50 protein-coding genes and 1 riboswitch (1 of these 51 cut by a window edge) are annotated in these 56,019 nt (G+C 60.1%); of the genes, 29 read left to right on the top strand and 21 right to left on the bottom strand.

Annotated features, from left to right (window positions below):
* The 7 genes from ACJ8IN_RS06585 to ACJ8IN_RS06555 form a co-directional block, all read right to left on the bottom strand.
* Positions 1–569 carry the 5' portion of a Zn-dependent hydrolase gene (locus ACJ8IN_RS06585; RefSeq protein WP_060420886.1) on the bottom strand. Its footprint begins 658 nt before the window's first position, so only the first 569 of its 1,227 coding nucleotides appear in the window; its start codon is at positions 567–569; its stop codon lies beyond the left edge, outside the window.
* Positions 566–1,057: an L-2-amino-thiazoline-4-carboxylic acid hydrolase gene (locus tag ACJ8IN_RS06580; protein ID WP_033634625.1), complete on the bottom strand. Its 492-nt coding sequence runs from the start codon at positions 1,055–1,057 to the stop codon at positions 566–568. The genes ACJ8IN_RS06585 and ACJ8IN_RS06580 overlap by 4 nt, the downstream gene beginning before the upstream one ends.
* 18 nt (positions 1,058–1,075) lie before the next feature.
* Complete coding sequence (locus ACJ8IN_RS06575) at positions 1,076–2,185, bottom strand: branched-chain amino acid ABC transporter substrate-binding protein (protein ID WP_371514366.1); 1,110 nt, start codon at positions 2,183–2,185, stop codon at positions 1,076–1,078.
* 76 nt (positions 2,186–2,261) lie between these two features.
* Positions 2,262–2,975, bottom strand: coding sequence for an ABC transporter ATP-binding protein (locus ACJ8IN_RS06570; protein ID WP_047567334.1), 714 nt, complete (start codon positions 2,973–2,975; stop codon positions 2,262–2,264).
* Entirely contained in the window at positions 2,968–3,738 is a 771-nt protein-coding gene (locus ACJ8IN_RS06565; RefSeq protein ID WP_047567335.1) for an ABC transporter ATP-binding protein, read from the bottom strand. Before ACJ8IN_RS06565 ends, ACJ8IN_RS06570 begins: the two co-directional genes overlap by 8 nt.
* On the bottom strand, positions 3,735–4,847 hold the full coding sequence (locus ACJ8IN_RS06560) for an ABC transporter permease subunit (protein ID WP_033648403.1): 1,113 nt from the start codon (positions 4,845–4,847) through the stop codon (positions 3,735–3,737). Before ACJ8IN_RS06560 ends, ACJ8IN_RS06565 begins: the two co-directional genes overlap by 4 nt.
* A gap of 10 nt (positions 4,848–4,857) precedes the next feature.
* Complete coding sequence (locus ACJ8IN_RS06555; protein ID WP_033653093.1) at positions 4,858–5,808, bottom strand: branched-chain amino acid ABC transporter permease; 951 nt, start codon at positions 5,806–5,808, stop codon at positions 4,858–4,860.
* A 169-nt stretch (positions 5,809–5,977) separates the two neighbouring features.
* On the opposite strand from ACJ8IN_RS06555, the gene ACJ8IN_RS06550 reads away from it, so the two are divergent.
* Both ACJ8IN_RS06550 and ACJ8IN_RS06545 read left to right on the top strand, forming a co-directional pair.
* Positions 5,978–6,910, top strand: a complete 933-nt coding sequence (locus ACJ8IN_RS06550) for a LysR substrate-binding domain-containing protein (RefSeq protein WP_039565997.1) — start codon at positions 5,978–5,980, stop codon at positions 6,908–6,910.
* 78 nt (positions 6,911–6,988) lie between these two features.
* Positions 6,989–7,291 carry a cupin domain-containing protein gene (locus ACJ8IN_RS06545; RefSeq protein ID WP_047571614.1) on the top strand — a complete coding sequence of 101 codons (303 nt, stop codon included), beginning with the start codon at positions 6,989–6,991 and terminating at the stop codon, positions 7,289–7,291.
* On the opposite strand, the gene ACJ8IN_RS06540 is transcribed toward ACJ8IN_RS06545, so the two are convergent.
* Positions 7,288–7,878 carry a TetR/AcrR family transcriptional regulator gene (locus ACJ8IN_RS06540; protein ID WP_308325750.1) on the bottom strand — a complete coding sequence of 197 codons (591 nt, stop codon included), beginning with the start codon at positions 7,876–7,878 and terminating at the stop codon, positions 7,288–7,290. The two genes, ACJ8IN_RS06545 and ACJ8IN_RS06540, sit on opposite strands and share 4 nt — an antisense overlap.
* Positions 7,879–8,019: 141 nt before the next feature.
* On the opposite strand from ACJ8IN_RS06540, the gene ACJ8IN_RS06535 reads away from it, so the two are divergent.
* Genes ACJ8IN_RS06535 through ACJ8IN_RS06525 form a run of 3 tightly spaced genes read left to right on the top strand, consistent with a single transcriptional unit; the run spans position 8,020 to position 10,886 of the window.
* A complete protein-coding gene (locus ACJ8IN_RS06535) occupies positions 8,020–9,075 on the top strand; it encodes a sugar phosphate isomerase/epimerase family protein (protein WP_047567344.1) in 1,056 nt (351 codons plus the stop codon).
* A 25-nt stretch (positions 9,076–9,100) separates the two neighbouring features.
* On the top strand, positions 9,101–9,997 hold the full coding sequence (locus ACJ8IN_RS06530) for an alpha/beta fold hydrolase (RefSeq protein ID WP_047567346.1): 897 nt from the start codon (positions 9,101–9,103) through the stop codon (positions 9,995–9,997).
* Positions 9,984–10,886, top strand: coding sequence for an alpha/beta hydrolase (locus ACJ8IN_RS06525; protein ID WP_308325749.1), 903 nt, complete (start codon positions 9,984–9,986; stop codon positions 10,884–10,886). Before ACJ8IN_RS06530 ends, ACJ8IN_RS06525 begins: the two co-directional genes overlap by 14 nt.
* 48 nt (positions 10,887–10,934) lie before the next feature.
* Here ACJ8IN_RS06525 and ACJ8IN_RS06520 read toward each other — a convergent pair whose 3' ends face one another.
* The gene (locus tag ACJ8IN_RS06520) at positions 10,935–12,368 is read right to left on the bottom strand and encodes an NAD-dependent succinate-semialdehyde dehydrogenase (protein ID WP_060438627.1); all 1,434 of its coding nucleotides are present in this window, start codon (positions 12,366–12,368) and stop codon (positions 10,935–10,937) included.
* Between the two features lie 196 nt (positions 12,369–12,564).
* Between ACJ8IN_RS06520 and ACJ8IN_RS06515 the strand changes: the two genes are divergently transcribed.
* Together ACJ8IN_RS06515 and ACJ8IN_RS06510 are read left to right on the top strand one after the other, a co-directional pair.
* Positions 12,565–13,392: an AraC family transcriptional regulator gene (locus ACJ8IN_RS06515; protein WP_049195528.1), complete on the top strand. Its 828-nt coding sequence runs from the start codon at positions 12,565–12,567 to the stop codon at positions 13,390–13,392.
* A gap of 98 nt (positions 13,393–13,490) precedes the next feature.
* A complete protein-coding gene (locus ACJ8IN_RS06510; protein ID WP_033648395.1) occupies positions 13,491–14,459 on the top strand; it encodes a DMT family transporter in 969 nt (322 codons plus the stop codon).
* Between the two features lie 27 nt (positions 14,460–14,486).
* On the opposite strand, the gene fusA is transcribed toward ACJ8IN_RS06510, so the two are convergent.
* Both fusA and ACJ8IN_RS06500 read right to left on the bottom strand, forming a co-directional pair.
* Positions 14,487–16,592, bottom strand: a complete 2,106-nt coding sequence (gene fusA, locus ACJ8IN_RS06505; protein WP_308325748.1) for an elongation factor G — start codon at positions 16,590–16,592, stop codon at positions 14,487–14,489.
* A gap of 237 nt (positions 16,593–16,829) precedes the next feature.
* On the bottom strand, positions 16,830–17,078 hold the full coding sequence (locus ACJ8IN_RS06500; protein ID WP_004938127.1) for a glycine zipper domain-containing protein: 249 nt from the start codon (positions 17,076–17,078) through the stop codon (positions 16,830–16,832).
* Between the two features lie 221 nt (positions 17,079–17,299).
* Between ACJ8IN_RS06500 and ACJ8IN_RS06495 the strand changes: the two genes are divergently transcribed.
* Positions 17,300–18,796, top strand: a complete 1,497-nt coding sequence (locus ACJ8IN_RS06495) for an alpha/beta hydrolase (protein ID WP_308325747.1) — start codon at positions 17,300–17,302, stop codon at positions 18,794–18,796.
* Between the two features lie 32 nt (positions 18,797–18,828).
* Here the strand turns inward: ACJ8IN_RS06495 and ACJ8IN_RS06490 are convergent, their stop codons facing one another.
* The 4 genes from ACJ8IN_RS06490 to ACJ8IN_RS06475 form a co-directional block, all read right to left on the bottom strand.
* Positions 18,829–19,866 carry an ABC transporter ATP-binding protein gene (locus tag ACJ8IN_RS06490; protein WP_033653102.1) on the bottom strand — a complete coding sequence of 346 codons (1,038 nt, stop codon included), beginning with the start codon at positions 19,864–19,866 and terminating at the stop codon, positions 18,829–18,831.
* The gene (locus ACJ8IN_RS06485; protein ID WP_101426953.1) at positions 19,863–21,446 is read right to left on the bottom strand and encodes an ABC transporter permease; all 1,584 of its coding nucleotides are present in this window, start codon (positions 21,444–21,446) and stop codon (positions 19,863–19,865) included. The genes ACJ8IN_RS06490 and ACJ8IN_RS06485 overlap by 4 nt, the downstream gene beginning before the upstream one ends.
* Positions 21,447–21,479: 33 nt before the next feature.
* Entirely contained in the window at positions 21,480–22,496 is a 1,017-nt protein-coding gene (locus tag ACJ8IN_RS06480; RefSeq protein WP_041035205.1) for an iron ABC transporter substrate-binding protein, read from the bottom strand.
* 275 nt (positions 22,497–22,771) lie between these two features.
* The gene (locus tag ACJ8IN_RS06475; protein ID WP_049233217.1) at positions 22,772–23,347 is read right to left on the bottom strand and encodes a hypothetical protein; all 576 of its coding nucleotides are present in this window, start codon (positions 23,345–23,347) and stop codon (positions 22,772–22,774) included.
* 709 nt (positions 23,348–24,056) lie between these two features.
* On the opposite strand from ACJ8IN_RS06475, the gene ACJ8IN_RS06470 reads away from it, so the two are divergent.
* The 6 genes from ACJ8IN_RS06470 to ACJ8IN_RS06445 all read left to right on the top strand — a co-directional run bounded on the left by ACJ8IN_RS06470 (position 24,057) and on the right by ACJ8IN_RS06445 (position 29,453).
* A complete protein-coding gene (locus tag ACJ8IN_RS06470; RefSeq protein ID WP_033643162.1) occupies positions 24,057–24,326 on the top strand; it encodes a hypothetical protein in 270 nt (89 codons plus the stop codon).
* 175 nt (positions 24,327–24,501) lie between these two features.
* Positions 24,502–26,121 (top strand): ABC transporter substrate-binding protein, encoded by a 1,620-nt coding sequence (locus ACJ8IN_RS06465; protein ID WP_308325745.1) that lies wholly within the window; start codon positions 24,502–24,504, stop codon positions 26,119–26,121.
* 142 nt (positions 26,122–26,263) lie between these two features.
* Positions 26,264–26,437: riboswitch (M-box (ykoK) riboswitch) on the top strand.
* A gap of 77 nt (positions 26,438–26,514) precedes the next feature.
* A complete protein-coding gene (locus ACJ8IN_RS06460) occupies positions 26,515–27,537 on the top strand; it encodes a magnesium transporter (RefSeq protein ID WP_033653108.1) in 1,023 nt (340 codons plus the stop codon).
* Between the two features lie 131 nt (positions 27,538–27,668).
* Positions 27,669–27,761, top strand: coding sequence for a protein MgtS (gene mgtS / locus ACJ8IN_RS06455; protein ID WP_004938109.1), 93 nt, complete (start codon positions 27,669–27,671; stop codon positions 27,759–27,761).
* A gap of 109 nt (positions 27,762–27,870) precedes the next feature.
* Positions 27,871–28,050 carry a hypothetical protein gene (locus ACJ8IN_RS06450; RefSeq protein WP_033634607.1) on the top strand — a complete coding sequence of 60 codons (180 nt, stop codon included), beginning with the start codon at positions 27,871–27,873 and terminating at the stop codon, positions 28,048–28,050.
* A gap of 26 nt (positions 28,051–28,076) precedes the next feature.
* Positions 28,077–29,453 (top strand): cation diffusion facilitator family transporter, encoded by a 1,377-nt coding sequence (locus tag ACJ8IN_RS06445; RefSeq protein ID WP_308325743.1) that lies wholly within the window; start codon positions 28,077–28,079, stop codon positions 29,451–29,453.
* On the opposite strand, the gene ACJ8IN_RS06440 is transcribed toward ACJ8IN_RS06445, so the two are convergent.
* Positions 29,396–30,241: an inositol monophosphatase family protein gene (locus ACJ8IN_RS06440; RefSeq protein ID WP_060420841.1), complete on the bottom strand. Its 846-nt coding sequence runs from the start codon at positions 30,239–30,241 to the stop codon at positions 29,396–29,398. The genes ACJ8IN_RS06445 and ACJ8IN_RS06440 overlap by 58 nt on opposite strands.
* Positions 30,242–30,418: 177 nt before the next feature.
* Here ACJ8IN_RS06440 and ACJ8IN_RS06435 point away from each other — a divergent pair, with 177 nt between their 5' ends.
* Positions 30,419–33,523 carry an efflux RND transporter permease subunit gene (locus ACJ8IN_RS06435; RefSeq protein WP_060420838.1) on the top strand — a complete coding sequence of 1,035 codons (3,105 nt, stop codon included), beginning with the start codon at positions 30,419–30,421 and terminating at the stop codon, positions 33,521–33,523.
* A 22-nt stretch (positions 33,524–33,545) separates the two neighbouring features.
* Positions 33,546–34,178, top strand: coding sequence for a TetR/AcrR family transcriptional regulator (locus ACJ8IN_RS06430; RefSeq protein WP_047567372.1), 633 nt, complete (start codon positions 33,546–33,548; stop codon positions 34,176–34,178).
* 188 nt (positions 34,179–34,366) lie between these two features.
* Here ACJ8IN_RS06430 and ACJ8IN_RS06425 read toward each other — a convergent pair whose 3' ends face one another.
* Positions 34,367–36,097 carry an ABC-F family ATP-binding cassette domain-containing protein gene (locus ACJ8IN_RS06425; RefSeq protein WP_060428226.1) on the bottom strand — a complete coding sequence of 577 codons (1,731 nt, stop codon included), beginning with the start codon at positions 36,095–36,097 and terminating at the stop codon, positions 34,367–34,369.
* A gap of 450 nt (positions 36,098–36,547) precedes the next feature.
* On the opposite strand from ACJ8IN_RS06425, the gene ACJ8IN_RS06420 reads away from it, so the two are divergent.
* Positions 36,548–38,977 carry a DUF3772 domain-containing protein gene (locus ACJ8IN_RS06420; RefSeq protein ID WP_308325742.1) on the top strand — a complete coding sequence of 810 codons (2,430 nt, stop codon included), beginning with the start codon at positions 36,548–36,550 and terminating at the stop codon, positions 38,975–38,977.
* Positions 38,978–39,025: 48 nt separating this feature from the next.
* On the opposite strand, the gene ACJ8IN_RS06415 is transcribed toward ACJ8IN_RS06420, so the two are convergent.
* Positions 39,026–39,193 carry a hypothetical protein gene (locus tag ACJ8IN_RS06415; protein ID WP_223307152.1) on the bottom strand — a complete coding sequence of 56 codons (168 nt, stop codon included), beginning with the start codon at positions 39,191–39,193 and terminating at the stop codon, positions 39,026–39,028.
* Between the two features lie 440 nt (positions 39,194–39,633).
* Between ACJ8IN_RS06415 and ACJ8IN_RS06410 the strand changes: the two genes are divergently transcribed.
* A complete protein-coding gene (locus ACJ8IN_RS06410) occupies positions 39,634–40,653 on the top strand; it encodes a GlxA family transcriptional regulator (RefSeq protein ID WP_060428228.1) in 1,020 nt (339 codons plus the stop codon).
* Positions 40,654–40,683: 30 nt separating this feature from the next.
* Here ACJ8IN_RS06410 and ACJ8IN_RS06405 read toward each other — a convergent pair whose 3' ends face one another.
* Together ACJ8IN_RS06405 and yddG are read right to left on the bottom strand one after the other, a co-directional pair.
* Entirely contained in the window at positions 40,684–42,069 is a 1,386-nt protein-coding gene (locus ACJ8IN_RS06405) for an MFS transporter (protein WP_039566025.1), read from the bottom strand.
* 216 nt (positions 42,070–42,285) lie between these two features.
* The gene (gene yddG / locus ACJ8IN_RS06400) at positions 42,286–43,203 is read right to left on the bottom strand and encodes an aromatic amino acid DMT transporter YddG (RefSeq protein ID WP_033648380.1); all 918 of its coding nucleotides are present in this window, start codon (positions 43,201–43,203) and stop codon (positions 42,286–42,288) included.
* Between the two features lie 384 nt (positions 43,204–43,587).
* On the opposite strand from yddG, the gene ACJ8IN_RS06395 reads away from it, so the two are divergent.
* The 8 genes from ACJ8IN_RS06395 to ACJ8IN_RS06360 all read left to right on the top strand — a co-directional run bounded on the left by ACJ8IN_RS06395 (position 43,588) and on the right by ACJ8IN_RS06360 (position 51,457).
* Positions 43,588–44,490 carry a dihydrodipicolinate synthase family protein gene (locus ACJ8IN_RS06395; protein WP_154610415.1) on the top strand — a complete coding sequence of 301 codons (903 nt, stop codon included), beginning with the start codon at positions 43,588–43,590 and terminating at the stop codon, positions 44,488–44,490.
* A gap of 9 nt (positions 44,491–44,499) precedes the next feature.
* Entirely contained in the window at positions 44,500–46,002 is a 1,503-nt protein-coding gene (locus ACJ8IN_RS06390) for an aldehyde dehydrogenase (protein ID WP_049233238.1), read from the top strand.
* Positions 45,980–46,285 (top strand): hypothetical protein, encoded by a 306-nt coding sequence (locus ACJ8IN_RS06385; protein WP_049233240.1) that lies wholly within the window; start codon positions 45,980–45,982, stop codon positions 46,283–46,285. The genes ACJ8IN_RS06390 and ACJ8IN_RS06385 overlap by 23 nt, the downstream gene beginning before the upstream one ends.
* Before the next feature lie 96 nt (positions 46,286–46,381).
* Positions 46,382–47,071, top strand: a complete 690-nt coding sequence (locus ACJ8IN_RS06380; protein ID WP_033648377.1) for a GntR family transcriptional regulator — start codon at positions 46,382–46,384, stop codon at positions 47,069–47,071.
* Positions 47,072–47,320: 249 nt separating this feature from the next.
* Positions 47,321–48,640 (top strand): NAD(P)/FAD-dependent oxidoreductase, encoded by a 1,320-nt coding sequence (locus ACJ8IN_RS06375; protein WP_060428230.1) that lies wholly within the window; start codon positions 47,321–47,323, stop codon positions 48,638–48,640.
* 435 nt (positions 48,641–49,075) lie between these two features.
* Positions 49,076–50,518 (top strand): GGDEF domain-containing protein, encoded by a 1,443-nt coding sequence (locus ACJ8IN_RS06370; RefSeq protein WP_094860098.1) that lies wholly within the window; start codon positions 49,076–49,078, stop codon positions 50,516–50,518.
* Between the two features lie 104 nt (positions 50,519–50,622).
* Positions 50,623–50,973 (top strand): DUF1428 domain-containing protein, encoded by a 351-nt coding sequence (locus tag ACJ8IN_RS06365; RefSeq protein ID WP_033634599.1) that lies wholly within the window; start codon positions 50,623–50,625, stop codon positions 50,971–50,973.
* Between the two features lie 10 nt (positions 50,974–50,983).
* Positions 50,984–51,457: a VOC family protein gene (locus tag ACJ8IN_RS06360; RefSeq protein WP_033634598.1), complete on the top strand. Its 474-nt coding sequence runs from the start codon at positions 50,984–50,986 to the stop codon at positions 51,455–51,457.
* On the opposite strand, the gene ACJ8IN_RS06355 is transcribed toward ACJ8IN_RS06360, so the two are convergent.
* The gene (locus tag ACJ8IN_RS06355) at positions 51,454–51,636 is read right to left on the bottom strand and encodes a hypothetical protein (RefSeq protein WP_154610409.1); all 183 of its coding nucleotides are present in this window, start codon (positions 51,634–51,636) and stop codon (positions 51,454–51,456) included. The two genes, ACJ8IN_RS06360 and ACJ8IN_RS06355, sit on opposite strands and share 4 nt — an antisense overlap.
* An 81-nt stretch (positions 51,637–51,717) precedes the next feature.
* On the opposite strand from ACJ8IN_RS06355, the gene ACJ8IN_RS06350 reads away from it, so the two are divergent.
* The 3 genes from ACJ8IN_RS06350 to ACJ8IN_RS06340 all read left to right on the top strand — a co-directional run bounded on the left by ACJ8IN_RS06350 (position 51,718) and on the right by ACJ8IN_RS06340 (position 55,991).
* On the top strand, positions 51,718–53,067 hold the full coding sequence (locus tag ACJ8IN_RS06350; RefSeq protein ID WP_197846981.1) for a D-serine ammonia-lyase: 1,350 nt from the start codon (positions 51,718–51,720) through the stop codon (positions 53,065–53,067).
* 385 nt (positions 53,068–53,452) lie between these two features.
* Positions 53,453–54,808, top strand: a complete 1,356-nt coding sequence (locus ACJ8IN_RS06345) for an MFS transporter (protein WP_308325737.1) — start codon at positions 53,453–53,455, stop codon at positions 54,806–54,808.
* A gap of 4 nt (positions 54,809–54,812) precedes the next feature.
* On the top strand, positions 54,813–55,991 hold the full coding sequence (locus ACJ8IN_RS06340) for a 4-hydroxybenzoate 3-monooxygenase (protein ID WP_308325736.1): 1,179 nt from the start codon (positions 54,813–54,815) through the stop codon (positions 55,989–55,991).
* The last annotated feature ends 28 nt before the right edge of the window (positions 55,992–56,019 follow it).

Here is a 56,019-nt window from a genome sequence, read left to right as displayed (position 1 = left end):
ATGTGCAGCTCGAAGGCGGCATGGATCGGCGTGCCGCCCACCGGGTGTTCGCCGGCGTAGCCGATGCGTTCCAGCGCGTCGCCGAGGCTGACGCCGTGCTCGTCGCGGCGCGTCAGACCGTATTCCAGCTCGAAGACCCCGGCGAACACGCCGGAGGCGATCATCGCCGGCGCGAAGCGAGCGCCTTCTTCGTTGGTCCAGTTGATCACTTCAATTGCGCGTTCGGTGACGATCTGCCGATCGTTAAGGCTGCGAATCACCTCCAACCCGGCCAGCACGCCGTAGATGCCATCGAAACGGCCACCGCGGGGCTGCGAGTCGCCGTGAGAACCGGTGACCACCGGCGCCAGCTCGGGCCGCGCGCCTTCACGGCGCAGGAACATGTTGCCCATTCGATCGACGCGCACGCTGCAACCGGCCTCCAGCGCCCACAGGCGCAGCTGGTCGCGCGCCTGGCGATCCTCTTCGCTGAGCGCCAGGCGGGTGACGCCGTTGTCGGCGATGGCGCCGAACTGCGCCATCGCGTGCAGGCTTTGCCACAGGCGCTCGCCGTTGACCCGATACGTCATTGCTCTTCTCCCGGCGTTTTGGCGGTGTAGCGGAAATCGCAGCAGGGGGCGCCGGACATGATGGTTTGGCTGCGCTGCAGCTCGACCTCCGGCGCATAGCCGACGATAAACTGGCTGTCGCGCGCGCAGGAGAGCAGGTGGCCGATTTCCCCCAGCCCCATCTCGTGGTACATCTCGGCGTAGCGGCAGCGGGTGACGTTATAGTCGAAGTGTTGTTCGTCCTGGTTGATCACCTCAACGCGCAGCGCGTCGTCTTTTTCCCACAGATACTGCAAGGCGGCGAAGCTGCGCAGATCCGCGCCGTTCGGCTCCTGCGCGGCGAACCGTTTGCCCGCCTCGATGGCGGCATTCTCGATGGCTTCGCCGATCACCGCCTGAGCGCGCGCCTTGCCGATTTCACGCACCAGGATCTGGTAGATCGGTTTGATGATCTCCGCTTCGATCTTTCTGCGGGCCAAAATGCCCAACTCGTTGTTTGCACAGCTCATCGCCTTGCTCCTCTTGATTTATTGTGGTTTGGCGCCGCCCAACACGGTTTGCGGCTGCCATTTGCCGTCCACTACCCGGTACAGGGTGAAGCTCGGCTGTTGCAGGTTGCCCTGCGCATCGAAGGCGATGGCGCCGGTCACGCCCTGATAATGGATGGCGCGCAGTTTCGGCAGGTAATCGGCCGGATTGGCCGAGCCGGCCTGTTCGATGGCGGCGATCAGCACCCGGGTGGCGTCGTAGGCGAAGGGTGCATGCAGTTCGATGTGGGTGTGGTAACGGTCGCGGTAGGCTTGTTCAAACGCCTTGCCGCCCGGCATCTGTTCCAGCGGCAGCCCCGGCTCCAGCGCGACGACGCCTTCGCCTTCACGCTGCGCCAGCGTCAGGAAGGTCTGGCTGACAAAGCCGCCTGCGCCCATCAATTGCGCGTTCATGCCCAGCTGTTTCAGTTTGCGCGCCAGCGGTGCCGCCTGGGAGTCCACGCCGCCGAAGAAGATCAGATCGGCGTTTTTGCTGCGCACGGTGGTCAGCACGGCGCTGAAATCGACGGTCTTGTCATCGACGTATTCGCGGGTGACCGGCTGCACGCCCTGGGCCTGCAGCGATTTGATGAACTCGTCCGCCAGGCCCTGGCCGAAGGCGGTGCGATCGTCGATCACCGCGATGCGCTGGGCTTTCAGCGTTTTCACGGCATACTGCCCGGCATAGTTGCCGCCGTCGTCGTCATGGCCCATCACGCGGAAGCTGGTGTCAAAGCCTTGTTGCGTGTAGCCGTGGCCGGTGGCGACCGGCGCCACCTGGGCGATGCCGGCATCGTGATAGATGCGCGCCGCCGGGATGCTGGTGCCGGTGTTCCAGTGGCCGACCACGCCGGCGACGCCTTCGTCGACCAAACGCTGCGCGACGGCCACGGCGGTGCGCGGATCGGACTGATCGTCCTCGGACAGCAATTTGAAGGTGACAGGTTTGCCGTTCAGCGTCGGCTTTTGCGCGTTGGCGTCGGCGATCGCCAGCCGCGCGCCGTTTTCGAGATCTTTGCCGATGCGCGCGGAAGGGCCGGTCAGCGGCCCGGCCAGGCCGATCAGCACGGTGTCGTCCGCCAGCGCCGGGAGGCTCAGGATCATCGTCATGGCGGCCAGCGCCAACGGCTTGATGCGAAAGTTCTGCTGCATGTCATACTCCTGGTGCGGTTAAAGGTAACAACGGTTATTCACCCAAATAGATCTGTTTGATTTTTTCATCGTCCAGCATGTCGGCGGAGCGGCCGGTGTGGCTCAGGCTGCCGCTGTCCAGCACATAGGCGCGATCGGTGGATTCCAGCGCCAGGCGGGCGTTTTGCTCGACCAGCAATAGCGTGACGCCGTCACGTGCCAGCTGTTTGATGACCGAAAAAATGGCTTCCACCACAATCGGCGCCAGCCCCATCGACGGCTCGTCCAATATCAACAGGCGCGGGCGGCTGAGCAGCGCACGGCCCATCGCCACCATCTGCTGCTCGCCGCCCGAAAGCAGCCCGGCCGGTTGGTTCAGGCGCTCGTTCAGGCGCGGGAAGGTGGCGCATACTCGTTCGAAATCGTGCCGTACCGCCGGTTTGTCACGCCGCGCATAGGCGCCCAGCTGCAGGTTTTCTCGCACCGTCAGGCGGGTGAAAATGCCGCGACCTTCCGGCACCATCACCAGCCCCTGTTGCAGCAAGCGGTGCGGCGCCATGCCGCGAATCGAACGGCCGTCGAACAGGATGTCGCCCTCGAACGGCTGCAGCCCGGTCAGCGCCCGCAGGCTGGAGGTCTTGCCCGCGCCGTTGGCGCCGATCAGCGTGACCTGTTCGCCGGCGTTGACCGTAAAATCGATGCCTTTGACCGCATGAATGCCGCCGTAGGACACTTTGAGTCGTTTAACGCTCAGCAGGGCTTCAGACATGCGCGCCACCTCCCAGATAGGCCTGAATGACCGCCGGTTCACGCCGAACCTGCGCCGGTTCGCCTTCGGCGATCGCTTTGCCGTAGTCCAGCACCGTAAGGCGATCGCACAGGCCCATCACCAGCTTGACGTCGTGTTCGATCAACAGCAGCGTTTTGCCGCTGTCGCGAATGCGCAGCAGCAGCTCGCGCAGCGCCACTTTTTCTCCGGCGTTCATGCCGGCCGCCGGTTCGTCCAGCGCCAGCAGCCGGGGTTCGGTCGCCAGCGCGCGGGCGATCTCCAGGCGGCGCTGATGACCATAGGCGAGATCGCCGGCGCGGTAATGGGCGAATTGGCCGATGCCGACGTACTCCAGCAGCGCATGGGACTTATCGCGCACCGCCTGTTCCTCCTCCCTGGCGCGGCGGTGGCGGGCGATCGCCGCCCACAGGCCGTTGCGGGTGCGCACGTGGCAGCCGACCATCACGTTTTCCAGCACGCTCATTTCGTTGAACAGCCGCAGGTTCTGGAAGGTGCGGGCGATGCCGGCCTGCGCCACTTTATCGATCGCCTGGGGCCTATAGCGCTGGCCCGACAGGCGGAATTCGCCCGCGTCGGCGCGATACAGACCGGTGATCAGATTGAAGCAGGTGGTCTTACCGGCGCCGTTCGGCCCGATCAGGCCGTAGATTTCCCCCTGGCGGATGCTCATGCTGACGTCATCCACCGCCGTCAGGCCGCCGAAGCGTTTGCTGACGTGATTTAAAGTGAGCAAAGGCGTCATGCGGCGTTCCCCCTTATATGGCGTGCCGGCCACAGGCCCGCCGGGCGATACAGCATCACCAGGATCAGCGCCAGGCCGTAAAACAGTTGGCGAATGATTTCCGGGTCGATCAGCACCTGGCCGAACAGCGCCTGCTGTAGCGGCCCCATGCTGCTGCGCAGCAGCTCCGGCAGGGCGGCCAGCAGCAGCGCGCCCAGGATCACCCCGGGGATGTGCCCCATGCCGCCGAGCACCACCATCGCCAGGACGGCGATCGATTCCTGCAGGGTGAACGATTCCGGCGACACGAAGCCCTGAAACGCGGCGAACAGCGCGCCGGCCACGCCGCCGAAGGTGGCGCCGATGGCAAAGGCCAATAGCTTGAAGTTGCGGGTGTTGATGCCCATCGCCCGCGCGGCGTCCTCGTCTTCGCGGATCGCCGTCCATGCGCGGCCGATGCGCGAATTTTGCAACCGCAGGCTGATAAACAGGATCGCCAGCAGCAGGGCGGCGAACAGGTAGTAATAGAGGTACAGACCGGAGAAACGCACGCCGAACCACTCATGCATGCCGGAAAACTTCAGGCCGAACAGGCTGACCGGGTCGATGCCGGAAATGCCTTTGGGGCCGTTGGTGAGGTTGACCGGGCGATCGAGATTGCGCATCAAAATACGTACGATCTCGCCGAAACCGAGCGTGACGATCGCCAGATAGTCGCCGCGCAGCCGCAGCGTCGGCGCGCCAAGCAGAATGCCGCACACGGCCGCCAGCAGCGCCGCCAGCGGGATCAGCCACAGCATCGACAGATGAAGCCCGTCGGGGAACCACTGCAGCAGCAGCGGGAACTGCTGCGTCAGATGCGGTGACGACAGCAGCGCGGCCAGATAGGCGCCAACGGCGTAAAAAGCGATAAAGCCCATGTCCAGCAAGCCGGTCATGCCCACCACGATGTTCAGCCCGAGCGCCAGCATCAGGTACAGCAGGGCGAAGTCGACGACGCGCACCCAGTAGTTGCCGCCGGCGGCGCCCGCAACCCAGGGCGCCAGCAGCAGAGCGAGAATGAACAGCGTCAGCCCCAGTCTGGCGCGCCGAGGCGTGGCCAGGGGAAGCGTGGAAGTTAAAACGGTCATCGTGATGTCCTTATGCGCGCGTGGCGATGCGTTCGCCCAACAGCCCGGAGGGGCGGAAGACCAGTACGGCGATCAGCACCAGAAACGCGAAGACGTCCTGGTAGTTGCTGCCGAATACGCCGCCGGTCAGCTCGCCGAGATAGCCGGTGCCCAGCGATTCGAACAGCCCCAGCAGCAAACCGCCGAGCATCGCGCCGCGCAGGTTGCCGATGCCGCCGAGCACGGCGGCGGTAAAGGCTTTGATGCCGGGCAGAAAGCCCATCGAGAAACCGGCGTTGCCGTAGTTGCTGGCCATCATGATGCCGGCTACCGCCGCCAGCGCGCCGCCGAGCGCAAAGGTCAGAACGATGATGCGGTCAGGACTGATGCCCATCAGGCCGGCGACCTGCGGGTTTTCCGCCGTGGCGCGCATGGCGCGGCCGAAACGGCTGTGTTCGACCAGCAGCCAGAGGCCGGCCATGACCGCCACGGCCACCGCCAGCGTGACGATCGCGGTGCCGGTGATCACCGCCGGCGCATGTTCGGCGCTGCCTGCGGTCAGGGCGATGGGCGCCATCGGCAACAGCTGCGGAAACATCAGGGGATTGCGTGACCAGATCAGCATCGCCAGGGTTTGCAACAGCAGCGAGACGCCGATGCCGCTGATCAGCGGGGCCAGGCGTGGTGCATTGCGCAACCGGCGATAGGCCAGGCGCTCGATCGCCATCGAGGTGATGGCGCAGACGGCCATGGCGAACAGGGCCGCCAGCAGCAGCGTGGCGTAGGGCGGTAACGCGGGAAAATGATGCTGCAACACGCCGATCGCCGACAGCGCGCTGAGCGCCCCGACCATCAGCACGTCGCCATGCGCGAAGTTGATGATGCGCAGGATGCCGTACACCATGGTGTAGCCGAGCGCGATCAGCGCATAGATGCTGCCGAGCATCAAACCGTTGACGGTCTGCTGTACCAGCGTATCCATAAGGAGAGTCCGGAGATAATGAGTCAGGAGGCTCACAGTAGAGAATTTAAAAAAATTGTAAAATACGGAAAAATACTTTCTTATACAAAAAACGAGTGATTTTAATTTGTTGATTTTTATGTATATTAAATAAATCCTCTCTCCGTGATTTCCATAAAACAATAGATATATGAAAAAAACAGAACAGTATGATGAGCCGTTGCCGATGCTGCCGAACGATCCGCCGCTGCGCGCCGTGCGGGCGTTCGAAGCCATCGCGCGCCTGGGCAGCATCAGCGCGGCGGCGAAGGAGCTGATGATTTCGCCTTCGGCGGTCAGCCATCAGCTGAAAACGCTGGAGGCGTTTTTGCAGATGCCGCTGACAGAACGGCAGGGGCGTCATCTGGTGCTGCGCAGCGAGGGGCGGGAGTATTACCGTTCGATCCGCTCGGCGTTTAACGTGCTGCGCCAGGCGACCGAACACGTGCGCGAGCAGTCCGCATCGCGGCAGGTCACCATCAGCCTGATCCCGCTGTTCGGCATGGGCTGGTTTATTCCGCGACTGCGCGGCTTTCTGCGCGAAAATCCGGATATCGACATCAATGTGGTTTACGCCAACCACCGCAATTACCTGAGCGACGCCGCCGATCTGTCGATCCGCTTCGGGGTTGGGCAGTGGACCGGCTATCGCAGCGAAAAGCTGATGTCCGGCCAAATGGTGCCGGTGTGCAGCCGGGCGTTCAGTAAACTGCACGGTTTGCTCGATACGCCGGATCAGCTGGCGACGCTGCCGCTGCTGCACGACGAGGAGCGCAATACCTGGATGCAATGGTTTCAGCAGGCCGGCGTTAAACGCCCGCTGCGCAGCATCGGCCCGATGTTCGAAGACGGATTGTTGACGCTGGCGGCGGTGCAGGCGGGATTGGGATGCGCGCTGATGCGTGAGCCGTTAATCGCCCACTACCTTGAGAGCGGTGAGTTAATCAAAATGTTCGATCTGCCGATCGACGACGGCCGCGATTATTACCTGTGCGCTCGCCTGGATAGCGAATTGTCGCAGGAAGGCGAAAATTTGCGGCAGTGGCTGCGCCGTGAGGCGGCGGCTCAGAACGCCGGGGCATAATCTGCAACCAATGCGTCTTTCAGCACGTGACGGCTTTGCAGTAAAGTGCCGGTTCCTCTGTAGCGATAAGGTATGACGATGCTGTTCGATTTAAACCTGCAGGCGGCCGAACTGCCTGAGGCCTGGCTTTCTACCGTGCTGGGCCGCGTCGGTGCGGCCAATATCAAAGTGCTGCGCATGGATGAGCGCAGCATTGCGGATGAAGTGCATGATTACAGCGAAGGGCTGCTGGTGATCCGCGGGCAGCTGCGGCTGCAGGTGGCGGGGGAAACGATTGTGGTGCAGGCCGGCCAGCTGTATCAGGCCGCGGCCGGCGTAGCGCACCGCGTGTTGCCGGGCAGCGAAGGCACGCTGGTGATTTTCGATTTGCCGGAAGATTAAGCGTTGCCCAGGGCCGTCAGCGCCACCTTTACCGCCGCCAATAGCCGCGTTTCAGTGACGCCGTCACGCGCTTGAATCGACAGGCCGTGCAGGAAGACCGCGAAAAAGTCCCCCAGGCTGTCGGCGTCGGTGCCGGCCGGCTGTTCGCCGGCTTGCACCGCCTGCCGCAGCCGCTCGACGATCTGTTGCGTGCGCTGCAACCGATGTTCAGCCAGCCAGGTTTTGAGCCCATCGTTTTCCGCGCTGACGCTGGCGGCGGAGGAGACCACCATGCAGCCCTGCGGCAGATCCGGCCGGCTGTAGAGCCGCACGGCGTCTTCCAGCAGGCGTTTGATCGCCGGGCGAATGCCGCTTTCCTGCGCAAAGGCGCGATCGGCGAAGCCGCCTTCCTCGGTTTCATAACTGGCTATCGCCTCGCGGAACAGCTGCTCTTTGGAGCCGAACGCCTTGTAGATGCGCGCGGAAGCAATGCCCAATTCCGCCACCAGATCCGACATCGAAGTGCCTTCGTAACCCTGTCGCCAGAATAAGTTTCGCGCCTTCAAAAGCGCCTGTTCGCGGTCGAACTCGCGCGGTCTGCCTGCCATTCGCTGCTCCAATTTGCCTGTCATTCAGCGACATAGGATCGCTTAAATCGGCGGGGAATACCAATGTCTTTATAAATTTCGCTTGCGGTCATCGCGCTTTGCTCCTATTGTTTGTCAATCGACAACAAATAGGAGTTTACGATGAAAACCCTCAAAGGTCCAAGCCTGCATCTCGCGCAGTTCAGCGATGAGACAGCGCCGTTCAACAGCCTGCCCGCCATTGCCGAGTGGGCGGCGCAGACCGGCTTTAGCGCGCTGCAGATCCCGGCCTGGGATCGGCGTTTATTCGACGTGGCCACCGCTGCGGAAAGCCAAACCTACTGCGATGATTTGACCGGCATGTTGGCGGAACAGGGGTTGGTGGTCAGCGAATTGACCAGCCATATCTTCGGCCAGCTGATGGCGGTACACCCGGCTTACGATGCGCTGTTTGACAGCTTCGCGCCGCCGGCGCTGCAGGGCAATCCGCAGGCGCGCGGCGAGTGGGCGCGGCAGCAAATGCTGCTGGCGGTGAAGGCGTCGGCGCGGCTCGGGCTCAGCGAGCTGGGCACCTTTTCCGGTTCGCTGGCCTGGCCCTATCTGTTCCCGTTCCCACAGCGCCCGGAAGGGCTGATCGACACCGCGTTCGACGAGCTCGCCAGGCGCTGGCTGCCGGTGCTTAACGCCTGCGACGAGCAGGGGATCAACCTGTGTTACGAAATTCACCCGAGCGAGGATCTGCACGACGGCGTGACGTTCGAGAGGTTTCATGAGCGCGTCGGCCATCATCCGCGTTGCCGGGTGCTGTTCGATCCGAGCCATATGGTGCTGCAGCAGCTCAACTATCTGGAGTTTATCGATATCTATAAAGAGGTTATCGGCATGTTCCACGTCAAGGACGCCGAGTTCAATCCGACCGGGCGCCAGGGTATTTACGGCGGCTATCAATCCTGGATCGATCGCGCCGGCCGCTTCCGCTCGCTGGGCGACGGCCAGGTCGATTTCAACGGCATCTTTTCGCGTCTGACGCAGTACGGTTATTCGGGCTGGGCGGCGCTGGAGTGGGAATGTTGCCTGAAAAATCCGCAGGACGGCGCGCGCGAAGGCGCAGCTTTCATTCGCGATCGCATTATCCGCGTCACCGATAAAGTGTTCGACGACTTCGCCGGCGCACCGGTCAACCCACAGCAAATCAACGCGTTGCTCGGCATTCGCTGAGCCTAATCCTTCAGGGAGTCACCCCATGCAACACCTACAGAACGAGATCCCGTTGGCGGATCTCGCGGCGGAACACGTCTATCTCCAGGTCAACGGCCGGCGCCTTCACTGCGTGATGGCCGGTGAAGGGAGGCCGGTGCTGCTGATCCCCGGCTGGCCGCAAACCTGGTACACCTGGCGCCATGTGATGCAAGCGCTAGCGGCGGCCGGTTTTCAGGCGATCGCCGTCGATCCGCCGGGCATCGGCGATTCCGACAATCCCGCTGGCGGATACGACACCGGCAGCGTCGGTGCGGCGTTGCACGCGATGATGACGCTGCTGGGCCATGAACGTTACCAACTGGTTGGCCACGACATCGGCATGTGGATCGGTTACGCCATGGCGAGCGATTTTCCGCAGGCGGTGGAGCGTCTGGTGCTGACGGAGGCGGTGATCCCCGGCCTGGCGCCGCCGCCGCCGATTTTCGTCGCGCCGGAGGAGAACATCTTCCTGTGGCATTTCATGTTCAACCAGCTGGCGGATTTGCCGGAGACCCTGACCCAGGGGCGTGAGCGGGAGTATCTTGGCTATATCTTCAACCGCTGGTCCTATCGGCGCGATCGGGTGGCGGCGCAGGTATATATCGCCGCCTATTCGGCACCGGGCGGCCTGCGCGCCGGATTCGACTATTACCGGGCGATCCCGGAGACCGTGCGGCAGAATCGGCAGCGCGCCGCCACGCCCCTGACGATGCCTGTGTTGACGGTAGGGGCGGAGCACGCCACCGGCGACGCGCCGCTGACGACGCTGCGAGGCAATGCGCACGATCTGCGGGGCGAAACGATCGCCGGCTGCGGGCATTTCATTACCGAAGAGTGTCATGAGGAATTTATTGCACTGATTACGCCGTTCCTGGCAGGAGAGCCACATGCCGCTCGATGATCGCATTGCCGCCTTTTTGACGGCATCGGCCGATGCACCGCCCCCCGCGTCGCTGGAGGAAATGCGCGCGGCCGCGGAAACCGGTTTACGCCAGCTGCAGGGCGAGGCGGAACCGAGCGGCGGCGTCAGGGACTTTACGGTGGTCGCCGCCGATGGGTATCGGATCGCGCTGCGCGCCTATCTCCCGGCGGGGGAAAACCGCGCCGCCGCGCAGCCGGCAATGCTGTTCGCCCACGGCGGCGGCTGGTGCCTCGGTTCGCTGGCGCTGTACGATCGGCCCTGTCAGGCGCTGGCCAACGCCACCGGCCGGGTGATCCTGTCGGTCGACTATCGTCTGGCGCCGGAATACCCGTTCCCGCAGCCGCTGGAAGATGTCTATCGGGCGCTCTGCTGGGTGGCGCAACAGGCGCCGCAGTTGGGGATCGACGCGAAGCGCCTGGCGGTGGGCGGCGACAGCGCCGGAGGCAATCTGGCGGCGGCGGTTACGCTGCTGGCGCGGGATCGCGGCGGCCCGCACATCGAGCGCCAGCTGCTGCTGTACCCGGCGCTCAGCCGCGAGATGACGACGAAGAGCTATTGCGAGTTTGCCGAGGGGTACTTTCTGACGCGCGATGCGATGGTATTTTGTTGGCAGCAGTATCTGGCCCAGCGGCGCGATCCCGGCGCCGAACCGCTGCACGCGGCTACGCTGCGCGGATTGCCGCCGGCCACCATCCTGAGCTGCGAATATGATCCGCTGCGGGATGAGGCCGAGCAGTATGCGCAGCGGCTGCGCGAGGCGGGCGTGCCGGTACGCTGCGAACGGTTGCCGGGCATGGTGCATGCCTGCATTCATATGCTGGGGCTGACTCCGGCGGCGCGGCGACTGTTCGAACTGGCTCGCGAGTAAAGAAAAACCCCGCACTGCGGGGCTTTTGGCTATTTATTCGGCGTTCGATTAACGGCCGGCGACGGTGACGAAGCGGGTTTCCAGGTAGGATTCGATCGCTTCGCTGCCGCCTTCGGTGCCGTGACCGGAGTCCTTCACGCCGCCAAACGGCGTTTCCGGCAGGCCGAAACCGATGTGGTTGATGCTCAGCATGCCGCTCTCCACGTCGCGCCCCAGCGCATTGACGGTGGCGATGTTGCGGCTGTAAGCGTAGGCGGCCAGGCCGTACGGCAGGCGGTTGGCTTCGGCGATCGCCTCGTCATAGGTGGCGAACGGGCGCAGCAGGGCAACCGGGCCAAACGGCTCTTCCGACATGGCGCGCGCGCTCAGCGGCACGTCGCGCAGTACCGTCGGCTCGAAGAAGTTGCCTTTGCCCGCCACGCGCTTGCCGCCGGTGCAGGCTTTTGCCCCGTGGGCGACGGCATCCTGCACCAGCGCCTCGATATTGTCGACGCTGCGGCCCAGCACCATCGGCCCCATGGTGATGCCGTCTTCCAGCCCGTTGCCGAGCTTGAGTTCACGCACGGCGGCGGTGAATTTCTCCACGAAGGCTTCATAAACGCCTTGCTGGATCAGGAAGCGGGTCGGGGCGATACAGACCTGGCCGGCGTTGCGGAACTTGGACTGCGCCAGCTCTTTGGCCGCCGCGTCGAGATCGGCGTCGTCGAAGATCAGCACCGGCGCATGGCCGCCAAGCTCCATGGTGGCCTTTTTCATATGCTGGCCGGCCAGTGCCGCCAGATGCTTGCCCACGCGGGTGGAGCCGGTGAAGGAGATCTTGCGAATGGTCGGATGCGGGATCAGGTATTCCGAGATTTCCGCCGGGGTGCCGTACACCAGCGCGATCACCCCGGCCGGGATGCCGGCGTCGGCGAAGGCTTTGATCAGCTCAGCCGGCGAGGCCGGCGTTTCTTCCGGGCCTTTGACGATGATGGAGCAGCCCGCGGCCAGCGCGGCGGACAGCTTGCGCACGATCTGGTTGATCGGGAAGTTCCACGGCGTGAAGGCGGCCACCGGGCCGACCGGCAGCTTGAGGGTTTGCTGCTGCACGTCGCGGGCGCGGGACGGAATGATCTGCCCGTAGGTGCGGGTGGCTTCGCCGGCGAACCAGTCGATAACGTCGGCGGCGTTGAGAATTTCGACTTTGGCCTGCGCCACCGGTTTGCCCTGTTCCTGCGTCATGACGGCGGCGATGGCGTTGGCGCGTTCGCGCAGCAGCGCCGCCGCTTTGCGCATCAGGTTGGCGCGCTGGTGCGCGGCGGTGTCGCGCCAGACGTTAAATCCGCGCTCGGTGGCGGCCAGCGCCAGATCGAGATCCTCTGTGGCGGCGTGCGCCACTTGACCGATTACCTCGTCGGTGGCGGGGTTGGTGACCGGCAGGGTTTTCCCGGCCAGTGCGTTGCGCCATTGTCCATCGATATACAGTTGAGTATCCGGATACATTGTTGCCTCTTGTTTGCGGAGTGTCAGGGGCCGATGAGCTTCGCGATGCGGCGCGCCTGAAAGGGACAGAGATCTAAACCCTACGCCGAATGGCGGCGATCGTCCAGGCGAGGGGCACGAAAGCGCCAGGGCGGCTACTCAACCGGCGATGTTTTGGCTATGCTGAGCAGATTGTCAGCACGGACGAGGAGGTCGAGTGCAAGGGGTACCGCAACAGTTTCCGTTCGAGAAGGATTGCGCGCAGTTCCGCCATTTGTCGCATCTGCCGGGCGTCGAACTCTATCAGGCGCACATTGAGCGCTATGCCTTCGAGCCGCATACCCACGACGCCTTCGCTATCGGCACCGTAGACACCGGGGCGGAGCGTTTCCGCTATCGCGGCGCGCAGCATCTGGCGGCGCCGGGCGCGCTGGTACTGATGAACCCCGACGAGCTGCATACCGGCGAAGCCGAAACGCCGGGCGGCTGGTGTTACCGCATGCTCTATCTGGCGCCCGAGGCGCTGGAGCAGCTGTCCGGCGATCGGAGCCAGTGGTTCACCGATGCGGTGCGCCACGATCCGCGGGCGGCGCAGCGCCTGTCCGCCATTCTCGCCACGCTGTGGCAAACCGACGATCCGCTTACGCTGGACGGCCTGCTGTTGGAGGCGGTCGAGCTGCTGTACCCGCATATCCGCACCGGGCAGCGGGAAAAAGCCGAGGCGGCGCACCGTTTCGAGGTGGTGAAAAGCTACCTGCACGATAACTTCGCCGAGGCGGTGACCCTCAATCAGTTGGCCGAGCTGGTGTCGCTCAGCCCGTACCATTTTCTGCGCAAGTTTAAGGGCGAATACCACGTTTCGCCGCAGCAAATGCTGATGGCGATCCGGCTGTCGCAGGCCAAACGCATGCTGGAGCGTGGCATGCCCGCCGCACAGGTGGCTGCGGCGGCGGGGCTGACCGATCAGGCGCACCTGACGCGCGCCTTCGCCAACCGTTACGGCGTCACGCCTGTACGTTTCCAGAAACAGGTGAAATTGGGTTAAAACAGCAACCTGCTACAATAATTCCTCCCCGCATTTTCGCTACTCTGCCGCTGTCTTGTCGGGCGGGTTGGCCGCGCCGGCCGTTTGTCGGAGTCGTTATGTTCATTGGCGTTGTGTTTGCCCTGGCCGCCGGGCTGATGTGGGGATTGATCTTCGTCGGCCCGCTGCTGGTGCCGGATTATCCCGCTGCGCTGCAGTCCACCGGGCGCTATCTGGCCTTTGGGCTGATCACCTTGCCGCTGGCCTGGCTCGATCGCCGCCGCCTGCGCAAGCTGCGGCGCCAGGATTGGCTGGAGGCGCTCAAGCTGACGGCCATCGGCAATCTGCTGTACTACCTGTGCCTGGCCAGCGCCATTCAGCGTACCGGCGCACCGGTGTCGACCATGATCATCGGCACCCTGCCGGTGGTGATCGCCATCTGCGCCAATCTGTTTTACGGCCGGCACGACGGGCGGCTGGCCTGGGGCAAGCTGGCGCCGGCGCTGCTGCTGATCGTCTGCGGGTTAGCGTGCGTGAACGTCGCCGAGCTGCGCGGCAATGCGCTGCCGGTCGACGGCTGGCGCTATCTCAGCGGCCTGGGGCTGGCCGTGTTGGCGGTGGCGTGCTGGACCTGGTTCCCGCTGCGCAACTCGCGCTGGCTGCGGGAAAACCCGACGCAGCGGCCGGCCACCTGGGCCACGGCGCAAGGGCTGGTGACGCTGCCGCTGGCGCTGCTGGGCTATCTGGCGGTCTGCGGCCAATTGGCGCTGAGCGAACCGGCGTTCGCCTTGCCGTTCGGCCCGCGCCCCGAGGTGTTTATCCCGCTGATGCTGGTCATCGGCGTGTTCTGCTCCTGGCTGGGGGCGCTGTGCTGGAACGAAGCCAGCCAGCGGCTGCCGACGGTGTTGGTGGGGCCGCTCATCGTGTTCGAAATTCTGGCGGGGTTGGCCTATACCTTTCTGCTGCGCCAGGCCTGGCCGCCGCTGCTGACGCTGGCCGGCATCGTCTGCCTGATCGCCGGCGTGGTGTACGCCATGCGCATCAAGCCGCAGCCGGTGGTGGTGGCGCTGGAAGACAAGCAGGGGTGACGCCCGCCGCGAAGGCGGGCGCGAGGGTTAACGCTTGCTGTGGTGAATGATCTCTTCGGCCACGTTGCGCGGCGCTTCAGCGTAGTGGCTGAATTCCATGGTGTAGGTGGCGCGGCCCTGCGACATCGAACGTAGGGTGGTCGAGTAACCGAACATCTCGGATAGCGGCACCTTGGCGCGAATTTCCTTGCCGCCGCCGCCCGGGATCTCTTCCATGCCCTGCACCAGACCGCGGCGTGAGGAGAGGTCGCCCATCACGTTGCCGGCGTAATCTTCCGGCGTTTCCACCTCCACCGACATGATCGGCTCAAGGATCACCGGATCCGCCAGGCGGCAGGCGTCTTTGAAGCCGAAGATCGCCGCCATGCGGAACGCCTGCTCCGACGAGTCGACGTCATGGTAAGAACCGAAGGTCAGGTGCACCTTGACGTCTACCACCTGATAACCGGCCAGTACGCCGTTGTTCAGCGCCTCGAGCACGCCTTTTTTCACCGCCGGGATAAACTCGCCCGGAATGACGCCGCCCTTGATCTCATCGAAGAACTCGAAGCCTTTGCCGGGTTCGTTCGGTTCGACGGTCAGCACCACGTGGCCGTATTGCCCTTTACCGCCGGACTGGCGCACAAACTTGCCTTCCACGTCGGCCACCCGTTTGCGGATGGTTTCGCGGTACGACACCTGCGGCTTGCCGGTGGTGGTCTCCACCCCGAATTCGCGGCGCATGCGATCGACGATAATCTCCAGGTGCAGCTCGCCCATGCCGTAGATAAGGGTCTGGCCGGATTCTTCATCGGTGCGCACGCGGAACGACGGATCTTCCGAAGAGAGGCGCTGCAGCGCGATGCCCATTTTCTCCTGGTCGCCCTTGGTCTTCGGCTCGATCGCCTGGGCGATCACCGGCTCGGGGAAGGTCATGCGTTCCAGCGTGATGATGGCGCCGGGATCGCACAGCGTATCGCCCGTGGTGACGTCCTTCAGGCCGACGCAGGCGGCGATGTCGCCGGCGTGCAGCTCGTCGATGTCCTTACGATCGTTGGCGTGCATCTGCACGATGCGGCCGATGCGCTCCTTTTTGCCCTTGATCGGGTTGTAAACGCTGCTACCTTTGGCCAGCACCCCGGAGTAGACGCGTACGAAGGTCAGCTGGCCGACGAACGGGTCGGTCATCAGCTTGAACGCCAGCGCCGAGAATTTTTCGTTGTCGTCGGCTTTGCGGGTGATGATTTCATCATGTTCGCCGTGGCCTTCCATCGGCGGCACGTCGAGCGGCGAGGGCATCAGCTCGATCACCGCATCCAGCATGCGCTGCACCCCTTTGTTGCGGAACGCCGAGCCGCACAGCATCGGTTGGATTTCGCCGGCGACGGTGCGCACCCGCAGCCCGTGGACGATTTCCTCTTCGCTCAGTGGCACCTGGTTGAGGTATTTTTCCATCAGCTCTTCCGAGGCTTCGGCGGCGGCCTCAATCATGTTTTCGCGCCACTCCTGCGCTGAATCGCGCAGCTCGGCCGGGATCTCTTCGAAGCTGAAGTTCATGCCCTGCGAGGCTTCGTCCCACAGGATGGCCTTCATCCGCACCAGATCCACCACGCCGCTGAAGCGGTCTTCGGCGCCGATCGGAATAACGATCGGCACCGGGTTGGCTTTCAGGCGCTCGATCATCATTTTGCGCACGCGGAAAAAGTCCGCGCCGATGCGGTCCATCTTGTTGACGAACGCCAGCCGCGGCACCTTGTATTTATTGGCCTGGCGCCAGACGGTTTCCGACTGCGGCTGCACGCCGCCCACCGAGTCATAGACCATCACGGCGCCGTCCAGCACACGCATCGAACGTTCCACTTCAATGGTGAAATCGACGTGGCCGGGGGTGTCGATGATATTGATGCGGTGCTGCGGATAATTATGCTGCATGCCGTTCCAGAAGCAGGTGGTGGCCGCCGAAGTGATGGTGATGCCGCGTTCCTGTTCCTGCGCCATCCAGTCCATGGTCGCCGCGCCGTCATGCACTTCACCCAGCTTGTGGCTGACCCCGGTGTAAAACAGAATCCGCTCGGTGGTGGTGGTCTTGCCGGCATCGATATGCGCGGAGATGCCGATATTGCGGTAACGTTCGATAGGGGTGGTGCGAGCCATAATCAACCTTTCTTAGCCGCGTGAAGGAGAGCGGCTTAAACAGCATGGATAATGGTGATAATCCTCATAGGGTTATCTGCCGGATCGCAGAGCCTCGCTCTGGTCACAAACTAATCGTAGTTGAAGGCGTTGGTTTTTTTAAGCGATGGCTGTGATAGATGAAAGTTAGCAAGCAGGTGGAGGAGAGGGCGAAAAAAAGGCCCGTAACGGGCCTGTTGTCGAGCGGCGAATTCGCCGTTATTTGCGTCCCAGCAAGAAGCCGAAAACGATGCCGACCGCCGCCGCAACGGCCACGCCGGCCAGCGGGTTGGCTTCCACCTGGGTTCTTACGCTGTCCGCTGCGTCTCGGGCGGCATAGCTGGCCTGGGAGGCGTATTTGCGCGCCGCGCCGCGCACCTGATGCTCCGGCGAATCGACGGCTTTGCCGAACGCTTCTTCTACCGCGCCTGCGGCTTCATTGGCTTTGTCTTCCGCTTTTCCAAACATGCTGCTCTCCTGTTCCTTGTGGGTTAACGAACCTTAAGCCTAGCAGGTGAACGGCACTTTTTGCAGCATTCTGTGCGTTATAAGAGCAATCTGAGCAAAGAAAAGTCTTGCCGGGCGCGCGGTGACGGCTTCACCCGCGCGGTTTTTTGTGTTCTATTGGCTAGCGGTTTAACCGAGTACCGTTAACCTTTGACCGATTCGTTGCGTTGAAAGGACTCCCCATGTCAGTACTGCGTATTCTGGCGCTGCTCGCCGCGACCGCCGCCGCATTGCCCGCCCAGGCCAGGCCTGCGGCTCACGGCGCGGCGGCCGAGAACGGCATTCGTTGGCAATCTTGTCTCAACAGCGGCTTTCAACGCTGGTTCGATGAGCCGCCGCCGCCGGGACTGCGCTGCGGTTACCTTGAAGCGCCGCTGGCGTACGCTACGCCTCCTGCTCATGCGGCGCGGGCGGGCGAACAGACCGTGCGGCTGGCGCTGACCCTGCTGCCCGCTACCGGGCCGAAAAAGGGCAGCGTGGTGATGATCAGCGGCGGGCCGGGTCTGCCGGGCATTAACCCTTATTTGGGCAACGACGCCCACGTCGCCAGACTGCGAAAATCCTACGACATCATCGGTTACGATCCGCGCGGCGTCGGCCAATCGACGCCGAAAATCTCCTGCCAGCTGGCCGAAGGCGACGAAACCCCGTCACCGGACGACAACGACGTGGCCGGTGCGGAAAGCCAGACGCGCACCCTGATTGCCGCCTGTATCAAACAGACCGGCGCGGACGTGCTGCAACATATCGGCACCGACGAAGCGGTCAACGATCTGAACGCGATCCGCCACGCGCTGGGCGAACCGGGGCTGACGGCGGTGGCGTACTCTTACGGCACCAAGGTGGCGGCGCTGTATGCCGAGCGTTTTCCGAAGAAAACGCGCGCGCTGGTGCTCGACGGGGTGGTGGATCTGACGGAGGACGATTTCACCCAGCGGCTGAACCAGGAGCGGGGCTTCCAGCAAAGCTTCCTGCGCTTCGCCGCCTACTGCGGCAAAACCGACAGTTGCCAGCTGGGCGGCGGCGCCAATCAGGCGCTGCAGCGCTATCACGCCTTGCTGCGCAAGCTGCATGAGCAGCCGTTCGTCACCGCGGCGGGTTATGAAATCTCCGCCGACGACGTGCTGACGGTCACGCGTTCGCTGCTGCTGTGGCCGGAGCGTTGGCATGAGCTGGCGACCGTGCTGCGCCAGCTCGATGCCGGCATCGCCGGGCAGCAGGTTTCCGATCTGATCGACGAAAGCTATTCGCCGGATGCCGATGACGCCCTGAACGTCATCACCTGCGCCGACGTCGCCAACCCGACGGCCGATCCGCAGCAGTTGCGCCGGCAGCGGCAGGAGATCAATACCGCCGCTTTGTATGCCCACTATCTGCCGCTGCACGAATACCCGCTGGAGATGTGCGATCTGTGGCCGTATCGCGGCAAAGATCGGCCGCACACGCCGGTGGCGTCCGCCGCGCTGCCGCCGCTGCTGTTCGTCGCCCAGCGCTACGATCCGACCACGCCGTACCGCAACGCGCAGGTGATGGCCGCCGCCTTTAAAAGCCCGCTGATCACCCGCGAACGCGACGGGCATACGCTGGCGCTGAACGGCATCGACAGCTGCGTTGACGAAAGCGTAGTGGATTATCTGCTGGCGCCGAAAAAGCCGCGTCGCGACAAAATTTGCCGTTAAGGAGGCCGGGCGTTGGCCCGGCCTAAAGTGAGTCAACCGGCGAAAATATGCGCCTGGCCCATCACGTTGAGATTGACCTGAGAACCGGGCTGCAGGCCTTCGCGGCTGACGGTTTTGATCTCGATTTGCGCGCCGCCGGCGGCCATTTGCAGGTTGAGCGTAGAGACGAAGCCGGCGAAATCGATGCCGGTGATCACCGCCTGGCCGCGCTGCGCCGGATCTGACAAACCGATTTGAATCTGCTCCGGGCGCAGCATGATGCGCGCCGGGCCGCTGCGTTGCCGATCGTCGACGGCGATGCGCCCCAATGCGCAGTCGGCCCAGCCGTGCGCCAGTTCGGCGGTCAACACCAGCGTTTCGCCAAGGAAGCTGGCGGTCGGCTCATCGACCGGCCGCAGATAGAGATCTTGCGGCGCGCCCACCTGCGCCAGCCGGCCGTTGCGCATCACCGCTACCTGATCGGCGAACGACAGCGCTTCGCTCTGATCGTGGGTAACAAGAATCGACGCCACCTTGGCCTCCGTCAGCAGTTCGGCGACCGCTTTGCGGGTGGCGGCGCGCAGGCCGGTATCCAGCGCCGAGAACGGTTCATCCAGCAGCATCAAACGGGGCTGCTGCGACAGGGCACGCGCCAGCGCGACCCGCTGTTGCTGCCCGCCGGACAGCTCGTGCGGCCACAGCGCGGCCAAACGGCGATCCAGCGCCACCATCTCCATCAGCGCCTCGATGCGCCGCTGTTTCTCACGCTTGCTGCCTGTAAGGCCAAAACCGATGTTGCCGGCGACGGTAAAGTGCGGGAACAGCGCGCCATCCTGCGGAACGAAGCCGATGCCGCGCAGATGCGCCGGCACCCAGCCGCCGCCGTTGCCCATGGCTTGCCCCTGCAGCAGGATCTGGCCGCCGTCGGGAATTTCAAAGCCGGCGATGATGCGCAGCAGGGTGGTTTTGCCGGAGCCGGAAGGGCCGACGATCGCCGTGCGGCTGCCGGCGGCAACCTGCAGGTCGATGCGTTCCAGCACCCTGATGGCGTTATAAGATTTTTCGATACCGTGCAGTTCGAGCGTGCTCATAGTCCCGCCGTGCGTTTAGATTGAGAATAAAGAAGCCAGGTCAGCGGCAATGACAGCGCCACCATAATCAGCGCATAAGGCGCGGCGGCGACGTAGTCTATCTCGCTGGTCAGCGCCCAAAATCCGGTGGCCAGCGTCCGGGTGCCGTTCGGCGCCAGCAGCAGCGTGGCGGTCAACTCATTGGCGATCGCCAGGAACACCAGCGCCGCGCCCGCCGCGGCACCCGGCGCCGCCAACCGCAGCGTAGTGCTCCACAGCGCCTGCGCCGGCGATTTGCCGAGGCTGCGCGCCACGTTTTCCAATTCCACCGGCGCCTGTGCGATGCCGGCACGCAGATTGATCAGCGCCCGCGGCATAAACATCAGCAAATAGGCCAGCAGCAGGGTGATTTCGGTTTGGTAAATCGGCCGGAAGCTGTGAATGGTGATGGTCACCAGCGCCAACGCCACCACGATGCCGGGCAGCGAGCTGGTTACGTAGTTACAGCCTTCCAGCACGCGGTACAGCCGGGCTGGATAGCGCACTGACAGCCAGGCCATCGGAATGGCACACAGCGTGATCAGCAACGCGCCGACGGCGGACAGCGACAGCGTTTGCCACAGCGCAGGCCACAGGTCGGCGTTGCGCCACGCCTCCCATCCGCCCAGCCACAGCCAGCGGGCCAGGGTGATGAAAGGCACGCCCAGCGCCAGCGCGGTCAGCGAAATCGGCAGCAGCAGCGCCAGCGCGGCGAGCGGCAGCGAAAGGCGACGCGGCGTTTGGCTGCGTGCGCTGCCGGAACCAACGCGGGCATAGCGCGCGCGGCCGCGGCTGAGAGCCTCAAGCAACAGCAGCCCGAGGCAGCACAGCACCAATACGCCGGCCAGCATGTTGGCCGCCGGGCCGTTGAAGGTCGACTGGAACTGATCGAAAATTGCGGTGGTGAAGGTATCGAAGCGGATCATGGCATACAGGCCATACTCCGCCAGCAGGTGCAATGCGATCAGCAACGACCCCCCCCAGACCGCCAGCTTCAGCTGCGGCAGCACCACGCGAAAAAACACCGCCGGCGGCCGGGAACCGAGCGAGGTGGCGACGTCTTCGATACCGGGATCCAGACGGCGCAGCACGGCGGCGGCCGGCAGGTAAATGAACGGGAAATAGGCGAGCACCGAGATGAAGACCCCGGCGCTCAGGCCGTGCATCGACGGCACCAGGCTGATCCAGGCATAGCTTTGCACAAAGGCCGGCACCGCCAGCGGCGCGGTGGCCAGTACCGCCCAAAGACGGCGGCCCGGCAGCGTAGTGCGCTCGGTCAACCAGGCCAGGGCCACGCCCAGCACGGCGCAGATCGGCAGCGTCAGCACCACCAACAGCAGGGTGTTCAACAACAGTTCCGCCACGCGCGGGCGGAAAACCAGAGCTTTGACCGTTTGCCAGCCGGTTTCAAACGCCACGCCGATAACGAATCCCAGCGGCAGCAGCGCCAGCAACGACAGCAACACGGCGCTGGCCACCACGATCGCCCCCGGCCGCGGGTAACGGGGGGCAATAGAATAACGCCGCGCGGTCTGCGCGGCGTGGGTACTCAGGTTTGACATAACGATCAAAAACTCTCGGTTTGCCGGCCTGCCTTACAGCAGGCCCGCCTCGGTCATCAGTTCGACCACTTTTTTACCGTTCAGCTGCGCGGCGTCTACTTTCGGCGCGTCCAGATCTTTCAGCGGCACCAGTTTCGGGTTCGAGGCCGCGCCGACGCCGACGGCGTATTCGAAAGCGTTGTTGGTGCGCAGGATCTCCTGGCCCTGTTTGCCGGTGATCCACTTGATGAACGCCTGCGCCTGCTGCTGATGCTTGCTGGAAGCCAGCACGCCGCCGCCGGAGATGCTGACGAACGCGCCCGGATCCTGATGTTTGAAGTAATACAGCTTGATGTTATTACTGTTTTCGCCGGTTTTTGCGCCGTCCACGAACGGGTAGTAGTGATAGATCACGCCGCTGTCGACCTGGCCGGCATTGACCGCTTTCATCACCGTGCTGTTGCCCTTGTAGGCGGTGAAGTTGGTTTTCATCGCTTTCAGCCACTCTAGCGTTGCTTTTTCACCTTTCAGCGCCAGCAGCGCGCTGACGATCGCCTGGAAATCGGCGCCAGACGGCGAGGCGGCCCAGCGGCCTTTCCATTCCGGCTTGGCCAGATCCAGCAGCGACTTCGGCAACTGCGCGTCGGTCAGTTTGGCCGGGTTGTAGACGAACACGGTCGAGCGGGCGGCGATGCCGGTCCAGCGGCCGTGGCTTGGGCGATACTGCGGTTCCACCTGGGCCAGCGTCGCGGCGTCCAGCGGGGCGAACAGCTTGGCGTTATCCACCAACACCATCGCCGGGGAGTTTTCCGTCAGGAACACGTCGGCAGGCGAAGCGCTGCCTTCCTGCACCAACTGATTGCCCAGCTCGCTGTCGCCGCCGTTGCGCAGCGTGACCTTGATGCCGGTGTCTTTGGTAAACCCATCGACCCAGGATTTCACCAGGTTTTCATGTTGGGCGTTGTAAATGACGATGCCCTGGTCGGCGGAGGCCGCCTGAGCGCCGAAGGCCAGCATCATCGAGGAGGCGAGCAGGGCGACGGGGCCGAGAGATGAAATACGCAGCTTCATGCAGTTATCCTTTTTAGCGTTCGAATGAGGAAAACGAATATCGCCTGGCAAGCGCAAGCAGGCCGATTTTAGCCAAGAACATCAATAATGATAGTGAAAACGATTCGTATTAAATTATTTTTGACGATCGCTCACAAAATGAATTGCCTTAAGGATAAGTTAAGTTTCGGCTGGAATAATCTGTATTGATTGCCTGAATAGAATTGGGACATGTTATCTCACAGTGAGCGGCCAACCTGCCATCGCAGGCGGCCGCCCGTCAGGCTTGCTTCTTGTCACGCCGGCACAAACTCACCGTTGCCGACGCCGAAGAATTGCCCGTTGATGCTGCCTGCGTACTGCGGCGGATGAACCAAAGAGGTCAGCACCCGACCATTCTCCAGCAGCGTCAGGACGATCGAACCGGGGTTGATGGCCAATTGCAGGGTTAACGGAACGCCGATCAGATTTTCGGCATCGGGCACGGTGCCTTGCAAATAGATTGTCGGGATGTTGATGTTACCGTCTGAGCCGGTGCCGGTGGCCTGGCCGATAAAACGCACCGATGTACCGCTTGATGGGGCATTGGGACCAATATTGGCGAGCTGTGCGGAAATTTGCACGGTCTCCGCATGTGGCGCGCAGCCACACCCGCATCCACAACCCTGGAAGCTGAAGTAGCCGCAGATATTTTGTTGGCACCCGCATCCACACAAGGATTGCGGATGCACTTGCTGGTTGAACGCCGGTTTCAATTGCGGATGTTGGTTGAGCAGCGCCTGTCGGCTCTGCACTTCCGCGTTATAGGCGTCACGTGATTGTTTATTCAATGTTCTAGCCTGTTCAGGCGTAATATCTTGCAATGAAGGCATAGGTAAACTCCTGTGATTTTTGCTGAGTCAGTCTGAAGTGCATATCACGCTGAATCCGGTTAACCACCAGACAGGTAATTGCATCTGAATGGAAATAGTCATTGCCCTCGAAGGAAAACGGTATGGCAAGCAGACCGTTGCATCCTATCCTCACGGCAAGTTTTTATATTTCCGGTTTACTCTTTCGGTAATTATTTTTGATTCAATCATTCGCCAGTTATTGGTTTTATAACCGGCCGTAGCTTCATGTGTATCTCGAAGCCATTTAAAGGTAGTTAGGTGTTATGGAGATATCAAGAGGGGTTTTTAATGTTATTTTTAAATTGAAATGCTACTGATTTCTTCTGTCTATTATTTTGGTGTTAACTTTTTCTTGCAACCAATTAATTAATATGAATTAAGTGGTTATTGTATTTCATCTTGTTGATTTATATTGAATTGTTTTGTCATTATCTTTTTTTGTAAATATTCTCAGTGTATTCATGGAGGTGACGGGTAAGTGTGGGTTTTCATTTGACTTACATCAGTTCCTTGTCAACGCTGTAATGGCAATTAAGCTGTTGCAATGTTGACGTCTTGTTATCGATTGGCGTTCTTTTTCTTCAGTCTTTTCATATCGTTCTTCAGCATTTCGTTCAGGTATTAATAACACGGGCTGTCAACGCGAATGACGAATCATATTCAATAAGAAATCGTGAGAGAGGTACCTATGTCTAATGGACCGTTTTATACCAATCCTATCGTGGTCATCGATGTAGCTAATGATTGCGTGCATGTGGAGATGGCGATCGATGGAGGATTATACGAAAACGTGTTTCCGCTGTCGGTAGCGGCTAATGAACCCTATCCGAAATTGCTGGTGAATCTGGCGATCCAGGCACAGGCGAGCGGTAAATCCTTAATGGTGTGGGGGGAACCCGGCCCAGAGCCGGTTAAAGGCCTGCCGCTGTTTGGTATCACGACCGTGAACATCAAGTAGAGGACGGCAACGCACATTGTGTTTGAAAGCGAAAAGCGCGGTGAGGGATATTCCTTTGATAATGAAAGAAATTCAACACCGCTTTTGGTTATGACTCATAGCGATTAATGATTTAATTTATTCCACTGCCTCATTGCATATTGAACGCGATAAAACACTAATCAGGGATATCGACGTGAAATATTCATTTAATGGCAGTAAATTGGCTGGTTTAATCCTCCTGGCTTTTAACGCGACGGCAGCTCAGGCGGCCGAGGTGCCGGCGGGCGCTAAACTGGCGGAGGTGCAAGAGCTGGTGCGTGCCAACGGGTATGAGCCGGCGACGCTGGATCCGAACCTGGCCGAGAGCAATGTGGAGTTCTACATCTTTAACGATCTGTTCGAAGGGCTGCTGCGCGTCGGTAAAGACGGCGAAGCGGTCCCGGCGCTGGCGCAGAAGTGGGAGCATCAGGGCAACGTCTGGACTTTCCATCTGCGGCCGCAGGCCAAATGGTCGAACGGCGATCCGGTGACCGCCGACGATTTTGTCTACAGCTGGCGGCGCCTCACCGATCCGAAAACCGCGTCGCCGTACGGCAGCTATCTGGCTTCGGCCTACGTGCTGAATGCCGCGGCGATCAACGCCGGCAGCAAGCCGCCGAGCGAGCTGGGCGTCAAGGCGCTGGACGCGCACACCCTGCAGGTGACGCTGTCGGAGCCCAACTCCTACCTGCTCAAGCAACTGGTGCATTTTCCGGTCTTGCCGGTTAACCGCAAGGTGGTGGAGCGGTACGGCAAGAACTGGACTCAACCGGCGCATTTTGTCGGCAACGGCGCATTTCGCCTCAGCCAGTGGGTGGTGAACGAAAAGGTGGTGGTGGAGCGCAATCCGCAGTATTGGGACAACGCCAACACCGTGCTCAACAAGGTGACGTTCTTGCCGATACAGGGGTTCCCGGAAGTGGCGCGTTTTCGCGCCGGTGAGGTTGAGTTGGGGTATACCACGCCGCCGGAGCTGTATCAGCAGCTGAAAAAAACGCTCGGCGAGCAACAGCTGGTGACCTATCCGCTGCTCTCCACCAGTTACTTCGCCTTCAACAATCGCCAGGCGCCGTTTAACGACCTGCGGGTGCGCCAGGCGCTGAATCTTGCGCTCGACAAAGAGATTATCGCCGGCAAGGTGCTGGGATACGGCCAACAGCCGGCCTGGACCTTTACCCCAACGGGGGCGGGTGGCTATAGCCTGCAGCCCGGCGCTGCGGCCGGCTGGACGCCGGAACAGCGGCACGCCCAGGCGAAGCAGTTGCTGGCGCAGGCCGGTTTCAACGCCGAGAATCCGCTGCGCTTTACCGTGCTGTACAGCAACGACGCCACCATCAAGAAGATCGTCATCGCCGCCGCCGCCATGTGGAAAAAGAACCTTGGGGTAGAAGCCCGCTTGCAAAGCCAGGAGCGTAAAGTGACGCTGGATAATATCAACCGCGGGCAGTACGGCGTGGCCTTTACCCGCTGGCTGGCGGACTATAACGATCCGTCTACTTTTCTGAACGTGTTCCGTTCCGACAGCAGCGAGAACAGCGCCAAATACCGCAACCCGGACTATGACCGCATTCTGCATCAGGCAACGGCGGCGCAGACGCCGCAGCAGGTGCAGCGCTACTTCCAGCAGGCCGAGGCGGTGCTGGCCGCCGATACGCCGGTGGCGCCGGTGTACTACGAGGCCAACGCCACGCTCATTAAACCCTACGTGAAGGGGATCGACTTTACCCGCCAGGGCGCCTTGTACGATAAAAACGTCTACCTTCTCGAACACTGAGAAATATAAAAGCGGCTGATTTATATCAGCCGCTTTTATAGATTCGTGTTTAATAACATTATCCTAAATACTCCATAAACGACGGGCAATCTTTTCTTCCCGCCGGATAAAACACCGCCTATACTGCGCCGGTAGTTTATATGCAGTATCTCGTTTGGCGAGGCTCCTATACAAACACAGGTTACTGATCTGACGACATCGAGAGATGCCCAAGGTTAAGACAGGCTTTATCGGATTAAGGTTCAGCCCAAAGTAACTTCCGAGCAACAATTCGGATACGTTGTATAGTGCTAAAACCTGGACGCGGAGATAGGCAGTCTGCACTCCCCCTCTGTGGTTACGCCCCTATGCGATTCGCTGTTGAAGTTCAAAACAGAAATAGGGACTGACAAAATGATAAAGTCACATCAACACTATTCTTCTCCGGCGCTGAGCGCGACTGAAACTCTCGACGAGACATCGGTCGCCGGCTATATGAACGCCGATTTTATTACCGTTCCCGCGACGATGACGGTCAATCATGCCCGGGAATATTTACTTTCACAGCTTAAAACGGACGAAATTCCCACCCGGGTATTTATTACCGCGGACGATTATCATCTGCGCGGCACGCTGTCGGTGAAAAAACTGCTGCAGTGCGACGAGCAGGATAAAGCGGTCGGCGTGATGATGGATCACAGCTATTTTCAGGTTTCACCCGACGACGATCGTAACGACGTGGCGCATCTGCTCGGCAAGGGCGGCCTGGACGTGGTGCCGGTCGTGGCGAACAACACGCTGGTCGGCGTGCTGGGGGAGCGAGAGATCGCCCGGTTGGTCGAGGCTGAAAACACCGAAGACGCGCAGCGCCAGGGCGCGAGCCTGCCGCTGGACAAGCCTTATCTGGAGACCAGCCCGTGGGCGCTGTGGCGCAAACGCTCGGTGTGGTTGCTGATGCTGTTCGTCGCCGAGGCTTACACCGGCAACGTGCTCAAGGCGTTTGAAGAGCAACTCGAAGCGGCGATCGCGCTGGCGTTCTTTATCCCGCTGCTGATCGGCACCGGCGGCAACAGCGGCACCCAGATCACCTCGACGCTGGTGCGCGCCATGGCGCTGGGCGAGGTCAGCCTGCGCAATCTTGGCGCGGTGATCCGCAAAGAGGTCACGACCTCGCTGCTGATCGCCGTCACCATCGGCCTGGCGGCCTGGGTGCGCGCCTGGATCATGGGCGTCGGCATGGAGGTGACGCTGGTGGTCAGCCTGTCGCTGGTGGCGATCACCGTGTGGAGCGCGATTGTCTCGTCGATCATTCCGATGCTGTTGAAACGGCTCGGCATCGATCCGGCGGTGGTGTCGGCGCCGTTTATCGCCACCTTTATCGACGGCACCGGCCTGATTATTTATTTCAAAATTGCCCAGTACGTTTTGGGGATTTAAACGGTTCCCGCTCTAAAAAGGGCGGGAGTGTGACAAAAAAGAGGAGGGCGTTAAAAAATATGGATACCGACCAACCCCGATATTTAACGCGAGGGGCTTTTATCGATAACATTTAACCTGAGGAAAAAACAATGGGAAACATGACTATTTTTATGGGATTCCTGGCAATGATCAGCTCACTGGGCCTGTTGGCGGCCTATATGAGCACCAAATGGGATGATTGATGAACGCAAAAGATCCGCCTAGATGCATCCTCCCCGTAACCGTTATTTATTATGGGGAGGATTTTTAGCGGCGCGCCGAACGCGCGGCCTGATACGGGAGTTGATAATAATGACGATTCTTATTCTGGGATTGCTCTACGCCATTTTAATGATCTCGGTGGGCGTTAATGAGATTTATTTTTATTCCACCGGGAAATCCAATTTTCTTACTAGCCTCATGCTGACATTCTCTGGCAGTATGCTGCTGATCGCCGTTGTCTGGCAATTATCCTCTAAAATAAAAAAATAAATCACCGTCCGAATGTGAGCAGCATAATGCAGAATGAAAAACAGGCCGTGGCCAGAAACTCGATGATCGCCAGCGGGTTACTGGCCACGGGCAAATTTGTCGCCGGCATTTTTACCGGCAGTATTGGCCTGATATCCGAAGGGATCCACTCTTTCACCGATTTTATCGCCACCAGCATCACCTGGCTGGCGGTGCGCATCAGCGATAAGCCCGCCGATGACGATCACCACTTCGGCCACGGCAAGGTGGAAAACCTGGCGGCGCTGTTCGAGGTGCTGCTGTTGCTGGGTGCCGCCGGTTGGATTGTCTATGAGGCCGGCAGCAGCCTGCTCGGGCAGCCGCATGAGATCGTCGCCGCGCCGGTGGTGATCGCGGTGCTGTTGATTTCCATCTGCGTCGATTTCTTCCGCGTGCGGGCGCTCAACCGCGTCGCCAAAGCGACCGACAGCGCGGCGCTGGAAGCGGATGCGCTGCATTTCTTCTCCGACATGCTTTCGTCCGGCGTGGTGCTGCTGGGCATGGTGTTTGTGCTGCTGGGCTTTGGCCGCGCGGACGCCATCGCCGCGCTGATCGTCGCCGGCTTTATCTTTGTCGCCGCGATCAAACTGGGTAAACGCTCCTTCGATTCACTGATGGATGCCGCGCCGGCCGGGGCTACTGAGGCTATCCGCGCCACGCTGGCAAGTTTTCCGGCGGTGCTGGCCTGCGACAGCGTGCGCATTCGCAATGCCGGCGCGGTGCTGTTCGTCGAGATCACGGTGGCGGTGTGCCGCACCTTGCCGCTGGAGCGCATCGACGCGCTGAAGCGAGAGATCGTCGAGCGACTGCGGGAGCACTATGCCAGGGCGGAATTCACCGTCATCGCGGTGCCGCAGACCCGCAGCGATGAAGACATGGCGACGCGCATTCGGGCGATCGCCGCCAACCACGGCGCGCAGGTACAGAATGTGACCTTGCAGCAGCTGCCGACGCGCATGGCGATCGGCATGGATTTGGCGGTGCCGGCCAACGCCAGCGTGGCGCAGGCGCATGACATCGCCACGGAGATAGAAGGGATCCTGCGCCAGGCGATCGGTGAGGACACCGGGATAGAGACGCACCTGGAGCCGCAGACGCCGCACTGGCTGACCAGCGAGGATGTCGATGCGACGGAGCTGGCCGATATTCGGCGGATCCTGCAGTCGGCGCTGGAGCAGGGAAAGAGCGTGCAAGACGTACACAACGTGCGTGCACGCAAGAGCGACGGCGGCATCATTGTCAACTTCCACTGCCGGGTGTCGCCGGCGGTCACCATCGCCGCCGCGCACGATGCGGTCGATCGGGTCGAGCGCCGGTTGCGCGCGCTTTATCCGGCCATCACGCGCGCGATAGGGCACGTCGAGCCGATCAAGCCCGGCATATGAATCAGCTCGGCCAACTGCGGGTAGAGCGCCGTGTTGGCCAGCAGCAGCGGGTTGCCGCGCCGCAGCCCGTCGTTGTGCATAAAGTCATTCGCCACGCCGCCGGCTTCGCGCGTCAGCACCCACCCAGGCAGGCTGTCCCAGGCGTTCATGTGCGGTTCGTAATAGCCCAGCAGGCGCCCGGCGGCCACCTGGGCGGTCATCAACGCGCCGGAGCCGCTGCGCACGAACATCCCTCCCGCCTGCAGCAGGCGACAGAGAAAGCCGCTGAATTCCGCCGCCGAGGCGCGCGGGGAAATCCCGACGCCCATCACGCCATCCGCGACGCTGCGCCCGGCATGCACAGCGATCGGCTCCCCGTTGAGAAAGGCGCCGCCGCCGCGACAGGCGCGGAACATCTCGCGGTGGTTGGGATCGTAGACCACGCCGATCGTCGGCTCGCCGTCGATCACCACGCCTATCGCGATACACCAGGTATGCAATCCGTTCAGGAAGCAGGCGGTGCCGTCAATCGGATCGACAACCCAAATGCAGGCGGCATTCTCGCCGGCGCTGCCGCTTTCCTCGCCGAGAAACCCGTCCTGGGGAAAACGGCGGCTGATCATGCGGCGGATTAGCGCTTCGACGCGGCGATCGGCCTCGCTGACCACGTCCTGCAGCCCCTGTTTGAAGTCGACAGCCAGGCTTTGCCGCCGTTGATAAAAGCTGAAGGCGAGATCGGCGGCGGCGCGGGCGATCTCACGCGCGAAGCGGTAGCGCGCCTCGATGTCCCGTGGGGAAAGTGAAGTCATGGCGGCAATGTTCCGAACAAAGTTTAGCTGCAGGGTGCCATAGTCAGATGACAATACGGTGTTGATTCCTGCTTGATTTCAGGTTTGATTTAATTTATTTACTTTACTGTAAAGTAATTTGCGTCATTAGATGCATCATCAAAGCATCCGTAAGCGAGATAATCAGAGGAGTCAGGCATGCTAGCGCATTTTTTTGTCTTTCGACCGGTATTTGCGGCCGTGCTGGCCATCTGCATTATGGCGGCGGGCGCACTGGCGCTCTGGACATTGCCGGTTGAGCAATATCCCGACATCGCCCCACCTGGCGTCACGGTGACCGCCAATTACCCCGGCGCTTCGGCCAAAACGGTAGAGGACAGCGTAACTCAGATTATCGAACAGCAAATTAAAGGGATCGATGGCCTGTTGTATTTCTCATCAACCAGCAGTTCGGCGGGTCAGGCTCGCATCAGCCTTAGCTTCGAACAACAAACCGACCCGGACATTGCTCAGGTTCAAGTGCAAAATGCGGTCAATCAGGCAACGTCGCGATTGCCGCAAGAAGTGCAGCAGCAAGGGATCACGGTGACAAAATCGCAGGGCGATAGCCTAATGGTAGTCGCCCTGTACGACACGCAAGGCCGCATGGACAGCGTTGATATCAATGATTTTCTGGTCAGTTCGCTGCAAGATCCGCTGAGCCGGGTGGATGGCGTCGGGGAGACGACGGTATTTGGCGCTCAATATGCGATGCGCGTTTGGCTCAATCCGATCAAGTTGAGCGGTTATGGCCTGATGCCATCTGACGTGCAAGCCGCGATAGAAGCGCAAAATGCCCAGGTCACCAGCGGTGAGATCGGCGCATTGCCTACGATGGATGGCCAGGCGCTGAACGCGACCGTGACCACGCAATCGCGGCTGGAAACGCCGGAGCAGTTTGAGAATATTATTCTGCGCACCAATACCGACGGTTCGGCGGTGTATTTGCGCGATGTTGCGCGCGTGGAGATCGGTGCGGAAAACTATCAAAACCAAACGCGCCTCAACGGGTACCCAGCGGCCGGCATATCGATTCAACTGGCTTCCGGCGCCAATGCGCTGGAGGTTGCTGAACGGGTGCGGGCTGAAGTGGAGCGCATGGCGCCGCAGTTTCCGCCGGGGCTGCAGGTGGCTTATCCGCGTGACAGCACGCCGTTCGTACTGGTGTCCATTGAAGGCGTCGTGCAAACCTTGTTGGAAGCGATCGCGCTAGTGATTGTGGTGATGTATCTGTTTTTGCAAAATTGGCGCGCCACATTGATCCCCGCCATTACGGTACCCGTAGTGCTGCTCGGCACTTTCGGCATTTTGGCGCTGTTGGGTTACAGCGTAAACACCTTGACACTGTTCGCCATGGTGCTCGCGATCGGCCTGTTGGTGGATGACGCGATAGTGGTGGTTGAGAACGTTGAGCGCGTGATGGAGGAAGCGCAATTGCCGCCGCGCGAGGCGACGTTGCATTCGATGCGGGAGATCAATGGTGCGCTGATCGGCATCGCGCTGGTACTTTCGGCGGTATTTGTTCCGATGGCATTTTTCGGCGGTTCAACCGGCATAATCTACCGACAGTTTTCCATCACGCTCGTCGCTGCGATGGTGCTGTCGGTGTTGGTGGCGTTGACCTTGACGCCGGCATTGTGCGCCGGTTTGCTAAAACCGTCGGTGCAGCGGCCGCGCAGCCGTTTTTTTCGCGGCTTTAACCGCCTGGTGGAATACGGACAGCGGCGTTATGGGTTGGGATTGAACCATGTGATGGCGCGCAAAGGGCGTTTTTGCATGTTGGCGCTGCTGCTGGTCGGTTTCATGACCTGGCAATATCTGCGGATGCCTACCGGTTTTCTCCCAGTCGAGGATCAGGGCTCGGTAATGGTCCAGTTTTCTCTGCCGCCAGGCGCCCCGATGGCCAGAACTCAACAGACTGCTGACGCTATCGCCGACTATTTCATGACCGCCGAGCGGGACAACCTGAATGTGATCTTCATGGTTGTCGGGCGCAATAACGCCGGCAGTGGTCAGAATGTCGGCATGGCGTTTGCCGAACTTAAACATTGGTCGCTGCGCAGCGGTAATGAGAATAACGCGCTGGCGATTATTAGCCGCGCCAATCGCCATTTCAAAAGCTATCGCGACGCGCAGATCAATGTGTTGTCGCCGCCGGCGGTGCGCGGATTGGGGCAGTCCAGTGGATTTGAACTGTGGTTACAGGATCAAAACGGCGTTGGGCATGACGCACTGCAAGCTGCGCAGAGGCAAGTGATCGCCGCCGCTGCCGAAGATCCGTTGTTAACGGCGGTACGCATCAATGGCCTCGAAGATAAAGCACAATTGCAGGTCGATATCGATCAGCAAAAGGCCAGCGCACAAGGGCTGCAGCAGGCTGACATCACCAACACGCTTTCTGCCGCCTGGGGGGGCGCTTATATTAACGATTTTATCGATCGCGGCCGCGTAAAGCGGGTCTACATGCAGGGGGACGCGGCCTGGCGATCGGCGCCGGATGATATCGATAATTGGTTCGTACGTGGTGAAAGCGGCAGCATGGCGTCCTTTGCCAGCTTCGCGACTACGCGTTGGCTCTCAGGGCCACAAATGCTGCAGCGCTTTAACGGGCTGTCGGCCACACAGTTACAGGGGACGGCAGCCGAGGGCGAAAGCTCCGGCACCGCGATGGCGCGTATGCAGAGCATCATCGGCGGTGTAGACGGCTACCGCCTTGAGTGGAGCGGGCTCTCATATCAGGAGCAATTGGCCGCCGGGCAAACATTGCTGGTGTATCTGGCTTCGGTGTTGTTCATTTTCCTCTGCCTGGCCGCGCTGTACGAGAGTTGGTCTATCCCATTGTCCGTGATGCTGATCATTCCCCTCGGGATTATCGGAGCCGTTGTCGCCGCGCGCCTTGCGGGGTATGAAAACGATATTTACTTCCAGGTGGGAATGTTGACGACGATTGGCCTGTCGGCGAAAAACGCTATCCTGATCGTCGAGTTTGTTGAAACGCGGCTCAAAGCGGGATCCGCTTTGTTGCAGGCGACCCTGGAAGGGGCGCGACTGCGTCTGCGGCCCATCGTGATGACCTCATTGGCGTTTGTCGCGGGTGTGATCCCCCTGGCGCTTTCTGTCGGTGCCGGGGCCGCCAGCCGGCGCGAAATCGGGATTGCGGTGATCGGCGGCATGATTTCTGGCACACTGCTGACATTATTGTTCGTACCGTTGTTTTTTGTTCTGACCAAACAAGGGTTGGCACGACTTAAGGCGCGAAAATGAGCCTCTGGGCTGGAGAGAGAGCATGATCAACCGCCAACCGGGACGGCCGATGAAGGCCAGGCCACGGATACTGGAAACCGCCTGCATTCTGTTTTTGCAGCAGGGCTTGGATATCTCGTTGGACGAGATAGCCAACGAGGCGGGAACCACCCGTCAAACCTTATATAATCACTTCCCGAGCAAAGACGCCCTGGTGCTGGAGACGTTCAACCATCTTATCGAGAAGATGCAGCCGCCGATCGCCGCCATTTTGGCTCAGGAGAGTATGGATTTACCGCAGGTGCTGGCGCGTTTCGCTTCGGTGGTGCAGGCGCATTTTTTCAGCGTTGATAACGTGCATTTTCAGCGGCTGATGGTGCAACTGCTGTTGCAGAAACCTGAGTTGTACGCCACGTTGCGTGAACGCAATGCCGGAAGGGTGCTGCAGGCATTTGTGAAAATGTTGGAACAGGCGCGGCAACATGGGCAAGTCCAATTTGCTGATGCGCAGCCTCAGGCTATGGCATTTCTGGGCGCGGTGATGGGGTATCCGTTGCCGGCGGCTCTGTTATCCGACCAGTGGCCGACGCCGGAACAGTTGCAACAGATGGCCGAAGCGGCTATCACCGCGTTTCTTTTAGCCTGGCGATATTCGCCGCCTGCCATTACCGAATAACGAAAGAGAACGTGATCCTGGCGCTTTGCTGCATACGCAGGGCCACGGCCGGTATCGCCGCCCGCGCGGATTATCCTGGCTGGCCGACAGTGACCAGCAATCGGGATGCCGTGCGAACCAAGGGAAAGCGACGAGCGGCTTTCCATCAATACATCAATAAACAGGCCGCCGTTCGGCGGCCTGTGGGGTTAGCCCAGATTCAACCGGGCGGTGATGTCGGCAATCTCGCGGCGCCAGCGCGCCTGCAGCGCCGGTTTCTGGTGCTTGGGCTTGCGCGCCAGGTCGTCCTCCAGTTTGCTTTCGAGGGCCAACAGCGCGGCCAACAGCGCTTCTTCGTCTTCCAGTCGCTCGTGCGGCGTCGGGCCGTCTACGTTGGCCTTGCCCGCCGTCGGCAGCGCCGGCGTTTCGCCCGCCAGGCGCTGATACACCGGCGCCAGATCGTGCCACTCCTCCAGCTTTTGCTGGTCGATCAGCCAAAAGCGGTTGCAGCTTTGTTCGATCAGCATCCGGTCATGGGTGACCAACATGACGGCGCCGGCGAACTGGCGCAGCGTTTCCGCCAACTCTTCTTTGCCCGCCATATCCAGGTGGTTGGTGGGCTCGTCCAGCAGCAGCAGCGAATGGTTGGCCAGCGTCAGGCCGACGAACAGCAGCCGCGAACGCTCGCCGCCGCTCAGCGAACGGATCTGCTGATGATGGCGCAGGTAAGGGAAACCGGCGCCGATCAGCGCCATTTTCCGCTGTTCCTCGGTCAGCGGCGCAAACTGCGCCAGCGCTTCGCTCAGCGTGTCTTCATCGCGCAGCTGTTGCAGGCTCTGATCGTAATAGCCGATGCGCACGCGCGGGTGGAAGATCGCCAGGCGTTCCGTGGGCTGCTGATACGCCTGCCACAGCAAGCGCAGCAGCGACGATTTACCGCAGCCGTTGCGTCCGACGATGGCGATGCGATCGCCGCTTTTCACCCGCAGATGTGCCAGGCTGAACAGCACCGGCGCCTCCGGCGCCGGGCGCACGGCCCATTGCGGCAGCGCCAGCAGGCGATCGGCGTCCAGCGCCTCTCCCTGCAGTCGCAGCCGCCACGGGCTGCCGGCGGTCAGGGTGGTCTGTTCTTCCTTCAACCGATCGACGCGCTTTTCCATTTGCTTGGCTTTGCGCGCCAGATCTTCGTTGTCATAGACCTTGCCCCAGGTCGCCAGACGTTTGGCGCTTTTTTCCACCCGGTCTATCTCTTTTTGCTCGGCCCGACGGCGGTGCTCGTCCGCAGCGTCCTGTTCTGCCAGCGCCTGACGCGCGGCGGAGCAGGGCAAGCGGAAAAACTGCAGCGTTTTGTCGCGCAGGATCCAGGTACAGTTGGTCACCTGATCGAGCAGATAGCGATCGTGCGACACCAGCACGAAGCTGCCGTTCCAGCTGCGCAAGAACTGCTCCAGCCACAGCAGCGTGGGCAGATCCAGGTGGTTGCTGGGCTCGTCGAGCAGCAGCAGATCGGGCTGACGGATCAGCGCGCGCGCCAGCAGCAGGCGGGTGTGCTGGCCGCCGCTGAGGGTGCCGGCGGTCAACGTCCAGCTCGCCGGTTCAAACCCCAGCTCGGCGAGCAGCGCTTCACAGCGCCAGCGTTCGCTGAGGTGTTGGCTCGCCGGAAGCCGCGCCAGCACCGCATCCAGCAGAGTGCTGGCGTGCAGCTCGGGCGGCAGGTGTTGTTCGATGCGCGCCATCAGGCACTGTTGTGACAATGTCACCGTTCCGCTGTGGATGGGCAGGGCGCCGCTGAGCAGTTGCAGCAAGGTGCTTTTGCCGCAGCCGTTGTCGCCGATCAAACCGATGCGATCGCCTTTTTTCAGGGTGAAGGAAATCTCGCTCAGCAGGACGCCGAACGCGTTGTCGTAACCGACAGATTGTGCAGACAGTAGTGTGCTCATTGCTTACTCAAGAGTTACAGGCATGACAATGCCTATCGTCAAACATCGCTGACGACAACCCGGTAAGCCGGAGGGAAGATCCTGGATTTTAGTAAGCTTCGCTCAAGCTGGGTTATCGCAGCACGATACCGGTAATGCTTGAGCGGCGACGATTACCAAAGAAGTGTGAGTGAAAAAACAATTCACACGTCAGCATAGTAAGTCTCCTTTTATTGGTTGCAGGTTAATCGGTGGCTGGAGTATAGAGCGCCTTGTGCCGTATCGCCAGTGTAAAAGCGCCTGAATAATCAGCAGGCTAAGGAGGGCGCGCGCGCGTGGCACACAATGGGAATAATTACTGTATTTCGGCCGACATTAAGCAGCTATTATAATTAGCGTTTATGGTTAAGCGACGGTTCATCCGCCGCCTGTTCGTCTGTCTATCAGATAATGATGCTGAGCACTGAATTTATGTTAAAGCCTCGCCCGTTCCTGCTGTTGTTGTTATTGCTGTTTGGTTTGCAACTGACGCCGTTCGGCGCCGTCGCCGCCGCCCAGGATGATCCCGCCGCCGAAAGCGCGCCCGATCCCGCTACGCAGCTGAAAGCCGCGCAAAAGCAGTTGGACAGCATGAAGCAGCTGGTTTCCAAAGCGACCACCGATAACCAGCTCAGCAAACTGCGGCTGGCGACCGACGATCTGGTCGCCAGCATGGAAAAGCTCGCCACCGATCTGCAGCCCGAGCAGGACAAACTGAAAGCGCAGCTGGACGTCCTGGGGCCGGCCCCGGCGGCTGGCGCGCTGCCTGAAACCCCGGCGGTGGCCCAGCAGCGCAACGCGCTGAACAACAGCAAGAAACAGCTGGACGATGCGGTAAAACGCGCTCAGGCCATCAAGACCAGCGCCTTCGAGCTGGGGCAACAGATCGGCGATCTGCGCCGGGTGGCGTTTAAAACCCAGCTGGCGCTGAATACCGGCAGCATTCTGGGCATCAAATTCTGGGCGCCGGTGCTGCAGCCGTCCGAAAATGACGTGCAGCGGCTGGATCAGTTCAACGCCGAGATGAAAGCGGCCTGGGATGCCAGTTGGCAGGACGAGTGGCGTTACGGCACGCTGGCGTTGTTGGCGCTGGCGGTGATTGTCTGGTCCTGGGGGCGCTATTTCTCCGAGCGTTTCCTCGCCTGGATCAGCATCCGTTTCCTGCCGGACGGGCGTCTGCGCCGCAGCTTTATGGCGCTCGTCACCGTGGTGGTGACGGTGATCACCACCTCTATCGCGCTGAACCTGTTGTATTACGTCTTTGTTCGCGTGCAGCCGCTGCCGGTGATGCTGGAGGACTTCGCCGAAGGCTTTAACCGTCTGGGGATTTTCTGCGCGCTGATCGCCGGGCTGGGGCGTGCGGCGCTGTCGCTGAATCGCCCATCGTGGCGCTTGGCTTCCATGGATAACGAGGTGGCCGCCGGGCTGCGTTACTTCTCGCCGCTGCTGGCCGGCCTGGCGTTGGCGTTCGGCACCGTGGAGCTGATCAACAACGTCGTCAGCGCCTCATTGGCCACCACCATCTTCGGCAACGGCCTGGTGGCGGGTCTGATCGGCATGGTGCTGCTGGCGGCGCCACTGCGCGGCCAGCGCATTCGGCGCCGGCTGGAACAGCAGGGCGCGCACCTGGAAAAACGCACGCTGGTCAGCGGGCTGGTGCACCTCGTCACCCTGGTCTGTTCGGTGGTGATCCTGTTTTCCCTGCTTATCGGCTACATCGCCTTCGCCCGCTTCCTGACCTACCAACTGATCTGGGTGGTGCTGGTGCTGATGGCGTTCTATTTTATGGTGCTGTTCGCCACCGATTTGTGCGCCGCGCTGTTTTCGCCGCAGACCGTCAGCGGCAAGATGCTGAAAAAAACGCTCAGCTTCAAGGATCGCCATTTGGAGCAGATGGCGATCATCACCACGGCGCTGGCCAAATGTTCGCTGTTGCTGTTGATGATTGTCTCGCTGTTCAACGGCTCGTTCGGCAGCACCACGCCGGGCTCGCTGATGGAGAAAATCGTCTCCATCCTGACCGGTGAAGGCTTGCAGCGTTTCAACATCGTGCCCGGCAACCTGCTCAACGCCGTGATCTGCCTGGCGATCGGCATCTATATTCTGCGCGCGGTGCGGCGCTGGCTGGGATCTGAACTGCTGCCGAAAACCATCTCGGACGTCGGCATCCGCGCCTCGCTGGTGACGCTGTTCAGCAATATCGGCTATGTGCTGGTGATACTGATCACCCTGGCGGCGCTGGGCATCCAGTGGAGCAACCTGGCGTGGATCGTCAGCGCCCTGTCGGTCGGCATCGGTTTCGGTTTGCAGGAGATCGTGAAGAACTTTATTTCCGGCCTGATCCTGCTGACCGAGCGCCCGGTGAAGGTGGGGGATATGATCGGCATCGGCGGCGTGGAAGGCGACGTGCGGCGCATCAACGTGCGCGCCACCGAAATCCAGCTCAGTGACCGCTCCACCATGATCGTACCGAACTCGCAGCTGATCTCACAGAACGTGCGCAACGCCACCATGGGCAACGCGCAAGGGGTGGTGACCATCGCGCTGACGTTCCCGACCGACATTGATCCGGAGCAGGTGCGCAATATTCTGCTTAACGCTTACCACGAATACGAAAACATCCTGGAAACGCCGGCGCCTTACGTGCGCTTCAGCCAGCTGGGGCCGGACGGCATTATCCTGAGCGTGACCGGCTATGTGCCGAGCCCGCGCATGGTCGGCGCGACCAAGAGCGAACTGCTGTTCAACATCCTCAAGCTGCTGCGCGCGCAGCGTGTCAGCCTGTCCAGCCCGCAGGAAGTGGTGTTTATGAAGCAGCAGGCGACGCGATATCAGGCCGACGAAGAGGAACACTCCTCCTAGCTCAGCCCTGAGGCGGCGGGCCGTTAAGCGACGGCCCGCCGAATGCGGCTAATACATCGACGGCTCCACCGATTGCGAACAGTCGCTGTTGGCGCTGGATTTGGTGCAGGTATAAGGCTCATTCGGCGAGGCCGAAGGCGCATTCGACGGGCCGCCACCGCCGCCGATGCACCCGCTCAGCATCAGCATCAAAAACACGAGAGTAATCTTCTTCATCTCACCGTCCTCCATTGCGATTCCTCCCTTAAGTATATGTCGGGAAAGCGAACGGCACCGCTCGGCGGTGCGATCTATACAGCGGTATCGGTAGTGTCCTGATATCTCCTGATGACTTACGTGATACAGCAGACCATAAGTCCGCGGGTGGAGTCACGCACAAGACGGATCACTTTGGTATACAACGGTTGTACCGTTCAGCAATATATGTGTAAATCTGCACATTCGGCTCCTGGCTGTCTCTCTGCTATCGCTCCGTGATTGTCCATTAATGCACCTAAGCGCCGCGCAGGGTAGTACGCCATACTGGTGGAAAACGTTATGCGACCAGTAAAAAGTTGGGCAATAGCGCCGAGAAGCCGATCGCCGTTGGTCTAAATACTCGGGACATCGCCGATCCGTAATGTCTTCTGAACAAGCTGGAGGATTGCAGGAGTCTGATGAAGAACGCCTATGAAAAAAACATCGAGCCAAAACCCGACCTGACAATGGGTTTTTTGCTGATGAAGCAATTTACGCTGGCTTCGGTTGCCGGCCTGGTGGAATCTCTGCGCTTTGCGGCGGATGAATCCTTCTCCAGCCGGCAGATTTTTTGCCAGTGGGAGTGGATGACCTGCGACGATCGGCCGGTCACTGCCAGCTGCGGTTTGCCGGTATCACCGACTGCGAAGCTCGATTTTTCCAGAGACTGGGACTATTTCGTGGTCGCTGGCGGATTGCTCGAAGAGACTCGCAACCCGCCAGAATGGTTGTTACAGGCGCTGCGGGATCTGCACGCCCGCAATATTCCGATCATTACGCTGTGCAGCGGTGCGTTCGTTGCCGGTAACGCCGGGCTGCTGGATGATCATCACTGCGCGATCCACTTCACTACCCGCGACGAGTTTCGGCTTCGTTTTCCAAAAGCCATTCCGGTAATCGACAAAACCTATATTAAAGACGGCGGGATTATCTCCTGTCCGGGCGGCATGGCAATTGACCTGGCGGCCGATCTGATCCGTCAGCATTGCGGCCTGGTACGCTCGCAGAAGGTACTGAAATACTTACTGATGGACGCACCGCAACCTGCCGGAAAGGCGAAGCAGAAAGCCCCGCTTAATGCGCCGGATGTGTATGAGAACGAACGGGTCAGTAAGGTAATTGAATTTATGAAACAGCACCTTGATTCACCGATCCCGCTCGCCGACGTGGCGGATTTTGCGGGGGTGACCTTTCGTCAGCTCAATCTGATATTCACCAAATGCACTGGCCACTCAGCAGCCGTTTACTGGCGCAGTATGCGGTTGGAGCAGGCGCGGAAGCTGATGGCCGATTCAAGTAACAGTATTAACGAAATTGCCACCGCGACCGGATTTTCGGACGCGTCGCATCTCATTTCGTGGTTTCGTAAGCAATACGGTGAGACACCGAGTTCGTTCCGCAAGCGACGCAGGGAAGTGGAAAAGTTGGTGAAGGAGTAAATAGGGCTGCAGTTATGCAGCCCTGGTGAATCAAAGAGAGTGTCGTTTCGGCATGACCCCCTGCATTGAAACCTTGTTACGCGGAGGTTCCTCCTCTAATGAGGAGGCGTCTTCCAGACTGCGTGCATTGGTTTCCGGTGCCATAAACCACGACACTATCAGACCAAAGAAGGTGATCGCTGCAGCGATATACATCGTCGGACCAATCCCAATATTCTGCAGCGAAAGCGGCACCAGCCAGGTGCCCACCGCCGCGCCGATGCGCGACAGCGACGTCCCTACGCCTACGGCACCGGCGCGAATTTCAGTCGGGAAGATCTCATTGGGATAGACCAACTGCAGCACCTGCGCCCCTCCGATGAACAACGCGTACAGACCGAACATCAGCAGGATCACCGCAGACGGACCATCACGCAGAAAGCCTAGCAGCAACAGCGCAAGGCCTGACCACAGGAAACTGTGCAGCAGCAGCTTACGGCGTCCCAGGACATTAATCAGGCGAGTCGCGATGACGCAGCCCACCACGAACAGCAGGGTAATGGCAACGGATCCATAGGATGCCCAGTTGCCCCTGAGGTGCAGCGCATCCAGCACCTTAGGGGCAAAGGCATAGACGGCAAATACCGGAATGACGGAGCAGGTCCAGAAAATCGCCACAAACGCCATGCGCTTGCCGTAACCGGAATGGAGCAGGTTGGCAAAAGAAAGGTTTTTGCTTTCAGCCTGTACCGGTAAGTTATCCAGACCAAACTCAGGGCCGTAAACGCGGCGGATGATCGCTTCTGCCTCGGCATGGCGGCCTTTACTTAACAGCCAGCGCGGGGATTCAGGGGTGCCCAGACGCACGATGAACAGCAGAGCGCCAATGACGGCCGTACTCGCCAGCGTCAGGCGCCAGGCGTCAGGCCCACCAAAATTAAGAATGGCTTCGCCGGCCAGGTACGCCACGGCTGCGCCTGCGAACCAGAGGATGGTCAGCGTCGCGAGGCAGGGGCCGCGGTTTTTCTTCGGCAGAAACTCCACCAGGAAAGCGGTCGCGACCGGGTATTCAATCCCGACGGCAACGCCATTCATAAAGCGCAGCGCAAACAGCACTTCACCGCTTTGCACCCAGTATTGCGCCAGAGAGCAGACGACAAACAGCGTCGGCCCAACGAAATAGAGTACGCGGCGGCCAAGACGGTCAGTCAGCGCACCGCCGATAAAACCACCGAAGAAGATACCGATCAGCGCCGAGGCGGCAATCAATCCTTCCCAGAATGCGCTCAGACCGAGGGCAGGTGAGACTTTCATCATGGCGATGCCGATAATACTGAGCACGTAGCCATCGACAAAGGATCCACCTCCCGAACGCACGGTCAGCAACCGGTGAAAGCGGTTAAGGGGAACGTCTTCTACAGAAATGGTATTTGACATGGTAACTCCTGTCTTTCCCCGATGTCGTCGGATTAACGGCCTGCAACGGGTACACGAAGCCATTGCCGCTAATCCGACGATCGCGGTTTAAATGTAGGTCAGGTAATATTGTTAAATCGAACGTAATGAATATTTTTTCTGCTAATTTTGGTCGTTCATTATAAATACTCCTCCGGTGCAGGATGGTCGGGTAAGATGTTTTTTATTATTAGGGTCTTACTTACTTTCTTTTATTACAGGTAAGGCTTTCGGCGCAGAACTGCGGGTAGACCACCAGCAGAGCAGCGAGCCCAGGCTCACCATGGCAGTGCCTTGCCAGAACGCGATGTTCAGGTGTGACTTCAACATAACCGCAGCCAGTACCGCCGAGATAATCGGGATAAAGTACGAAGCGGCCGCCAGCACTGTCACATTGCCGTGTAGAATGCCGACGTTCCAGGCGGCATAACCAAACCCCATGGCGATGGCGGCCAGCAATAAACTTATCCATGTATGCCAGGAGAGAATAAATTCTGGTTGCGGGGAAGTGAGGTATTTCCCCCATAACGTCAGTGCGGTCAAAATAAAGAACAGGGTAATGCCGTTATTGCCATTGGCGATGATTTTGGTGACCACGCAATATATTGCCCAAATAATGGCGCCACTAAATGCCAGGCCATAACTGAGCGGATTTTCCATTACGTTATGGGTCATCTCAGTGAAAGAGAAACCCTGTTCGCCTCCTAATACCCGGCAAATTCCGGCGACGGCTAAAATGACGCCCGGAATAATCAGCGGGCTGGTCTTTTGTCGGTTCACGATAACCGACAGTAATATGGTCATACTCGGCCAGAGATAGTTCACCATCCCGACCTCAATGGCCTGACGGCCGGAATGGGTGAAGCCCAGCGACAGCGACAGACAGAGTTCATAACAGACAAACAGGATGCTGCCGAGGATCAGATAGCTCGGTGGAAACAGCCGCAATTTCGGGAAGCCAACGGTGAATAACAGCAGGACTGCGCTACAGGTGTAGATCAGCGCCGCACCGCCCACCGGGCCAAAACCTTCGCTCACGCTTTTAATCAACCCAACGATTGCGCTCCACAGCAGGATGGCTATCAGTCCGATGAGCGTCGCTTTTTTCTGGGGCATACCCTGTACCTCTATTTACATTTCCATCACAACCGAACCGGCTTGCTGTTAAATTCTGGTTAAATCCAGACTTAAAGCTATGCCTCCGTATTGGTGCTGTAAATATGTCTCTGGAGGCAAAAATTCCGGAATGTGATCGTTATCTGAAATCATGTATAAAATTACTACATCAAAGTTTAACTTTTAATTTATTGATTATTAATGATTAAAAATAACATCGGTGTAGGATTTTACTACTCATTGGTATTTACTTTGTATTTTCAATGTATACAAAAAATATTCATTCATTGACCCCTTTCACATCTGTGTGCAAATTCTTAACAAACGCAGCCTCGAGCTGCTGAACAGACCATCGCGGTCGTGAATCCCCCCCTGGAGGTTATCGTGTTGACATTTGAAGGTATCTACACCCCGGCAATTACCCCTTACGCGGCCGATGGCAGTATTGATTTCGCCCGCTTTGCGGATGTGCTGGAATCCCTGATTGAAGCTCGAGTTCACGGCATCATCATTGGCGGTTCAACCGGCGAATACTATGCCCAGAGCGCCGAAGAGCGTAAGGCGCTGGCCGAGCATGCGCGTCAAGTCATTGGCAACCGTTTGCCGCTGATTGTTGGAACCGGGGCAATCCGTACCGAAGATGCGGTGGACTACGCGAAGCATGCCCGCGAGATTAAAGCCGACGCTATTCTGGTGACCTCGCCGCCGTACGCGCTGCCTACAGAGCAGGAAAATGCCCATCACGCGCTAACAGTGGATAAAGCCGCGCAGCTGCCGATCATGCTCTACAACTACCCAGGCCGTATGGGGATCACCATGGGTGAAACCTACTTCCGCGAGGTAAGCCGCTCGTCCAACGTGGTCGCCATTAAAGAAAGCTCGGGCGATTTCAATAACCTGCATTTGCTGGCCTGTAAATTTCCGAACATTGCGCTCTCCTGCGGCTGGGACGATCAGGCGCTGGAGTTCTTTGCTTGGGGAGCACGCAGCTGGGTGTGCGCCGGTTCTAACTTTATTCCGTGTGAACACGTGGTGCTGTATGAGGCTTGCGTAGTGGAAAAGGACTTCGCGAAAGGCCGCAAAATTATGGCCGCCATGATGCCGCTGATGAACTTCCTCGACGGCGGAAAGTTTGTGCAGTCCATCCGCTATGGCTGCGAGTTGAACGGTCTGACCTCGGGCCAGGTGCGTGCGCCGCTGCAAAGTCTGGACGAAGAAGAGAAAGCACAGCTGAAAGTGGTGATTGCCGGGGTGAAACGCAACGTGGCTGCGGCTACGGCGGCGTAAGGGGGCGAAATGAAACAGCTTCAGACACTCAACGATGTAACGCGCTTGGCGCATGAACTTACGCTTCCGGACAAGGCGTTTATCAATGGCCGTTTCGCCCCGGCGCGTTCCGGTAAAACCTTGACGACGTACAACCCGGCGACCGGTGAAGCCATCGTAAATCTTGCTGCCTGCGATGAATCCGACGTTAACGCGGCGGTGAGCACGGCTCGCACAGCCTTTGAGGCCGGAAGCTGGAGCAAATTGGCTCCGGGCGAACGCAAGGCGGTGCTGCTAAAACTGGCGGCGCTGATGGAACAGCAGCTCGCCTCGCTGGCTGTGCTGGAAAGCCTCGACAGCGGTAAGCCGGTCAGCGAGTGTCTGGCGGTGGACGTACCGGAGACTATCCATGTGCTGAAGTGGCATGCGGAAGCCATCGACAAGCTTTACGACCACACGGCGCCGGTAGGCAATAATGCGATGGCGCTGATAGTGCGTGAACCGATTGGCGTGGTGGGCTGCGTTCTGCCGTGGAATTTCCCGCTGCTGATGCTCGCCTGGAAAATTGGCCCGGCATTGGCGGCAGGGTGTTCGGTGGTGGTGAAACCGGCTGAACAAACGTCTCTGACGTCGCTGCGCGTGGCTGAACTGGCGTTTGAAGCGGGCGTTCCTGCGGGGGTATTGAATATTGTGACCGGTACCGGAAAAGAAGTCGGCGAGCCGATTGGTTTGCATCCGGATATTGATATGGTGAGCTTTACCGGCTCCACCGCCACCGGACGTCGCTTCCTGCACTATGCGGCGGAATCCAATCTCAAAAAGGTCGTGCTGGAGTGCGGCGGCAAAAACCCGGCGCTGGTGTTTAACGATGCCGACGATATCGCTGCGGTTGCCGAACATGTGCTTAACGGTGCGTTCTGGAACATGGGCGAGAACTGCTCCGCGACCTCGCGCCTGCTGGTGCAGGAAGATGTGAAGGAAGCGCTGTTGGCGGAGATGGCGAAGCAAATCGGTAACTGGACGATGGGTAACCCGTTCGATCCGCGCAATCGGCTGGGTGCGATGATCTCTCCTGAGCACTTTAGTAAGGTGAGCCGCTATCTTGATATCGCGCGCCAGGAAGGGTTACCTATTCTGCACGGAGGTAACACGAAGCAGGGGGCTTACGTGCAGCCGACCATCATCGATGGCGTGACGCCGGAAAGCGCGCTGTTCCGGGAGGAGATCTTCGGCCCGGTGCTGTGCGTCACCACGTTTAAAACCGAAGGCGAGGCCATCGCGCTGGCCAACGACACCCCATACGGCCTGGCGGCGTCGGTTTATACCGGCAAGCTTAATCGCGCCATCCGCGTTTCTCGCGCTATTCGCGCCGGAACAGTGACCGTGAACTGCTTCGGAGAGGGGGACGCAACCACGCCGTTTGGCGGCTACAGGCAGTCCGGTTTTGGCGGTCGCGATAAATCAGTGTTTGCGCTTGACCAGTACACCGAGCTGAAGACCATCTGGGTTGATGTTGCTGAAGACGACGCCTGAAGCCGTGCTTCGCGGCCTGGAAGACAGAATCCATTTCTATTTCTGTCTTCTGGTGGCGGTGGGGCTGTCGAAGAAGCTGGGACGCATTACCTCCAACCGGCAAAAAAATGCCTTTATTATTAAATGGCTAAAGAATGCTCGGGAGATGGGATCTTTCCATCAGCGCGCCGACAGTGAAATTGTCTGGCTGCGTGGGGAGATCCTGCGTCATTCGCCCGATCGGGACCCGGAACCGGTTCTGATGCTGATTTACCGGACAGCCAGTAAAATGCACAGAACGTGATCGCCGTTGCGGATAAATTTTGCCGTAGCTTACCTTTATCTGTAGGTTAAGCAGCATCATAGTTAAGCATCACGGGTCGATTTTCAGGAGGCGGTAATGAGAACGGGTAAGACAGCGCTGTACGAGGATCTCAAGCGGCTTATCTTAACGATGGAACTCGACCCGGATGAGCTGCTGGATGAAGCCAGTCTGACCGCTCAGTACGGCCTGTCACGGACACCGGTGCGCGAAGTGTTTCAGCGCCTGGCAGGTGAAGGGTATCTCGAGATCGTTGAAAAGCGGGGCGTACGCGTGATTCCCATGAGCCATGCCACGCTGCGCAACTTTTTCCTGGTGGCACCGATGATCTATGCGGCCACCGGGCGCCTTGCAGCTCAGCACTACAAACCCGCGCAGTTGAAGGCGCTAAAAGAAACTCAAAAGCGCTTTCGCAAAGCGGTTCAGAGCCATGATGTCGAAGCGTTGGCTCTGGAGAACAACCGCTTTCACGAGATCATGGGGGAAATGGCGGCTAACCCCTATTTGCAACCGAGCCTCGGACGCTTGCTGATCGATCATTGTCGTATCGGTCACACCTTTTTCCGTCCACGTAATGATGACATGGAGCGGCGTTTACAACTGGCTGCCGATCATCACGATGCGTTTATCGTCGCACTGGAAGCGCACGATGAGCAGGCGGTAGTGGATCTGGTGTTCGAACACTGGGAACTCTCCCGGGAAAACATGGAGATCTTTATTGCGCCGCAGGGACTCAAGGCCGATGAGCGCATCCAGTCACCTGAATAACCCCACCTGATGGCGTGCTCCCAGGCATTCGCTTGGGGGCTACTTTCAAATCGTAACACGCCCTGAGCGTTACTCGCTCGGGGCTTTTCTACGTCTAAATTAACCTGGATTTAACTATTTTTATACTTGTTATATACATGAGATATTCATCACGTATTCATTTTTTCGACATGGATAACATGAGTTCATACCGTGCTTACTGACCTGCTAAGCGCAAAAGAAAAATAACAGCGAACCGGAGTAAACAGCGTGCAAAAGATCACTTCTCTCCCTGCTGATGACGCCCTGCCAGGGTGGTATCACACCAGCCCATCTCGCCCCCCACGGCCTGCTCACGTGGGGCAAAAACACGCTCGCTGGGCCATTGTGGGGGCCGGGTTAACCGGGCTGGCAGCCGCCCGCCAGATGGCGATCCATTTTCCTGACGATGAAATTGTACTGATTGAAGCGCAGGAAGTGGGCTATGGCCCTGCCGGGCGCAATGCGGGTTTTGCCATTGATGTGCCGCACGATATCGGCGCCAAGGACTACATCGGCGATGTCAAAACCGCCAGGCTTATCCTGCAGCTCAATACGCTGGGGCAGAACTATCTGCGTGCTATTGTGCAGGAGCACGTAATTGAGTGTCAGATGTCAGAATCCGGGAAATATCAAGCTGCCGTGGGCGAGCAGGGCGTGGCGATTCTTGAGGCCTACCGCCGCGGGCTAGAGAAGATTGGCCGCGAAACGCAGATGATAACGGGCGAGGATCTACCTGACCACATCGGCACCCGTTACTACAAACAGGCGCTTTATATTCCCGGCACTATCCTGCTGCAACCGTCGGCGCTGGTGAAAGGGCTGGCGAACAATCTGCCATCGAACGTGACGCTTTACGAGTATACGCCGATCACGGCTATTAATTATGGCGACAAAGTGACGCTGGTGCATGACAAAGGCAGCATCACGGCAGATAAGTTGATTCTGGCAAACAACGCATTTGCGTCGCACTTTGGCTTCCTGCGCGGACGCCTGTTGCCGACCTTTCTGTACGGTAGCCTGACCCGTCCGCTGACTGCCGATGAGCAGACCCGGCTGGGCGGCAAACCGGTCTGGGGCGTTATCCCCGCGCATCCGTTTGGCAGCACCGTACGCCGGACGGTAGATAACCGCATACTGGTACGCAACAGCTTCAGCTTCCACCCTGATGGTCGTCCGCGCGAGCACCATCTGAAGAACTTTATCGCTAACCACCGTAAATCCTTTGAGCGCCGTTTTCCGACGCTTGACCAGGTTGATTTCGCCTATTCCTGGAGTGGGGCTATTTGTCTGTCGGAGAATCATGAGGGTTTCTTCGGCCAGCTGGCACCCAACGTGTACGGCGCGCTGTGCTGCAACGGGTTGGGCATCACGCGCGGCACGGCTACCGGCAAACTGCTGGCGGATATGATTGCCGGTGAGCGCAATGAGTTGATCGACTTCCTTGTGGCGTCACCGGGCCCGAATAAAACCCCGCCGGAGCCGTTCCTCTCCATCGGCGTTAATTCGGTGCTGAAATGGGGACAATATAGAGCAGGTTCAGAAGTTTAGTCTTTCTCACCCGAACCATCATCGTTGCCGCGCGTTTACTGGAATGCCCACGAAACCAACCAGACCGCCATGCTGCTGTATGACCAGATGGCGGAGCGCCCCGGTTTTGTGATGTACCGCAAGGCGCTTTGACGTGGGGGGGGAAAAAATCTCCGCACATCACCCAATCTTATTTTACTTTTTAGGAACAAGACGGCGGTTTTTGCCGGTGTCAGGCCGGCTTGGGCGTGGCTGCTTCAGCAGTTTCTGCGCCAGACGAGCAACTGCCGTCAATACATTGATACACAAATATATTTTCCCTTGATGAATAAACAGGTGCTCGGGCCGCTAAAACTGGCAATAATAGGCGGGTCGGCCGCTTATCTTCTCCTCATCGTCGACGGTTGTGACACGAACAGATTGTCACCTTACACAGCAGAAGTCTCTGGATCCAAGATGCAAACCACCTCGTTGTCCGAAACCCGGAAAATCTGGCCCGCACTCACCGTCTTTTTGTTGGTGTTCGCGGCTTGCCTGCTGGGCATCGTCAGCCGTCCCGTCGGATTTTTGGCGGTATTCTGGCCGGTAAACGCCGTTCTGCTGGCGGTTCTGGTGCGCTGCCCGCAGTGGGCTACGCGCGCCGGCTGGGGCATGGCGGTGCTGGGGTATCTGGCGGCGGATCTGCTGACCGGCAGCTCGCTGCAAAAGGCGTTGCTGCTGAACGCTGCCAATCTGACCGGCGTGGTGGTGGGGTATCTGCTGTTCATGCGGCTGTCGCCGCCGGCGCGCATGCTACAGCGCGGCGCCTCCAGCATGTACCTGTTCGGTATTTGCCTGGCCGCCGCCGCCGCGACCGGTGTAGTGGGCGCGGGAGTCTCGCAGTGGCTGTTCGGCAGGCCCTATTTAACCTCGCTGGCGCTGTGGTTCTCGTCCGAATTCACCAACTACGTCACGCTGATGCCGTTTATTCTGGTGTTTCCCGCTGATTGGCGCTATCGCCTGCGCGTGGCCTGCGCCATGTTGACGCAGCGCAGCCAATGGCCGCAGGCGGGGCGGAAAATGGCGGTGTTGGCGCTGCTGGCGCTGGCGGCGGTCTGCAGCGTGCTGATCGGCGGCCCCGGCGCGGTGATCTTTCCCATGCCGGTGCTCCTGTGGCTGGCGATGTCCTTTTCGCTGTTCAGCACCATGATCGCGGTGCTGGTTTATGTGCTGTGGTGCCATCTGGCGATCGATTTCGGGTTGCTGAGCACCACGCTCGACATGAAGGTGCTGCAGAACACGGTATCGATGCGTTTGGGCATCGCGCTGCTGGCGCTGGGGCCGATTGCCGTCGCCAGCATGAACTATGCGCGCAACGCGCTGTTGCGCACGCTGGAGCACGTGGCGAGTCACGATGCGTTGACCCACGTGCTGACGCGCAATGCGTTTATGCAGCGCGGCGAGCGAGTGATAGACCAGAAAGGCGAGCTGGTGTGCGTCATGATGCTCGACATCGATTACTTCAAATCGATCAATGACCGTTTCGGCCACGCCGGTGGCGATCAGGCGCTGATGGCGTTTACCCGTGCGATTGCCGCCGATCTGAGCGTCGATGATCTGTTCGGCCGCATGGGTGGGGAAGAGTTCGCCATCGTCTCGACGCTCGGCCAGCCGCAGCAGGGGGTGCAGCTGGCCGAACGGCTGCGGCAACGCATTGAGGCGGAATCGATCACCATGCCGGCCGGCCATCCGCTGCAGATCACCGTCAGCATCGGCATGGTAACCTGCCCGGGCGGTTCCGGCCACAGCCTGGCCGACCTGCTCAAACTGGCGGATCTGGCGGTATACAAAGCGAAAAACGCCGGCCGTAACCGGGTCGCCACGCCGGAATCTTGCCCGCCGAACGATCCTGACCGCTGAACTTCCGATCCGTGCCGCACGCCCGCCGTCTAAACTGGTAGGGGGCGCGGACTACTTTGCCCGCGCTGAACCGACTGTCCTTAATCAGACAAGAGGATATCAGAATGAAATACGTAGACGGGTTTGTGGTGGCGGTGCCGGCCGCCAATAAGGAGGCATATCACCGGTTGGCGGCCGCAGCGGCGCCGCTGTTTAAAGAGTTTGGCGCCACGCGCGTCGTGGAGTGCTGGGGCGATGATGTGCCCGACGGCAAACTTACCGACTTTCGCGGCGCGGTGAAGGCGCAGGAAGGCGAAGTGGTGGTGTTCAGCTGGATAGAGTACCCCTCCAAGGCGGTGCGCGACGCCGCCAACGAGAAAATGATGAACGATCCGCGCATGAAGGCGCTGGGCGAGATGCCGTTTGACGGCAAGCGCATGATCTTTGGCGGGTTCGCGCCGATCCTCGATACCTAAGGAGGCGCAGATGGCCAGAATTACGCAACATCTGTGGTTTGAAAAAGACATGGAGGCGGCGCTGAATTGCTATGTCGCGCTGATCCCCGGTTCGTCCGTGAACTGGTTTTCCGATCTGCCGGCGGATACGCCGAGCGGCCCGGCCGGCAGCGTGAAGCTGGCTTCCTTTACCCTGGGCGACCAGCGCTATGCGGCGATCGAAGCCGGGCCGTTGGATCCGTTCAACCACAGCTTCTCCGTGATGGTGGAATGCGACGATCAGGCGGAGGTCGACCGGCTGTGGGACGCGTTGTGCGTGGGCGGCGAGGCGGAGCAGTGCGGCTGGCTGCGCGATCGCTGGGGGTTGTGCTGGCAGATCGTGCCGCGGCGCCTGACCGAACTGATGAACGATCCTGACGCCGCCCGCGTGCGGCGGGTCACGGAAGCGATGCTGCTGATGGGCAAAATCGACATCGCCGGCCTGGAAGCGGCGGCGCGGGGTTAGCGGATAAAAGATGCATCGAGAGCGCAGCACTTAACGCATCGGCGCTGGTTTCCTTCGGCATTCCCGGCGGCACCGCCGCGAAAACCGGCGGTGCGCCGATTTTGCCGGGCGTGGCGGGTATTCTGATCTGGTTTGGTGTCGCGGCCGGGTAGCGCCGCGCTTGCATCAATCTGTTGCATCTCAAGCTCAGTATTTATCATTTGTCAGCCGCCGGCGTTCGCGGCATGGTGACGGCAACGCCAAATCAGTCAGGGACACTTATGCAAAAATCACAGATTCAACCGTGGGTTGCGCAGCATCCGCTGTTGCAACGAATGGTCGCCCTCGAGCCTATCACCTGGTTCAATCCGCGCGCGACAACGCTGGCCGCAGGCTTGCCCCATGTCGGCCTGACCGCCGCCGACGTCGCCGCCGCGGAGCAGCGCCTGGCGCGCTTTGCGCCTTATCTCGCCGTGGCCTTCCCGGAAACCCGGCCGACAAAGGGGATCATCGAATCCGAGCTGGTGGCGATCCCCGCCATGCAGCAGGCGTTGGACCGGCGCTATGGGCTGCGGCTTGGCGGGAAGCTGCTGCTGAAAAAGGACAGCCATCTGCCGATCTCCGGCTCAATCAAGGCGCGCGGCGGCATTTACGAGGTGCTGACGCACGCGGAGACGCTGGCGCTGGAGGCGGGGCTGCTGCAGATCGGCGACGACTACGCCCGGCTGTTTTCCGACGAGTTTCGCCAGTTCTTCCGCCAGTACCGCATCGCCGTCGGTTCGACCGGCAACCTGGGGCTCTCTATCGGCATCATCAGCGCCCGACTGGGGTTTGACGTCAGCGTCCACATGTCGGCGGACGCGCGGGCGTGGAAGAAGCAAAAGCTGCGCGACAACGGCGTCACGGTGGTGGAGTACGCCGAAGATTACGGCGTGGCGGTCGAGCAGGGGCGCAAGCAGGCGGCGAGCGATCCGCGCTGTTTCTTTATCGATGATGAAAACTCGCAAACCCTGTTTCTCGGCTACGCGGTGGCCGGCGGCCGCCTGAAGCGGCAGTTTGACCAACAGGGCATCGTGGTGGACGCACAGCATCCGCTGTTCGTGTATCTGCCGTGCGGCGTCGGCGGTGGGCCGGGCGGCGTGGCGTTTGGCCTCAAGCTGGCCTTCGGCGACCATGTTCACTGCGTTTTCGCCGAGCCGACCCATTCGCCCTGCATGTTGCTCGGCGTTTACAGCGGGCTGCACGACGGCATTGCGGTGCAGGATCTTGGCATCGATAACCGCACCGCGGCGGACGGGCTGGCGGTGGGACGCGCCTCCGGCTTTGTCGGCCGGGCGATGGAGCGCCTGTTGAGCGCATTTTACACCCTGAGCGACGAAGAGATGTTTGCGCTGCTCGGGCTGTTGGACAAGCACGAGCATATCCAGCTGGAGCCGTCCGCGCTGGCCGGCATGGCCGGGCCGTGGCGCGTTGCGGCCCAGGCGCGGCAGCTCAGCGAACAAGGCGTGAGCACAGAGAGCCTGACGCAGGCGACGCATTTGGTGTGGGCGACCGGTGGCGGCATGGTGCCGCCGGCGGAAATGGCGAAGTACCTCGCCATTTCCGCCGGGCAGGCGTCTCTGAGTCAATAAGGGCGTTTCTTGCGCTCGCTCCCTTTTTAGAGGGCGAGCGCCGTTCGAAAAGCGTCCGTGCCTTCAGGCCGATGGTCAGCGCCAAACAGGGTAGCGCCAATGTTTCTAAAATGTTAATTGAATCACAAACCCTCATTCTGTGGTAACGGAAAAAACAAACCCATCCCATTAATAGTAAATAAAATTATTTTATTTACCGTCCTCTGATGTTCGTTTATCGCACGCTTATTGTTTTAACAATATTGAAGCATTCGCCGTGGGGTGGTTTGATTTAATTGTCGATTAACGAACTATGTTCCGATAATCGCACAAATTAACCCTCTTGCCGGTACGCAACCGGTTGTTCTGTGCGGTGAGGGTTGCCGCACCCCCTGAGGAGCAAGCCATGCCACACGATAACAACGTAGAAATCCGAGGGTTTATCGATGACCAGCCATTTTCTCGCTACCAGTGGTTGATACTGGTTTTGTGTTTTTTAGCGGTAGCGCTGGACGGCTTCGATACCGCCATTATCGGTTTCATTGCCACGTCGCTGGTGCAGGAATGGGGAATAGAAAAAACCTCTCTGGGGCCGGTGATGAGCGCTGCTTTGGTCGGCCTGGCGGTGGGCGCGTTGGCCGCCGGGCCGTTGGCGGATCGCATCGGGCGTAAGAAAGTGCTGGTGATCTCGCTGCTGCTGTTCGGCGGCTTCAGTTTGCTGACCGCCTTCGCCGGCTCGCTGTCGACGCTGACGCTGTTGCGTTTCCTGACGGGGCTGGGATTGGGGGCGGCCATGCCCAATGCCGCCACGCTGATGTCGGAATATGCGCCTCAGCGCTGCCGGGCTTTGATGGTGAATCTAATGTTTTGCGGTTTTCCTCTCGGCTCATCGCTGGGCGGCTTTTCTTCCGCCTGGCTGATCCCGCATTTCGGCTGGCAGAGCGTGATGGTGCTGGGTGGCGTCATGCCGCTGCTGCTGGCGCTGGTCTTGATCGCCGCCTTGCCTGAATCCGCGCGCTTTATGGTTGCGCGCGGCTATGCCGCAGAACGCATCGCCAAAGTGTTGAAGCGCATTGCGCCACTCCCAAAGACGCCGCATTTCATGTTGCAGGAAGAGGGGCAGATAAAGGCGGCCTCGCCGCTGGGGATGATTTTTTCCCGTCGCTATCTGCTGGGCACCTTGATGCTGTGCCTGACTTACTTTATGGGGTTGATGATTTTCTATCTGCTGACCAGTTGGCTGCCCCTGTTGATCCGTGAAACCGGCGCTTCCGTCACGCAGTCGTCGCTGATCACCGCGCTGTTTCCGCTCGGCGGGGGGCTTGGCGTATTGATTATCGGTTGGTTGATGGATCGCATGAACCCGCACAAGGTGGTGGCCGTCGGCTATTTGCTCACCGGCCTGTTCGTCGGCATCATCGGCTTTGTCTATAGCTACCCGCCGCTGATGGCGATCACGGTGTTCATCGCCGGCACCTGCATGAACGGCGCGCAGTCATCCATGCCGGCCCTGGCAGCCGGATTTTATCCCACCCAGAGCCGGGCGACCGGCGTGGCATGGATGCTCGGTCTCGGGCGTTTTGGCGGCATTCTGGGGGCGATGAGCGGTGGTGCGCTGATGCAGATGCAACTGTCGTTCAGCACCATATTCACACTGCTGGCCATCCCGGCGCTGATCGCGGCGCTGGCGTTGATCGCCAAACACCTTTCCGGCTACCCGGCGCTGCCGGCGCCGCTCAATAAAAATGCTGTGAGGGAATAATACTATGCGCACACAGGTTGCGATAATCGGCGCCGGACCGGCCGGCTTGATGTTGTCTCATCTGCTGCATCTGCATGGCGTGGATTCGGTGGTGTTGGAAACGCGCAGCCGGGCGGCGGTGGAATCGACCATTCGCGCCGGGGTGCTCGAACAAGGGACGGTCGATCTGCTCAACCAGGTCGGATTGGGAGAACGGATGCGGCGGGAAGGGGCGCGGCATCAGGGCATCCGGTTGGCATTCGGTGGCCGTCAGCACCGCATCGATCTGGCGGAATTGACCGACCGCGCCGTCACCGTTTATGCCCAGCACGAAGTCTTGAAAGACCTGATCGCCGCGCGTGTGGCGGCGCAGGGGCAACTGTTTTTCGAGGTGGAGCAGGTTGAATTGAAGGCGCTGGACAACGCGCAGCCCGAGGTTCACTACCGTCACGCAGACCAGCCGCGCCAGCTCCGCTGCGACTTCGTCATCGGATGCGACGGATTCCACGGCATCAGCCGCGCGGCGATGCCCGGCGGGCTGCGGCAGGATTACACCCGCATCTATCCGTTCGGCTGGTTCGGCATTCTGGTCGAAGCGCCGCCCTCCAGCGATGAGCTGATCTACGCCTGCCATCCGCGCGGCTTTGCGCTGATCAGCACCCGTTCGGCCGGTGTACAGCGCATGTATTTTCAGTGCGATCCGGCGGAACAGGTCGATCAATGGTCGGACGACCGCATCTGGCACGAACTGGAACAGCGGCTGGAAAACCATGAAGGCTGGGCGCTGAAAAAGGGCCGTATCTTCCAGAAAAACGTGGTCGGCATGCGCAGCTTCGTTACAGAACCGATGCGCTACAGACGCCTGCTGCTGGCGGGCGACGCGGCGCATATCGTGCCGCCGACCGGCGCCAAAGGGCTGAATCTGGCGATGGCCGATGTCTGCCTGTTGTCCCAGGCGCTGGAAACGTTTTACCGGCGAGGCGACTGGCAACGGCTGGACGAGTACAGCGACACCGCCTTGCAGCGGGTCTGGCGCGCAGAGCATTTTTCCTGGTGGATGACCCACATGCTGCATACTCGTCGGGACGACACGCCTTTCGAGCATCGGCTGCAACTGTCAGAATTGCAATACACGGTGAAATCGCGCAGCGCCATGACGATGCTGGCGGAGAATTATGTCGGGGCGCCATTCCCGGCACTATAAGCGAAAATGCCCATGCCGTGAGGCATGG

It is taken from the genome of Serratia sp. CY31944 (assembly GCF_052169175.1).
Lineage (GTDB): Bacteria > Pseudomonadota > Gammaproteobacteria > Enterobacterales > Enterobacteriaceae > Serratia > Serratia sarumanii.
The sequence above is the reverse complement of the archived record's forward strand: the minus strand, read 5'-3'. Positions and strand labels throughout refer to the sequence as shown.

Excerpts from the sequence above, each read along its gene's own strand:
- fusA (WP_308325748.1), bottom strand. The coding sequence starts at position 16,592 with ATGGCTCGCACCACCCCTATCGAACGTTACCGCAATATCGGCATCTCC.
- ACJ8IN_RS06485 (WP_101426953.1), bottom strand. The coding sequence starts at position 21,446 with ATGTCAAACCTGAGTACCCACGCCGCGCAGACCGCGCGGCGTTATTCT.
- ACJ8IN_RS06510 (WP_033648395.1), top strand. The coding sequence starts at position 13,491 with ATGTTCATTGGCGTTGTGTTTGCCCTGGCCGCCGGGCTGATGTGGGGA.
- ACJ8IN_RS06540 (WP_308325750.1), bottom strand. The coding sequence starts at position 7,878 with ATGGCAGGCAGACCGCGCGAGTTCGACCGCGAACAGGCGCTTTTGAAG.
- ACJ8IN_RS06575 (WP_371514366.1), bottom strand. The coding sequence starts at position 2,185 with ATGACGATGATCCTGAGCCTCCCGGCGCTGGCGGACGACACCGTGCTG.
- ACJ8IN_RS06390 (WP_049233238.1), top strand. The coding sequence starts at position 44,500 with ATGAAACAGCTTCAGACACTCAACGATGTAACGCGCTTGGCGCATGAA.
- ACJ8IN_RS06450 (WP_033634607.1), top strand. The coding sequence starts at position 27,871 with ATGACGATTCTTATTCTGGGATTGCTCTACGCCATTTTAATGATCTCG.
- ACJ8IN_RS06415 (WP_223307152.1), bottom strand. The coding sequence starts at position 39,193 with ATGAAGAAGATTACTCTCGTGTTTTTGATGCTGATGCTGAGCGGGTGC.
- ACJ8IN_RS06360 (WP_033634598.1), top strand. The coding sequence starts at position 50,984 with ATGGCCAGAATTACGCAACATCTGTGGTTTGAAAAAGACATGGAGGCG.
- ACJ8IN_RS06365 (WP_033634599.1), top strand. The coding sequence starts at position 50,623 with ATGAAATACGTAGACGGGTTTGTGGTGGCGGTGCCGGCCGCCAATAAG.
- ACJ8IN_RS06460 (WP_033653108.1), top strand. The coding sequence starts at position 26,515 with ATGATAAAGTCACATCAACACTATTCTTCTCCGGCGCTGAGCGCGACT.
- ACJ8IN_RS06355 (WP_154610409.1), bottom strand. The coding sequence starts at position 51,636 with ATGCAACAGATTGATGCAAGCGCGGCGCTACCCGGCCGCGACACCAAA.
- ACJ8IN_RS06380 (WP_033648377.1), top strand. The coding sequence starts at position 46,382 with ATGAGAACGGGTAAGACAGCGCTGTACGAGGATCTCAAGCGGCTTATC.
- ACJ8IN_RS06480 (WP_041035205.1), bottom strand. The coding sequence starts at position 22,496 with ATGAAGCTGCGTATTTCATCTCTCGGCCCCGTCGCCCTGCTCGCCTCC.
- ACJ8IN_RS06430 (WP_047567372.1), top strand. The coding sequence starts at position 33,546 with ATGATCAACCGCCAACCGGGACGGCCGATGAAGGCCAGGCCACGGATA.
- ACJ8IN_RS06425 (WP_060428226.1), bottom strand. The coding sequence starts at position 36,097 with ATGAGCACACTACTGTCTGCACAATCTGTCGGTTACGACAACGCGTTC.
- ACJ8IN_RS06530 (WP_047567346.1), top strand. The coding sequence starts at position 9,101 with ATGCAACACCTACAGAACGAGATCCCGTTGGCGGATCTCGCGGCGGAA.
- ACJ8IN_RS06370 (WP_094860098.1), top strand. The coding sequence starts at position 49,076 with ATGCAAACCACCTCGTTGTCCGAAACCCGGAAAATCTGGCCCGCACTC.
- ACJ8IN_RS06580 (WP_033634625.1), bottom strand. The coding sequence starts at position 1,057 with ATGAGCTGTGCAAACAACGAGTTGGGCATTTTGGCCCGCAGAAAGATC.
- ACJ8IN_RS06340 (WP_308325736.1), top strand. The coding sequence starts at position 54,813 with ATGCGCACACAGGTTGCGATAATCGGCGCCGGACCGGCCGGCTTGATG.
- ACJ8IN_RS06445 (WP_308325743.1), top strand. The coding sequence starts at position 28,077 with ATGCAGAATGAAAAACAGGCCGTGGCCAGAAACTCGATGATCGCCAGC.
- ACJ8IN_RS06440 (WP_060420841.1), bottom strand. The coding sequence starts at position 30,241 with ATGACTTCACTTTCCCCACGGGACATCGAGGCGCGCTACCGCTTCGCG.
- ACJ8IN_RS06560 (WP_033648403.1), bottom strand. The coding sequence starts at position 4,847 with ATGACCGTTTTAACTTCCACGCTTCCCCTGGCCACGCCTCGGCGCGCC.
- ACJ8IN_RS06550 (WP_039565997.1), top strand. The coding sequence starts at position 5,978 with ATGAAAAAAACAGAACAGTATGATGAGCCGTTGCCGATGCTGCCGAAC.
- ACJ8IN_RS06345 (WP_308325737.1), top strand. The coding sequence starts at position 53,453 with ATGCCACACGATAACAACGTAGAAATCCGAGGGTTTATCGATGACCAG.
- ACJ8IN_RS06565 (WP_047567335.1), bottom strand. The coding sequence starts at position 3,738 with ATGACGCCTTTGCTCACTTTAAATCACGTCAGCAAACGCTTCGGCGGC.
- ACJ8IN_RS06470 (WP_033643162.1), top strand. The coding sequence starts at position 24,057 with ATGTCTAATGGACCGTTTTATACCAATCCTATCGTGGTCATCGATGTA.
- ACJ8IN_RS06490 (WP_033653102.1), bottom strand. The coding sequence starts at position 19,866 with ATGAGCACGCTCGAACTGCACGGTATCGAAAAATCTTATAACGCCATC.
- ACJ8IN_RS06520 (WP_060438627.1), bottom strand. The coding sequence starts at position 12,368 with ATGTATCCGGATACTCAACTGTATATCGATGGACAATGGCGCAACGCA.
- yddG (WP_033648380.1), bottom strand. The coding sequence starts at position 43,203 with ATGCCCCAGAAAAAAGCGACGCTCATCGGACTGATAGCCATCCTGCTG.
- ACJ8IN_RS06350 (WP_197846981.1), top strand. The coding sequence starts at position 51,718 with ATGCAAAAATCACAGATTCAACCGTGGGTTGCGCAGCATCCGCTGTTG.
- ACJ8IN_RS06570 (WP_047567334.1), bottom strand. The coding sequence starts at position 2,975 with ATGTCTGAAGCCCTGCTGAGCGTTAAACGACTCAAAGTGTCCTACGGC.
- ACJ8IN_RS06410 (WP_060428228.1), top strand. The coding sequence starts at position 39,634 with ATGAAGAACGCCTATGAAAAAAACATCGAGCCAAAACCCGACCTGACA.
- mgtS (WP_004938109.1), top strand. The coding sequence starts at position 27,669 with ATGGGAAACATGACTATTTTTATGGGATTCCTGGCAATGATCAGCTCA.
- ACJ8IN_RS06405 (WP_039566025.1), bottom strand. The coding sequence starts at position 42,069 with ATGTCAAATACCATTTCTGTAGAAGACGTTCCCCTTAACCGCTTTCAC.
- ACJ8IN_RS06435 (WP_060420838.1), top strand. The coding sequence starts at position 30,419 with ATGCTAGCGCATTTTTTTGTCTTTCGACCGGTATTTGCGGCCGTGCTG.
- ACJ8IN_RS06385 (WP_049233240.1), top strand. The coding sequence starts at position 45,980 with ATGTTGCTGAAGACGACGCCTGAAGCCGTGCTTCGCGGCCTGGAAGAC.
- ACJ8IN_RS06500 (WP_004938127.1), bottom strand. The coding sequence starts at position 17,078 with ATGTTTGGAAAAGCGGAAGACAAAGCCAATGAAGCCGCAGGCGCGGTA.
- ACJ8IN_RS06420 (WP_308325742.1), top strand. The coding sequence starts at position 36,548 with ATGTTAAAGCCTCGCCCGTTCCTGCTGTTGTTGTTATTGCTGTTTGGT.
- ACJ8IN_RS06545 (WP_047571614.1), top strand. The coding sequence starts at position 6,989 with ATGCTGTTCGATTTAAACCTGCAGGCGGCCGAACTGCCTGAGGCCTGG.
- ACJ8IN_RS06525 (WP_308325749.1), top strand. The coding sequence starts at position 9,984 with ATGCCGCTCGATGATCGCATTGCCGCCTTTTTGACGGCATCGGCCGAT.
- ACJ8IN_RS06495 (WP_308325747.1), top strand. The coding sequence starts at position 17,300 with ATGTCAGTACTGCGTATTCTGGCGCTGCTCGCCGCGACCGCCGCCGCA.
- ACJ8IN_RS06535 (WP_047567344.1), top strand. The coding sequence starts at position 8,020 with ATGAAAACCCTCAAAGGTCCAAGCCTGCATCTCGCGCAGTTCAGCGAT.
- ACJ8IN_RS06475 (WP_049233217.1), bottom strand. The coding sequence starts at position 23,347 with ATGCCTTCATTGCAAGATATTACGCCTGAACAGGCTAGAACATTGAAT.
- ACJ8IN_RS06555 (WP_033653093.1), bottom strand. The coding sequence starts at position 5,808 with ATGGATACGCTGGTACAGCAGACCGTCAACGGTTTGATGCTCGGCAGC.